At 72.9% G+C, this 57671-nt stretch carries 45 protein-coding genes (1 of these 45 running past the window's edge); 21 read left to right on the top strand and 24 right to left on the bottom strand.

The features are described 5' to 3' along the window. Window positions 1-128: the 5' portion of an organic hydroperoxide resistance protein gene (locus tag ABZS71_RS15510; protein WP_356210372.1), read on the bottom strand. The gene continues 289 nt to the left of window position 1, outside the view; the window shows 128 of its 417 coding nt (coding positions 1-128); it begins with the start codon at window positions 126-128; its stop codon lies beyond the left edge, outside the window. A gap of 117 nt (window positions 129-245) precedes the next feature. Between ABZS71_RS15510 and ABZS71_RS15505 the strand changes: the two genes are divergently transcribed. Then, window positions 246-740 (top strand): MarR family transcriptional regulator, encoded by a 495-nt coding sequence (locus ABZS71_RS15505; protein WP_356210370.1) that lies wholly within the window; start codon window positions 246-248, stop codon window positions 738-740. Between the two features lie 2 nt (window positions 741-742). Here the strand turns inward: ABZS71_RS15505 and ABZS71_RS15500 are convergent, their stop codons facing one another. After that, window positions 743-1273 (bottom strand): hypothetical protein, encoded by a 531-nt coding sequence (locus tag ABZS71_RS15500; protein ID WP_356210368.1) that lies wholly within the window; start codon window positions 1271-1273, stop codon window positions 743-745. Between ABZS71_RS15500 and ABZS71_RS15495 the strand changes: the two genes are divergently transcribed. The 5 genes from ABZS71_RS15495 (at window position 1263) to ABZS71_RS15475 (ending at window position 9796) form a co-directional block, all read left to right on the top strand. After that, window positions 1263-3266: a carboxyl transferase domain-containing protein gene (locus ABZS71_RS15495; protein WP_356210365.1), complete on the top strand. Its 2004-nt coding sequence runs from the start codon at window positions 1263-1265 to the stop codon at window positions 3264-3266. The genes ABZS71_RS15500 and ABZS71_RS15495 overlap by 11 nt on opposite strands. Window positions 3267-3441: 175 nt before the next feature. Further along, entirely contained in the window at window positions 3442-4632 is a 1191-nt protein-coding gene (locus ABZS71_RS15490) for an ATP-grasp domain-containing protein (protein WP_356210470.1), read from the top strand. Continuing rightward, window positions 4629-6779: an IucA/IucC family protein gene (locus ABZS71_RS15485; protein ID WP_356210362.1), complete on the top strand. Its 2151-nt coding sequence runs from the start codon at window positions 4629-4631 to the stop codon at window positions 6777-6779. Before ABZS71_RS15490 ends, ABZS71_RS15485 begins: the two co-directional genes overlap by 4 nt. A 78-nt stretch (window positions 6780-6857) precedes the next feature. Next, entirely contained in the window at window positions 6858-8618 is a 1761-nt protein-coding gene (locus ABZS71_RS15480; RefSeq protein WP_356210359.1) for an IucA/IucC family protein, read from the top strand. After that, the gene (locus tag ABZS71_RS15475; RefSeq protein WP_356210356.1) at window positions 8615-9796 is read left to right on the top strand and encodes a type III PLP-dependent enzyme; all 1182 of its coding nucleotides are present in this window, start codon (window positions 8615-8617) and stop codon (window positions 9794-9796) included. The genes ABZS71_RS15480 and ABZS71_RS15475 overlap by 4 nt, the downstream gene beginning before the upstream one ends. 131 nt (window positions 9797-9927) lie before the next feature. Here the strand turns inward: ABZS71_RS15475 and ABZS71_RS15470 are convergent, their stop codons facing one another. Beyond that, window positions 9928-10974, bottom strand: a complete 1047-nt coding sequence (locus tag ABZS71_RS15470; protein ID WP_356210353.1) for a LacI family DNA-binding transcriptional regulator — start codon at window positions 10972-10974, stop codon at window positions 9928-9930. A gap of 565 nt (window positions 10975-11539) precedes the next feature. After that, window positions 11540-13300: a beta-galactosidase gene (locus ABZS71_RS15465; protein WP_356210468.1), complete on the bottom strand. Its 1761-nt coding sequence runs from the start codon at window positions 13298-13300 to the stop codon at window positions 11540-11542. Window positions 13301-13641: 341 nt separating this feature from the next. Here ABZS71_RS15465 and ABZS71_RS15460 point away from each other — a divergent pair, with 341 nt between their 5' ends. Beyond that, a complete protein-coding gene (locus tag ABZS71_RS15460) occupies window positions 13642-14388 on the top strand; it encodes a class I SAM-dependent methyltransferase (RefSeq protein ID WP_356210350.1) in 747 nt (248 codons plus the stop codon). Here the strand turns inward: ABZS71_RS15460 and ABZS71_RS15455 are convergent. Then, window positions 14337-15230 carry a class I SAM-dependent methyltransferase gene (locus tag ABZS71_RS15455; protein WP_356210347.1) on the bottom strand — a complete coding sequence of 298 codons (894 nt, stop codon included), beginning with the start codon at window positions 15228-15230 and terminating at the stop codon, window positions 14337-14339. The two genes, ABZS71_RS15460 and ABZS71_RS15455, sit on opposite strands and share 52 nt — an antisense overlap. A 49-nt stretch (window positions 15231-15279) precedes the next feature. Here ABZS71_RS15455 and ABZS71_RS15450 point away from each other — a divergent pair, with 49 nt between their 5' ends. Further along, the gene (locus tag ABZS71_RS15450) at window positions 15280-16392 is read left to right on the top strand and encodes a methyltransferase domain-containing protein (RefSeq protein WP_356210344.1); all 1113 of its coding nucleotides are present in this window, start codon (window positions 15280-15282) and stop codon (window positions 16390-16392) included. A 456-nt stretch (window positions 16393-16848) separates the two neighbouring features. Here ABZS71_RS15450 and ABZS71_RS15445 read toward each other — a convergent pair whose 3' ends face one another. Further along, entirely contained in the window at window positions 16849-17778 is a 930-nt protein-coding gene (locus tag ABZS71_RS15445; protein WP_356210341.1) for a GNAT family N-acetyltransferase, read from the bottom strand. Between the two features lie 170 nt (window positions 17779-17948). Between ABZS71_RS15445 and ABZS71_RS15440 the strand changes: the two genes are divergently transcribed. Both ABZS71_RS15440 and ddaH read left to right on the top strand, forming a co-directional pair. Then, window positions 17949-18329 (top strand): GntR family transcriptional regulator, encoded by a 381-nt coding sequence (locus ABZS71_RS15440; RefSeq protein ID WP_356210338.1) that lies wholly within the window; start codon window positions 17949-17951, stop codon window positions 18327-18329. Window positions 18330-18381: 52 nt separating this feature from the next. Beyond that, window positions 18382-19158, top strand: a complete 777-nt coding sequence (gene ddaH, locus ABZS71_RS15435; protein WP_356210335.1) for a dimethylargininase — start codon at window positions 18382-18384, stop codon at window positions 19156-19158. A 133-nt stretch (window positions 19159-19291) separates the two neighbouring features. Here the strand turns inward: ddaH and ABZS71_RS15430 are convergent, their stop codons facing one another. Then, the gene (locus ABZS71_RS15430) at window positions 19292-20389 is read right to left on the bottom strand and encodes a DUF5925 domain-containing protein (RefSeq protein ID WP_355844486.1); all 1098 of its coding nucleotides are present in this window, start codon (window positions 20387-20389) and stop codon (window positions 19292-19294) included. A gap of 238 nt (window positions 20390-20627) precedes the next feature. Here ABZS71_RS15430 and ABZS71_RS15425 point away from each other — a divergent pair, with 238 nt between their 5' ends. After that, entirely contained in the window at window positions 20628-21941 is a 1314-nt protein-coding gene (locus tag ABZS71_RS15425; protein WP_356210332.1) for a xylan 1,4-beta-xylosidase, read from the top strand. A gap of 49 nt (window positions 21942-21990) precedes the next feature. Here ABZS71_RS15425 and ABZS71_RS15420 read toward each other — a convergent pair whose 3' ends face one another. The 6 genes from ABZS71_RS15420 to ABZS71_RS15395 all read right to left on the bottom strand — a co-directional run bounded on the left by ABZS71_RS15420 (window position 21991) and on the right by ABZS71_RS15395 (window position 31216). Beyond that, window positions 21991-26292, bottom strand: a complete 4302-nt coding sequence (locus ABZS71_RS15420) for a lipopolysaccharide biosynthesis protein (protein WP_356210466.1) — start codon at window positions 26290-26292, stop codon at window positions 21991-21993. Window positions 26293-26401: 109 nt separating this feature from the next. Continuing rightward, window positions 26402-27190, bottom strand: a complete 789-nt coding sequence (locus ABZS71_RS15415) for a polysaccharide deacetylase family protein (RefSeq protein ID WP_356210329.1) — start codon at window positions 27188-27190, stop codon at window positions 26402-26404. A 25-nt stretch (window positions 27191-27215) separates the two neighbouring features. Continuing rightward, window positions 27216-28292, bottom strand: a complete 1077-nt coding sequence (locus ABZS71_RS15410; protein ID WP_356210326.1) for a glycosyltransferase family 2 protein — start codon at window positions 28290-28292, stop codon at window positions 27216-27218. Then, entirely contained in the window at window positions 28289-29101 is an 813-nt protein-coding gene (locus tag ABZS71_RS15405; protein WP_356210323.1) for a glycosyltransferase family 2 protein, read from the bottom strand. The genes ABZS71_RS15410 and ABZS71_RS15405 overlap by 4 nt, the downstream gene beginning before the upstream one ends. Before the next feature lie 361 nt (window positions 29102-29462). Continuing rightward, window positions 29463-30557 (bottom strand): GNAT family N-acetyltransferase, encoded by a 1095-nt coding sequence (locus ABZS71_RS15400; RefSeq protein ID WP_355844426.1) that lies wholly within the window; start codon window positions 30555-30557, stop codon window positions 29463-29465. Next, window positions 30524-31216, bottom strand: a complete 693-nt coding sequence (locus ABZS71_RS15395; RefSeq protein ID WP_356210320.1) for a hypothetical protein — start codon at window positions 31214-31216, stop codon at window positions 30524-30526. Before ABZS71_RS15395 ends, ABZS71_RS15400 begins: the two co-directional genes overlap by 34 nt. 353 nt (window positions 31217-31569) lie before the next feature. Here ABZS71_RS15395 and ABZS71_RS15390 point away from each other — a divergent pair, with 353 nt between their 5' ends. Next, complete coding sequence (locus tag ABZS71_RS15390) at window positions 31570-32376, top strand: SGNH/GDSL hydrolase family protein (protein WP_355844420.1); 807 nt, start codon at window positions 31570-31572, stop codon at window positions 32374-32376. Here ABZS71_RS15390 and ABZS71_RS15385 read toward each other — a convergent pair. The 4 genes from ABZS71_RS15385 to ABZS71_RS15370 form a co-directional block, all read right to left on the bottom strand. Next, the gene (locus tag ABZS71_RS15385) at window positions 32365-34020 is read right to left on the bottom strand and encodes a serine/threonine-protein kinase (protein WP_356210317.1); all 1656 of its coding nucleotides are present in this window, start codon (window positions 34018-34020) and stop codon (window positions 32365-32367) included. The two genes, ABZS71_RS15390 and ABZS71_RS15385, sit on opposite strands and share 12 nt — an antisense overlap. A 43-nt stretch (window positions 34021-34063) precedes the next feature. After that, the gene (locus ABZS71_RS15380; RefSeq protein ID WP_356210314.1) at window positions 34064-35620 is read right to left on the bottom strand and encodes a nickel transporter; all 1557 of its coding nucleotides are present in this window, start codon (window positions 35618-35620) and stop codon (window positions 34064-34066) included. 463 nt (window positions 35621-36083) lie between these two features. Next, complete coding sequence (locus ABZS71_RS15375) at window positions 36084-37436, bottom strand: tetratricopeptide repeat protein (RefSeq protein WP_356210311.1); 1353 nt, start codon at window positions 37434-37436, stop codon at window positions 36084-36086. A gap of 122 nt (window positions 37437-37558) precedes the next feature. Then, window positions 37559-39073: a DUF4331 domain-containing protein gene (locus tag ABZS71_RS15370; protein ID WP_356210308.1), complete on the bottom strand. Its 1515-nt coding sequence runs from the start codon at window positions 39071-39073 to the stop codon at window positions 37559-37561. A gap of 223 nt (window positions 39074-39296) precedes the next feature. On the opposite strand from ABZS71_RS15370, the gene ABZS71_RS15365 reads away from it, so the two are divergent. Continuing rightward, window positions 39297-39560 (top strand): hypothetical protein, encoded by a 264-nt coding sequence (locus tag ABZS71_RS15365; protein WP_356210305.1) that lies wholly within the window; start codon window positions 39297-39299, stop codon window positions 39558-39560. Window positions 39561-39774: 214 nt separating this feature from the next. Here ABZS71_RS15365 and ABZS71_RS15360 read toward each other — a convergent pair whose 3' ends face one another. From ABZS71_RS15360 to hmgA, 3 genes are all read right to left on the bottom strand, one after another. Continuing rightward, a complete protein-coding gene (locus ABZS71_RS15360; protein ID WP_355844402.1) occupies window positions 39775-40992 on the bottom strand; it encodes a type ISP restriction/modification enzyme in 1218 nt (405 codons plus the stop codon). A 224-nt stretch (window positions 40993-41216) separates the two neighbouring features. Next, the gene (locus tag ABZS71_RS15355) at window positions 41217-41966 is read right to left on the bottom strand and encodes a GntR family transcriptional regulator (RefSeq protein WP_356210302.1); all 750 of its coding nucleotides are present in this window, start codon (window positions 41964-41966) and stop codon (window positions 41217-41219) included. Window positions 41967-42022: 56 nt separating this feature from the next. Next, entirely contained in the window at window positions 42023-43360 is a 1338-nt protein-coding gene (gene hmgA / locus ABZS71_RS15350) for a homogentisate 1,2-dioxygenase (protein ID WP_355844396.1), read from the bottom strand. Between the two features lie 65 nt (window positions 43361-43425). On the opposite strand from hmgA, the gene ABZS71_RS15345 reads away from it, so the two are divergent. From ABZS71_RS15345 to ABZS71_RS15325, 5 genes are all read left to right on the top strand, one after another. Continuing rightward, window positions 43426-44067, top strand: coding sequence for a TetR/AcrR family transcriptional regulator (locus ABZS71_RS15345; protein WP_356210299.1), 642 nt, complete (start codon window positions 43426-43428; stop codon window positions 44065-44067). 359 nt (window positions 44068-44426) lie between these two features. After that, complete coding sequence (locus tag ABZS71_RS15340) at window positions 44427-46673, top strand: molybdopterin oxidoreductase family protein (protein ID WP_356210296.1); 2247 nt, start codon at window positions 44427-44429, stop codon at window positions 46671-46673. An 18-nt stretch (window positions 46674-46691) separates the two neighbouring features. Beyond that, on the top strand, window positions 46692-46946 hold the full coding sequence (locus ABZS71_RS15335; RefSeq protein WP_356210293.1) for a hypothetical protein: 255 nt from the start codon (window positions 46692-46694) through the stop codon (window positions 46944-46946). 171 nt (window positions 46947-47117) lie between these two features. Further along, entirely contained in the window at window positions 47118-48536 is a 1419-nt protein-coding gene (locus ABZS71_RS15330) for an aldehyde dehydrogenase family protein (RefSeq protein WP_356210290.1), read from the top strand. A gap of 283 nt (window positions 48537-48819) precedes the next feature. Next, window positions 48820-49902 carry a Zn-dependent alcohol dehydrogenase gene (locus ABZS71_RS15325; RefSeq protein ID WP_356210287.1) on the top strand — a complete coding sequence of 361 codons (1083 nt, stop codon included), beginning with the start codon at window positions 48820-48822 and terminating at the stop codon, window positions 49900-49902. A 6-nt stretch (window positions 49903-49908) separates the two neighbouring features. Here ABZS71_RS15325 and ABZS71_RS15320 read toward each other — a convergent pair whose 3' ends face one another. Then, window positions 49909-50433 carry a DUF402 domain-containing protein gene (locus tag ABZS71_RS15320; protein WP_355844381.1) on the bottom strand — a complete coding sequence of 175 codons (525 nt, stop codon included), beginning with the start codon at window positions 50431-50433 and terminating at the stop codon, window positions 49909-49911. A 29-nt stretch (window positions 50434-50462) separates the two neighbouring features. Continuing rightward, window positions 50463-51107 carry a TetR/AcrR family transcriptional regulator C-terminal domain-containing protein gene (locus ABZS71_RS15315; RefSeq protein ID WP_356210284.1) on the bottom strand — a complete coding sequence of 215 codons (645 nt, stop codon included), beginning with the start codon at window positions 51105-51107 and terminating at the stop codon, window positions 50463-50465. Window positions 51108-51166: 59 nt separating this feature from the next. Here ABZS71_RS15315 and ABZS71_RS15310 point away from each other — a divergent pair, with 59 nt between their 5' ends. Next, on the top strand, window positions 51167-52318 hold the full coding sequence (locus ABZS71_RS15310; protein ID WP_356210281.1) for an acyl-CoA dehydrogenase family protein: 1152 nt from the start codon (window positions 51167-51169) through the stop codon (window positions 52316-52318). A gap of 50 nt (window positions 52319-52368) precedes the next feature. Beyond that, window positions 52369-53019 carry a TetR/AcrR family transcriptional regulator gene (locus tag ABZS71_RS15305; RefSeq protein ID WP_355844372.1) on the top strand — a complete coding sequence of 217 codons (651 nt, stop codon included), beginning with the start codon at window positions 52369-52371 and terminating at the stop codon, window positions 53017-53019. A 43-nt stretch (window positions 53020-53062) separates the two neighbouring features. Here ABZS71_RS15305 and ABZS71_RS15300 read toward each other — a convergent pair whose 3' ends face one another. Beyond that, entirely contained in the window at window positions 53063-53524 is a 462-nt protein-coding gene (locus tag ABZS71_RS15300) for a MaoC family dehydratase (RefSeq protein WP_355844369.1), read from the bottom strand. A 313-nt stretch (window positions 53525-53837) separates the two neighbouring features. Next, on the bottom strand, window positions 53838-54449 hold the full coding sequence (locus ABZS71_RS15295) for a hypothetical protein (protein WP_355844367.1): 612 nt from the start codon (window positions 54447-54449) through the stop codon (window positions 53838-53840). A gap of 187 nt (window positions 54450-54636) precedes the next feature. Here ABZS71_RS15295 and ABZS71_RS15290 point away from each other — a divergent pair, with 187 nt between their 5' ends. Beyond that, the gene (locus ABZS71_RS15290; protein WP_356210278.1) at window positions 54637-57507 is read left to right on the top strand and encodes a penicillin acylase family protein; all 2871 of its coding nucleotides are present in this window, start codon (window positions 54637-54639) and stop codon (window positions 57505-57507) included. The last annotated feature ends 164 nt before the right edge of the window (window positions 57508-57671 follow it).

The following is a 57671-nucleotide window of genomic DNA, read 5'->3' as shown; positions in this document are numbered from 1 at the left end:
TTGGTGCCCTGGCCGTTGCCGCCGAGGGCGGGCGGCATGGCGAGGGCGAGGTCGATCTGGCCGTCGGAGCTTACGGCCCGGCCGTCGCGTCCGTTGGCCGTGGCGACCGCGGTGTAGAGCGCGTCCATGGAGACCATCCCTTTCGGAAGTCCGGTAGTCCGGTGGCGGGCGCTCGGTGCGCCTGCCTCCGTATCGGAGTAGAGCACACAATTAAGTTGTACACAATCAAAGTGTACGCTGGAGTCATGTCACACCAGCCCGACCGCACGACCGCGGAGTCCCCCGCTACCCCCAACGACCTGCTCCGGCTCGATCTGCAGGTCTGCTTCGCCCTGCACGCCGCCTCGCGCACCTTCGGCGGGATCTACCGGCGGGTGCTGAAGGAGATGGAGCTGACCTATCCGCAGTATCTGGCGATGCTGGTGCTGTGGGAGCACGGGGAGATGCCGGTCAAGCGGCTGGGGGAGTTTCTGCGGCTGGACTCGGGGACCCTGTCGCCGCTGCTCAAGCGCATGCAGTCGGCCGGGCTCGTGCGGCGCGAGCGCAGCGCGCAGGACGAGCGTTCGGTGACGGTCCGGCTGACGGCGGAGGGGGAGGCGCTGAGGGAGAGCGCCCAGGGCGTACCCCTGAAGGTGATCGAGGCCAGCGGTCTCGACGCGGCGGAGCTGGTGGATCTGCGGTCGCGGCTGCAGCGGCTGACGGCCGCGCTCGATACGGCCCTGGCCGACGAGGAGGGATGAGGTCAAGGAGAAGCCACCGCCACCAGGGCGCGCAGACCGCGCGCGCCCGGCTCGTTGTGGACCACCCTGAGGCCCGCGTCCCGGCAGCGCTCGGCGAGCCGGTCCGCGGCGGCGGTCGTCATGCGGCGTTCTCCTCGCGGGTGTGCGGACGCGGGCGGCGGAAGGTCTGGAAGCAGTACGCCGCGGCCGCCGGCGCCAGCGGGATCAGCAGCAGCGGACCGGAGAGGGCGAGTACGGCCGACGACCGCGCTGCCGATCGCCGCCCACCACAGCGGTGTCCGGCGCGGCAGCAGCGCCAGCGCCGCCGGCAGCCCGGCCAGGGTGACCGCCGCGAGACAGGTGGAGGTGGCACGCATCAGCCGGTCGAGACCGGCCACCTCCAGCCGCGCCCACACCAGCCCGGCGGCCTCCAGCTTCCGCAGGCCGAGAATGATTGCGGAGGGTTGCGGGCGTGGAAAGGTGAAACGTATGACCGGAACGAGCTCCTCCAGCGCGCACCCCTCCTCCCGCGGGCACTCCCGTATGTCCGCCATCGAGCTGATCGAGGCCGTCGTCGACCCCGGCAGCCGGCGCGGGTGGGACGAGCCGGTCGAGATCACCACGGCCGACCCCGTCTACCGCGCAGATCTGGAACGGGCGCGTGAGCGCACCGGGCTCGATGAGTCGGTGGTCACCGGGGAGGGGCGGATCGAGGGGCGGAGGGTGGCGCTCGTCGCCTGCGAGTTCCGCTTCCTGGCCGGATCGATCGGGGTCGCCGCCGGTGAGCGGCTGGTACGGGCGGTGGAGCGGGCCACGGCCGAACGGCTCCCCCTGCTCGCGGCCCCGGCCTCCGGCGGGACCCGGATGCAGGAGGGTACGGTCGCGTTTCTGCAGATGGTGAAGGTGGCCGCGGCGATAACCGACCACAAGGCGGCGGGCTTGCCCTACCTGGTCCATCTGCGCCACCCCACGACCGGCGGCGTCCTCGCCTCCTGGGGCTCCCTCGGCCACGTCACCGCCGCCGAACCGGGCGCCCTCATCGGCTTCATGGGCCCCCGTGTGCACGAGGCCCTCTACGGCGAGGAATTCCCGCCCGGCGTCCAGGTGGCGGAACACCTGATGCACCACGGCCTGATCGACGCGGTCCTCCCGGCGAGCCGATTGGCGGGTGTGGCGGCGCGAGTGCTGAGGGTTCTGTGCGGGGACGCTCCCGCCGCTGGGGCCAACGGTGGCGAGGGCGGTGGGCCGCCCTCGCGACCTGCCGTTCCGGGCTCTGCTGGGTCGGTGGATGGGGGTGTGGGCGGCGATGTGGGAGTTGCGGGGGATGATGGCGCTGGCGGGCCCGTCGACTCGGGGTCGGGTTCCGTGACCGGTGCGGGGGTGCGGTGTGGCCCGGTGGCGGGTGGTGGCGAGGGCGGTGGGCCGCCCTCGCGACCTGCCGTTCCGGGCTCTGCTGGGTCGGTGGATGCGGGTGTGGGCGGCGATGTGGGAGTTGCGGGGGCTGGTGGCGCTGGCGGGCCCGTCGACTCGGGGTCGGGTGCTGGTGCTGGTGCTGGTGCTGGTTCCGGTGCTGGGGCGCGGCGCGGCCCTGTCGCGGATGGTGGTGAGGGTCCCGACGGGCCCGCGGCTGGGGTCGGTGCCGCCGCGGCGGATCGCATATCCGCCCCTGCGGCGCCCGGCGGCGCCCCGGGAGGCGGGGACGCTTCGGCCGAGGCCCCGTCCGTGTGTCGCGACCGTAACGTCCCCGTGCCCTCCGCCGAGGAGTCCATCCGGGCCTCGCGGCGGCCCGAGCGGCCGGGTGTGCGTGACCTTCTGCGGGTTGCCGCCGAGGACGTGAGTCCCCTGAGCGGTACGGGGGCCGGGGAGCATGATCCCGGGCTGCTGCTGGCGCTCGCCCGGGTCGGGGGTACGCCTTGTGTCGTGCTCGGGCACAACCGGCGCAGCGCCCGGCAGGGGGAGGATGCCGATGGGCCCGGGGAGGGGCAGCCGCTGGGCCCGGCGGGGCTGCGTACCGCGCGGCGGGGGATGCATCTCGCCGCCGAGCTGGGGCTGCCGCTGCTCACCGTCATCGACACCGCCGGCGCGGCCCTGAGCCGTGAGGCCGAGGAGGGCGGGCTCGCGGGGGAGATCGCCCGGTGCCTCGCCGACATGGTGACCCTGCCCGCGCCGACCCTCTGTCTGCTGCTCGGCCAGGGCGCCGGAGGCGCCGCGCTCGCGCTGCTGCCCGCCGACCGGGTGGTGGCGGCGCGGCATGCCTGGCTGTCGCCGCTGCCGCCCGAGGGCGCGTCCGCGATTCTTTACCGGACCACGGAGCGGGCGTACGAGGTCGCCGACCGCCAGGGCGTGCGCTCCGCCGATCTGCTCGCCCAGGGCATCGTCGACCGGATCGTGGACGAGGAGGAAGAGGGCGAAGAGGGGGCCGAGGGCTTTCTCGGCCGCCTCGGTCATCTCCTCGGCGCCGAACTCGCTACCCTCCGTGCCCAGGACCAGGACGAGCGACTGGCCGCCCGCCGCGCCCGCCACCGCCGGACAGGACTGCCCGGTTGACGGCGAATCAGGGCCAAACGGGCGGACCGACACGCCGAATTAGCGGTCTTAGGCATGCCTAACCTAATCTCGGGCCGTGAACGAGAATGATCTCGACGCGGCGTCACGGCCGTCCTGCGCCCCTGCCCCGCGGCCCCACCGGCTCCACTTCCTCGCCCTCAACCCCACCGACTCCGTGACCGAAGGCTTCCTCCCGGCGGCGGCCCGGCTCGGCCTGACGGTCACCCTGCTCACCGATCAGCCCGAGGCCCATGAGCGCGCCTACGAACGCGTCCGCGAACGCGGCGGTCCGCTCCCCGCGCTCGATATCGTCCACTGCGACGTACGGGACTTCCGCGAGGTCATCAGCCGTGTCGCCGCCGACGCACGGCCCCAGGCCGTCTTCACCAACAGCGACCACCTCCAGGCCCAGGCCGCCCTCACCGCCACATACTTCGGCCTGCCCGGCAAGGACTGGCGAGCCGCGCTGCGCACCAAGAACAAGGCCGAGCTGCGCCGCGCCCTCGCCGCGGCCGGCGCGGACGCCGACACCGTCTGGTCCGCCGAGCTCGGCACCGGAGAGGGCCCCGCCGGCCTCGCCGGGCTCGACGCGCCCTTCCCCTGTGTCGTCAAACCGCGCGAGGGCGTGGCCAGCGAGGACGTCGTCCTCGTCGCCGACGCGGACGAACTCGTCCAGCGCTGTCATGACATACGCGCCCGGCGGCCCGGCGCCGCGCTGGTGATCGAGGAGTTCCTCGACGGCGAGCTGCGCACCCTCGAAACCCTCGGCGACGGCCGCACCCTCCATGTCCTCGGCGCCTTCCGCACCGAGCTCTCCCCGCCGCCGCACTTCATCGAGGAACGGCTGCATCTGCTCCCCGCCCCGGCGCCGCAGCCCCACACCGACCAGGTGCTGTCCCAACTGCGGGCGCTGGGCGTCGGCTTCGGCGCCTGCCACACCGAGTACGTCGTCCAAGGCGACCGGGCCCGCCTGATCGAGGTCAACTACCGGGCCATCGGCGACCAGTGCGACCTTGTCCTCGCCGAACTCCTCGGCATCCCCCTCTTCGAGCACATCCTCCGTACGCATATGGGCGAGCCGCTGCCGGGCGACCTCGGTGCGCGGAACGACGGCAGGGCCCGTATGGAGTACGTCACGGCCGACCGCGCCGGCCGTCTCGTTTCCGCCCCGCCGGCGAGCGTGACCGAGCGCGGTGGCGTACGGCTGGACTACCGGCCGCTGCGCGAGATCGGCGAGGATCACCCGCTCCACCGCACCAATCGCGACTTCCTCGGCGTCCTGCGGGCGACCGGCACCGACCAGGGGCTGATCGACACGGCCGTGGCGGAGTTCCTGGCGGGGTGCCGATGGGAGATCGCGTCATGAGCGGTACGGGGACGGGAGGCCGCGTGGGCCAGTGGGAGGGTGGCATCGAAGAGGAGCTTCTCGGACGGGTGCTCGACACCCTTCTCCGAGAGGACGCGTACAAGCTGCGCAGCCGCGCCCGCACCGTACGGCGCGCCGACGGCGACTGGCTGCGCATCGCGCTGGAGGGGGGCGAGAGCGTGCTGCTGCCGGTGGAAGGGGAGGGTTTCCAGTGCGAGATCCGCGCCCGCCGCCCGGTGCGTCTTGAGTGTGGCCGTTCCGCGCCGGACGGCGTCGCACCCCCCATCGGGCGGTACGCCGTGGAGCGCGACGCCGGCCCGAAGGATCCCGAGGGCAGCCCCGACCCGGGCGGGCCCGAGCCCTCCCGGGTCGAGGGAGATCTCAGGGCGCGTGGTGGCGAGCGCTGTGCCGGGCCGGGGGCCGCTGTGCCGGACCGCATCGAGCCGCGCCGCGCGGGGCCGGGCTGCGCCGGGCACGGGGCCACGCCGGGCCATGCGGAGGGGCGCGCCGCGCCGGACGACCAGCGGGCGGAACGGGCGGCGGGTGCCCCCGGCCAGGTGGGTGCCCCCGGCCCGGCGGGCGCACCGACCCCCGGAGCCCCTGGGGCGCCGGGCTGCGCCGCGTCGCGCCACCCGACCCGCACGGTACTCACCGGGCTCGACGCCGTCCTCGGGCGGCTTCGGTCGGCGGCCGCGGCCGAGGACCGTCCGCTGTACGACGTCTTCGTGGAGGAATGCCACCGGGCGCTGGACGCCATGCGGTCGCACGCCCGAATCCGGCCCGGGGTCGTCGGGCGGCTGGCAGCCGAGTACGACCGGGGCTGGCCCGGGATGGCCGGGGCCGTCGCGTATGACACGCTCGCCGCCTTCCGGGACCACCCCGTCTATCCGACCAGCCGCGGTCGTGCCGTTTTCACCGAGGACCAATTACGCGACCACGCCCCGGAGTTCCACCCCACCTTCCGGCTGCGCTGGGTCGCTCTCCCCTACGAGGCGATCGGCGGGGAAACCCACCACCTCCCCGCGTGGTGGCCCACCCCCGGTGAGCTCGGTCTCGGCCGCGGGCTGGAGGTGAGCCATCTGGCCTTTCCGGTGCATCCGCTCACCGTCGGCCGTCCGCTGGAGGCCGCGTTGCGCGCGACCGGTCTTGAGGGCGCCGCCCGGCTCTCCGACCGCGCCCTGCTCGACGTACGGCCCACCCTCTCCATGCGGACCGTCGCCGTCGCCGACGATCCCGCCACCCACCTCAAACTGCCGCTCACCACCGCCACCCTGGGCCTGCGCAACCGGCGGTCCGTCAAACCGGGCACGCTGGTCGACGGCGAGGTGGCGCAGCGGCTGGTGGAGGCGGTGATCGCGCGGGAGCCGCGGTTCGCCGCGACCGTGCTGCTCGCGGATGAGACCACCCATCTCCACGCCGGGCATGAGCTGCTGGCCACGCTCGTACGCCGCTATCCGCCCGGCCTGGAGGACGCCCGGATCGTGCCGGTGGCCGGGCTGCTCGCCCGTATGCCGGACGGGGCGCTCGTCGCGGACGCGCTCGCCGAGCGCTACTACGGCGGGGACCTCGGCGCCCTGCTCGACGACTACCTCCGGCTGCTGTTCGACTTCCACACCACGCTCTTCGCCTACGGCATCGCGCTGGAGTCCCATCAGCAGAACACCTCCCTGGTGTTCGGGGCAGACGGGCACTCCCGGCTGCGGCTGCTCATCAAGGACCACGACGGCCCCCGCGTCCATGCGATACGGCTCGCCGCGATGATCGGCGGAGGCGAGGCCGCCGACCTCTGCGGCTTCGACGACCGCAGAATCCTGGCCGGCGGCGACGGGCCGGTGACCGACGTGTTCACCACCATCACCGTCCATCTGTGCGCGGCGGCCCTCGCCTTCGAACTGGCCGCCCTCGGCCGGGCGCCCCTCGACGCCCTGCTGCGGCAGCTGCGCGACCGGCTCACCGAGGCCGTCGACCGGCTCGCCGCCGCGCGGCCCGGGGCGGCGGCCCTGCTGCGGGCGCGGGTGCTGGACGCGGACCGGCTGCCGGTCAAGGCGATGGTCACCGCGGGCACCCTGTTCACCAAGGAGCGCTCGGGCGCCGCCGACATCAACAAGCACTACGTCACCGGGCCCAACTATCTGTGGGAGCGGTAGATGACCGCCGGGCCCCCGTCCGGTCCACGGACCCCCACGCGTTCCTCCACCCTTCTCCGCCCCCGCTGGAGCCGCCCCATGCCCTCACCCTCCTCCCCGTCCACCTCCGCCTCTCCGTCGTCCTCCGCCGTCGCGGCCGTGGCCTCCGCCGATGAGGTGGCCGCCCACACTCTCCTCAACTGTCTGCTCCGCGAGGTGTCGGGCCCGGAGCACCAGACCGCCGTGGCCGACGGCCGGCTGCGGCTGAGGCTGCCCCGCCGCGGGGTGGTGCTGCGCGTCGGGCTGCGGCGTACGTCCCTCATCGGCGCGCACCGGTTCGCCGGGCCTGTCAGCGAACAGCGCGACGGCACCTGGACCGAGGTGTCCTGGCGCGAACTCGCCGAACACATCCACCGCGAACTCCAGCTGCGCACGGGCGTGCACAACGACGAATTCCTCGATCAGGTCGCCTCCAGCCACGCGGGCATGACGGCGGCCCTGGAGCAGCGCGAGAAGGCGGCGGATTGCGGCGACACGGCCCACGACGCCTATCTCGCGTCCGAGCAGTCCCTGTTCTTCGGCCACCGCTTCCACCCGACCCCCAAGGCCCGTACGGGCAGCGCCGACTCCTGGTCGCTGTTCGCGCCGGAGGCGGGCGCGCGCTTCCCGCTGCACCATCTCGCCGTACGACTGGAGTACGTACGCGAGGAGGCCGCGTCCCCCGGGGCCCTGGCGGCGCTCGACCGGCAGCGGCCGGTCCCCGACGGCTACCGGCTGCTGCCCGCGCACCCCTGGCAGTACGCCATGCTCCGCGAACACCGTCTGCTGCGGGCCGCGTTCGGCCGCGGCGACGTCCTCGACCTCGGGGCCGGCGGCCGGGACTTCGCGCCGACGGCCTCGGTCCGTACGCTCTATGACGGCCGGGACTTCCTCAAGTTCAGCCTGAATGTGCGGATCACCAACTGTCTGCGCAAGAACGCCGAGTACGAGCTGTCCGGCGCCGTCGCCCTGACTCGGCTGCTGGAGCCGATCGCGGCCGACCTCGCCGCCCGCTTCCCCGGCGCCGACCTGCTGCGCGAACCCGGCTACCGCACGCTCGACCTCGCCCGGGGTGAAGACGGCCGCGATCTCGCGGAGGGCTTCGGCGTCATCGTCCGCGAGGGGCTCGCCGCCCGCCTGCGGCCCGGTCTGACCGGGTTGCTCGCCGCGGCCGTCGCCGACGAGTACCCGACCAGCGGCGCCCAGATCTCCCGGCTGCTCGACGGCAGCGGCACCGGGCCGGACCGCGCGCTCGCCTGGTGGGATGCTTACCTCGGACTCCTCGTACCGCCCGTCCTCGCCGCCTACTTCGACCACGGCGTGGTCCTCGAACCCCACCTCCAGAACGTCGTCATCGGCGTCGACGCCTCCGGCACCCCGCGCCAGGTGCTCTTCCGCGATCTGGAGGGCACCAAGCTGCTGCCCGAGCGCCACGCCGCGGCCCTCGCCGCGCTGCCCGAGTCCGTGGCCCGCCCCATGACGTACGGGGGCGAGCGCGGCTGGGACCGGGTCGTGTACTGCCTGCTGGTCAACCACATCGCCGAGATGGTCGCCGCCCTCGCCGACCGCCACCCCCGGCTGGAGCCCGCCCTGTGGTCGGCGGTCCGCCGGGTGCTGTGCGAACGCTCCGCGGCCCATGACGACCCGCCCGCGCTGCGCGCCCTGGTCGCGGGCGTACCCCTGCCCGCCAAGGCCAACCTCCTCACCCGCTGGGCCCGCAAGGCCGACCGCGACGCGGGCTATGTCCGCATCGCCAGCCCTCTCGCGTCCGCCCTGCTGTCCGAGGCGGCCCGTGTCATCGTCCCCGGGAGCAGCCGTTGATCACCCCGCCCGTCACTGCCCTCGCCACCACGCTCACCGGGGACGACCTCCCCGCGTACGTCTACGACCTCGCCGACCTCGGCGCGCACGCGCGGGCCGTACGGGACGCGCTGCCGCCCGGCGTCGAGCTGTACTACGCCGCGAAGGCCAACCCGGCGCCGCCGATCCTCCGCGCGCTCGCCCCGTACGTCACCGGCTACGAGGTCGCCTCCGGCGGCGAGCTGGAACATGTCCGCACGGCCGTGCCCGAACTTCCCCTGGCCTTCGGCGGACCGGGCAAGACCGAGGGGGAGCTGCGGCGCGCGCTGAAGCTGGGCGTGGAACGGTTCCATGTGGAGAGCGAACACGAACTGCGGCTGCTGGCCCAGCTGGCGGGGGCCCGGACCGTTGGCGTCCTGCTCCGCGTCAATCTTCCGCTCGACGACGCGGCGTTGGGCGGCGCGGCGCTCGCCATGGGCGGCCGCCCCAGCCCCTTCGGCCTTGACCCCGACCGCGTGGAACACCTTCTCCCGCTCTTCACCGCGGACGGGCCTCTGCGCCTGCGCGGCATTCATGCCCATCTCGCCAGCGGCCTCGACGCCCCCACCCAGGTCACCGTCGCCGCGGGCATCACCGACCGGGCACGGAAGCTGTCCGACCGCCACGGGTCGGCACTCACCGAGGTGAACGTCGGCGGCGGAATGGGCGTCGACTACGCCCGCCCCGACCGCCGCTTCGACTGGGCCGCGTACGGCGCGGGCATGGCCGCTATCGCCCAGCGGAACCCCGATCTCACCCTGCGGATCGAACCCGGCCGTGCGCTGACCGCCTACTGCGGCTGGTACCTCACCGAAGTACTGGACATCAAGCACAGCGGCGGCGAGGCGTTCGCCGTGCTCCGCGGCGGCACCCACCATCTGCGCACCCCGGCCGCCAAACAGCACGACCACCCCTTCAGGATCCTCCCCACCGAGGAGTGGCCCCGCCCCTGGCCCCGCCCGGCCGCCCGGGAGGAGCCGGTCACCCTCGTCGGCCAGCTCTGCACCCCCAAGGACGTCCTGGCCCGCCACATCCCGGTCGCCCGCCTGCGCGCCGGCGACCGCATCGCCTTCGCGCTCGCCGGCGCCTACGCCTGGAACATCTCGCACCACGACTTCCTCATGCACCCGAAGCCGGGCTTCCACTACCTGGACGCCTGACCGGCCTCCTGAACGGGCAGCGCTAGATGTATTTGCCCCTGGCCCACTTCCACGCGGGACAGCACCCAGTCCCAGCGGCGCTCGGTGATTCTGCCGTCGTGGGCTTGCCCACCGTTCAGATGGCGGGCCGCTCAAGGACTCGGAGAGGCGCCACAGCTGCGGCGGATGACCAGCTCGGTGGGGACGTCCACGCGGACGCCGGGCTCGGGGGAGTGGTCGAGTTGGTCCAGCATCAGGGTCAGACAGCGGCGGCCGATCTCGGTGAAGTCCGTACGGATGGTGGTGAGCGGCGGCAGCAGATGCGCGGCCTCGGGGATGTCGTCGTAGCCGACCACGCTGACGTCCTCGGGGACCCGGCGCCCGGCCTCGTGCAGGGCGCGCAGTACGCCGACGGCCATCTGGTCGTTGGAGACGAAGACCGCGGTGACCTCGAGGTCGTCGGCTACGCGGCCGCCGAGGTCATAGCCGGAATCCGCGCTCCAGTCCCCGAACAGCGGCTCGTGCACCTCCGCCCCCGCGTCCTCGAGCGCCACCCGCCAGCCGTCCAGGCGCGCCTCGGCCGCGATCCAGCCGACCGGGCCCGCGATATGGCGGACGGTGCGGTGGCCGAGCCGCAGGAGGTGCTCGGTGGCCCGGCGGGCACCGGAGGCGGAGTCGCCCGCGACGACGGGGAACCGTGCGCCGAAGCTCTTGTCGAGCGTGACCATGGGGATACCGTGGTCCGCCTCGACCAGGGCCTGGCCCACCGAGCGCTGCGGTGCGATCGCGATGATGCCGTCCGCGCCCTGGCCGAGCAGCCGGTCGACGGCGTCCATGACGGCCGCTTGGTCGGCGGCGGTGAGCGCGACCGTACCGACCAGATAACCGGCCGCCTGGGCCGCCTCGTTGATTCCGGCCAGGGTCGCGGCCGGGCCGAAGCGGGCCGCGTCGAAGGAGATCACCCCGAGCGTCCGGCTCCGCCCGCTGGCCAGCGTGCGGGCGCTGGCGGTCGGACGGTACCCCAGATCCCGCATGGCGGCGCGAACCCGCTCACGGGTCTCCGGCCGTACCCGGGGGTGGTCGTTGAGGACCCGGGAGACGGTCTGCCCGGAGACACCGGCGAGCCGGGCGACGTCGGCCATCACCACCCCGCCTCGGGCGGACGCCCGACGCCGCCGGGTGCGCGTGGGTTCGCCCATGCGGTGCGGCTCCTTCCGGCCTGCGGTGCGCTCACCCTAGGGGGCGGGGTCGGGTGCGGGTGGGTATGTGGTAGCTGTGGATTTGTGCATGCGGGGTGGGGCCCCGGGCCCGTCGCGGCTCCGCCGGGTGCGGCTCTCGTCCCGCCTGAGGTGGCGTGCGGGGACAGTCCGTCGGTCTGCGCGGTGCTCGGCCGGGTGCGGCTCCCGTTTTCGCGCCGCGGGATAGGTACCCCCCTAAAAACGTTTGATCTGGCGCAACTATTAGGTCAAGCGAAAACGAAGGGGTCCCCTCTCGGCGCCGGACCTCGCTCCCACGATGCCCGGAAGCTGGGACTCCGGCCTTGGCCAGGGCCCAGAGGAGCCGATGCTCCCATCACGCGCGCCCGGACGTAGGCCGCACCTGGCCGACCGGACCTCGCTCCCACGATGCCCGGAAGCCGGGACTCCGGCCTTGGCCAGGGCCCAGGGGAGTCGATGCTCCAACCACCCCCCGCCCAGACGAAAGCCGCACCCGACCGAGCCGCGACCGCCCAACGGCGCCTGGCCCCGCACCACCCAACGGCACTTAGTCCCGCACCGTCCATCCCAGGTCCGGTTCGTCCATCAGCCACGCCACCCGCGACGTCGCCGCGTGCAGCTCCAGCAGCGTCAGTTCGTTCGCCCCCGCGCGCAGCACCGGCGCCGGTACGTACAGCCGGCGCTGCGGGCCGCGGGACCAGTAGCGGCCGAGGTTGAAGCCGTTGATCCAGGCCAGGCCCTTCGTCCACCCCGGCAGCGCGAGATACGCGTCGGCGGGGGTGTCCACCGTGAAGGTGCCGCGGTGGAAGGACGGACCCGCGACCGGGGTGTCCGTGGTGCGGAAGGGGAGGGTGGGAAGGTCGTTCAGGGGGACGCCGTGGCAGGTCCAGTCCTCCAGGGGGCGGCCGTCCAGGGTCACCGGGCCCGTGATGCCCTTCGCGTCACCGATGTGCGCGCCGTAGTTGGCCCGGCCCAGGTTCTCGACCAGGACGTCCAGACGGGCACCGTACTCCGGGATCCGCACATGCAGGCTGTCCTCATTGCGCTCGCGTTCGACGACGCCCGCCGGCGCGCCGTTCACGAACACCTGCGCCCGGTCGCCGACGCCGCCGGTGAAGTGCAGTACATGGTCGCCGAGGGCGGGCAGCTCCGTGCCGTAGAGGACGAAGCCGAAGGCCTGGCCGAGGCGTTCCATGGTGGGCGGGTCCGTGAAGTGTTCCGCCGGGGAGAGGAATTCGGCGCAGACCAGAAAGTTGGCCGAGGCGGTCAGGGCCACCTCGGTCGGCGGCAGTTTGGGCGAGGGCTCCGGGACCGGCTCGTCCGGGACGGTCGCGTGGCGGGCGATGACATCGCGGAAGGCGGCGTACTTGGGGCTCGGATCGCCGCATTCGGTGAGCACCGCGTCGTAGTCGTAGGAGGTGACCCCGGGCGTATAGGTGTGATCGTGGTTGGCGCCGTTGGTGAAGCCGAAGTTGGTGCCGCCGTGGAACATGTAGAGGTTCACCGACGTGCCCGCCGACAGCAGCGCGTCCAGCGCCGCGGCCGCGTCCTCCGGTGCCCGCACATGGTGCGGCTCACCCCAGTGGTCGAACCAGCCGATCCAGAACTCCGTGCACATCAGCGGCCCGCTCTCCTGATGCGCCCGCAGCACCTGCAGCGAGTCCTCGACACGGCTGCCGAAGGTGCCCGTGGCGAGCACCCCGGGCAGGCTGCCCGCCGCCAGCTTCTCCTTGTCGGCCTGGTCGCAGGTGAACAGCAGTTCCCCGACACCGCGCTTGTGCAACGCGTCCGCGAGATGGGCGAGATAGGCGGTGTCGTCCCCGTAGGCGCCGTACTCGTTCTCCACCTGGACGGCGATCACCGGACCGCCGGACGCCGCCATGAAGGGGGCGAGCGGCGGCAGCAGGAGATCGAAGTACGCGTCCACGGCGCCCGTGAAGCGCGGATCGGCGCTGCGGAGCCGGATGTTCGGGTCGGCGGTCAGCCAGGAGGGGAGCCCGCCGCCCTCCCATTCGGCGCAGATGTACGGGCCGGGGCGGAGCACCACACGCAGGCCCTCGGCCTGGGCGAGCTCCAGGAAGCGGGGGAGGTCGAGCAGCCCGTCGAGGTCCAGGGCGCCGGGGGCGGGCTGGTGGAGGTTCCAGGGGAGGTACGTCTCCACGGTGTTGAGGCCCAGCAGCCGCGCCTTGCGCAGCCGGTCGGCCCACTGGTCGGGGTGGGTGCGGAAGTAGTGCAGAGCCCCGGAGATGATCCGGAAGGGTTTCCCATGGAGCAGAAAACCGTCGTCAGTAACGGTCAGGGCGGGCATCGGCGGAGGTCCTTTCGACAGCGGGGGCCGGGGGAGGAGGGCGAGCCCGCGCCCGCCGCCCGTCGGGGGTTCGGCGCTGATCGCCGGCGCGGGCCGCTCGTCGCGTACGCCGGTCGGACACAGGACGAGCGGCAGGGTGAGCATGGCGAAACCGGCGAAGACCGCGGGGCACCACGACCGCCAGGCTGAACAGCGGGCCGACGCCCGATTGAGGCAGCGCGGGCGTGCTCGGCGGCGTGTCCACGAGGAGTGTTACCGCTGACATTCCTGCCGTCAAGGCGGTCCCTCCCCTCCGGGGAAAAGCAGATGCGACGACGGTCCGGCCTTGCCACGCTGTCCCGATGGATCGCCGACAGATATCCCAACTGGCCCACGCCGACCACCCCATCGCCGCCCCGCTCGCCGACGACACGGTGCGCCGGCTGCTCGACCGGGCCGTGGGGACCGATGCCGAACGCGTCCTCGACCTCGGATGCGGCCGGGCCGAATGGCTCCAGTGGCTGCTGGCCCTCAACCCGCGGGTGCGGGCTGAGGGCGTCGACACCGACGCCGGCGCCCTCGCACTCGGGCGTTCGGGCGCCGAGGATCTCGCGGTCGCGGACCGGCTCGCCCTCCATGAGGCGGACGCCGCCGCGTTCACCTCGCCGCACCCCTTCGACGTCGTCCTCAGCGTCGGCGCCGCCCACGCCTTCGGCGGGCTGCTGCCCACCCTCGCGGCCGCCCGCGAACACCTCGCCCCGGGTGGCCGCGTGCTCATCGGCGACGGCTTCTGGGAGCGCGAACCGGACACCGCCGCGCTCGACGGGCTGGGCGCCGCCGCGGACGAGTACGACGACCTCGCGACCACCGTGGACCGCGTCGTCGCCGACGGCTGGACGCCCGTCTACGGACACGTCAGCACGCTCCAGGAGTGGGACGAGTACGAGTGGTGCTGGACCGGCTCCCTGGCCCAGTGGGCCCTCGACCACCCCGACGACCCCGGCAGCGCCACGGCGTACCGGGCCGCCGCCGACCACCGCGCCGGCTGGCTGAACGGCTACCGGCACACCCTCGGCTTCGTCACGCTCGTGCTGCGCGTCAGCCCGTGACCGCCCCCGTAACCGCCACGGTGACCGCCCCCGTAACCGCCACGGTGACCGCCCCCGTGACCGCCACGGTGACCGCCCCCCGTGACCGCCACGGTGACGTCCGCTACGAACGGCTCGACGAGCACCCCGTCCGGGAACAGCGCGAGCAACTCCGCCCGCTCCGCGCGCAGGACCACGTCCGCCTCGGCTCCCATCACCGCGAGATAGGAGTGGCTGGCGAGCGCGGGCAGCCGGTTCTCGCCGGCGATGGTCCGTGACCAGCGGATACGGACCGATCTCGGCCGCAGCCCGAACGGGGCGAGCAGCCCTGCGGCCGTGGCCGGGAAGCCGGGCGGGCGGTAGGCGGGGCAGCGCTCGGCCAGCCGGGCCTCCTGCCGCGCCAGCCACGGGATGTCCGTGTCCGGGATGTTCCACCACAGCGCGAGCGCGCCGCCGGGCCGAAGCACCCGGATGGCCTCGGGGACCGAGCGCGCCGGGTCGGTCCAGTGCCAGGCCTGGGCGTACGTCACGATGTCGGCGATGCCGTCCGCGAAGGGGAGCGCATCGCCGTCCGCCCGGACGAACGGAATCCGCGGCAGCGCGCTCCGCGGCTCGGCCGCCATGCCCGCGCCCGGCTCCACGGCCACGACGCGCGCCCCGCGCTCGGCCGGCAGCCGGGTGGCGATGCCCGTGCCCGCGCCCACGTCGAGCACCTCGGCCCCGTCGAGCGGCCGCCCCGCGAACTCCTCCACCGTCGCGAACAGTTCCGGCGGGTAACCGGGGCGGGCGGCCGCGTACTGGGCGGCGACGGAGTTGAAGGACGCGGCGAGCGCGGACCTCGGTGACGGCGGTATGGGGTTCATGGTGGCGGCAGTTGGCGGCGTTGTCAGTGGTGGGTGCGAGCATCGCGGTATGCGTGCCGAGAGCTCGACCACCGCTTACTGGGACGCCGCCGCGGCGGACTTCGACAACGAGCCGGACCACGGCCTGCGCGACCCGGCCGTACGGGACGCGTGGGCCGCCCGGCTGCGCGGCTGGCTGCCCGACCGGCCCGGCGAGGTGCTCGACGTGCTCGACCTCGGGTGCGGCACGGGCAGCCTCGCCCGGCTCGCGGCCGAGCGCGGCCACCGGGTGACGGGAGTCGACGCGTCGCCGCGCATGGCCGGGCTCGCACGGGCCAAGCTGGCCGGGGCGGGCGCCACCGTGCTCGTCGGGGACGCGGCGGAGCCACCCGTAGGGGAGCGGCGCTTCGATGTCCTCCTCGTGCGCCATCTGCTGTGGCTGCTGCCCGACCGGGAGGCCGTGCTGCGACGGTGGGCCCGGCTGCTGCGGCCGGGCGGCCGGCTGGTGCTGATCGAAGGGCGCTGGGGCGAGTCCGACCCGGTCGGCCTGGCGGCCGGGGAACTGACCCGGCTGCTCACGCCGCTGACGGCGCGTACGTATGTCGAGCAGCTCGCGCCGGACGAGGCGCTGTGGGGGCGGCCGGTGCGCGACGAGCGCTATGTGCTGGTGGCCGACCTGGCGCCACCCCGCCGCCATGCCGAGATCGTCGATGTCCATCTCCTGCTGCGGCGCGGTGACCGGATCCTGCTCGCCCGCCGGGCCGGTACGGGCTACGCCGACGGGCTCCTCCACGCCCCGTCCGGCCATGTCGAGGACGGCGAGGACGTGCGGGCGGCGCTGCTGCGGGAGACGGCGGAGGAGATCGGCATCGACCTCACTCCCGACGAGGTCCGGGTCGTGCTGGTCATGCAGCACAAATCGCCCAGGGGCGCGCCGCGCACGGGGTGGTTCTTCGAGGCGGAGCTCGGGGAGGGGCGGGAGCCGGTCAACCGTGAGCCGGAGAAGTGCTCGGAGATCGGCTGGTTCCGGCTGGATGAGCTGCCGGACGACATGGTGGCGTACTGCAGGGCGGGGGTCGAGGCGTACCGGGCGGGGCAGCGGTTCGTGGGGCACTGGCATGAGCCGGGCGACACCGTTGCCTACGATCCGGACGGCCCGGACCGCCTCACCCCGCTGGGGTAGGCGCGCGGACCCCCGTGGCTGCGCCCGGGACCGGCACGGGACTGCGCCCGGGACTGATTCGGGGTTTGTGCCTCGGCCCTGCTGGGGCTGTGGCCCCGGACTCGGCATGGGGGTTGTACTCCGGACTCGGCATGGGGCTGTGGCCCGGACCGGGTTCGGGGGTTGCGCCTCGGGCCTGCTGGGGCTGTGGCCCCGGACCCGGCATGGGGCTGCGCCCCGGACCCGGTTCGGGGGTTGTGCCTCTGGCCCCCCTGGGGCTGTGGCCCGGGCCGCACTCGGGATGCGTCCCGGGTCCGCTGGGGCCGCTTCACAAGGCCGCGCGGGTGCGTGCCCCGGGACCCCACGCAGGGCTGCGCCCCGAGCCCCGGGCGCCCTTCGGGCGTGGCCTCGAACGCTTGACGGGCTGGGCGCGGGGCGCGCGCATCCTTGGGGCGAGGCCGGGGAAACGGCCCGGGGTTACGCCGCCAGCTCCCGTACGTAGCGCCACTCCACGGCCGCCGGCTCGTAGCCGAACCACTTGTTGATCGCCAGCATCGGGCCGTTGTCGCCGTCGTTGCCGGTGAACGCCATCCGGCAGCCCGCCGCCCGCGCGCGGTGGAGGGAGTCGTTCTTGGCGAGCTTGGCCAGCCCACGGCCTCGGAAGGCGCGCCGGGTGCCGGTCATGCCCGACCAGTAGCGGCCGTGGCCGTCCGTGTGGGCGACGCTGTAGGCGGCGACGGCGCCGTCCACGACCGCCACCGAGGTCAGTTCGCGGTCCAGGGCCGGGTGTTCCCAGGTGAGGGCGAGCCACTGGGCGTACGGCAGACGGCCCGCGTCGACGTCCCCCGGCTCGTCCTCCGTGCACTCGACGTCCGCCTCGTACAGCGGACGCGGATCGTCGGCGAAGTCCGCCGCCGTCCGCAGCTCCACGCCGTCCGGGAAGGCCCCGCGGTCCAGCGGCGGAAGCGCGGCCGTGGTGAGATCCAGCCGCCCGATGCGGGAGGAGCGGCTGCGGCGGTAGCCGCGGCGTTCGGCGAAGGTCACCGCGTGCGGTGCGTCCAGCGTCCACGCGAAGACCTGGGCGGCCCCCCGCCCGGCCAGATACTCCTCCGCGGCCGTCACCAGCGCGGATCCGGCGCCCCGGCCGAGCGCATCGCCGCTCACCGTGGTGTTGGCGAAGGCCAGCCCCGGCTGGTCGCTGTCATAGAAGATCCCGATCTCGGACGAGCCCACCACGCGGCCGTCGTCCTCGGCGACCAGCAGCCGGTACTGCCGCTCGGCGGGCGCGCTCTCGGCCTCCCAGACCACCGTCCGCGGTGTCGTCACCAGATAGGGGAAGGCGGAGCGCCGCGCCGCCGCGACGGCCTCCGCGTCGGCGGTGCGGAAATCGCGCACGATCATGGTCATGGTCTCGCAGGCTGCGTCCTCTTCGCCCCGTCCGCCTCCCCTTTTTTCCCACCCACCACCCTGAATCTCTGCCACCCGCCGTCCCGGAGCTCGTGAGATCGCGCACCCCGCGCACGGCACGACACCATGGGTGCAGACACCCCGCACCACACACGCCCCAGGAGCCCCACGTGGCCTTGCAGATCACCGTCGACCCCGACGCCGCCACCGCCCCCTTCGAGCAGATCCGCGCGCAGATCGCCGAGCAGGCCCGCTCCGGCGCGCTGCCCGTGGGCCACAAGCTGCCCACCGTACGCGGCTTCGCCGAGGAGCTGGGGCTGGCGGCGAACACCGTCGCCAAGGCGTACCGGGCGCTGGAGTCGGACGGTGTGATCGAGACCCGCGGCCGCCACGGCACCTTCGTCGCCGCCGCGGGCGACGCGGCTCAGCGCCAGGCGGCCGAGGCGGCGCGGAGCTACGCCCAGCGGGCGGTACGGCTGGGGCTGGACCGCGCCGCCGCGTCCGCCGTGGTCGAGGACGCCCTGCGCGCGGCCTACGGCGACGTGGCCTGAGATGTGGCCTGAGATGCTGTCCAGCGCGCACACCGCCTTGACAAGGAGCCCCATGACCAGCCGAAAGGCCCTCGTCCGACCACCCAGCCCGCGCCTTGCCGACGGTCTGGTCACCCATATCGACCGCACACCGGTCGACGCCGCGCTGGCGCTGCGTCAGTGGGAGGTCTATGTCGTGGCGCTGCGGGCGCACGGCTGGGAGCCGGTGGAGGTGCCACCACTGGACGACTGTCCGGACGGGGTGTTCATCGAGGACACCATGGTCGTCTACAAGAACGTCGCGCTCATCTCCCGCCCCGGTGCCGAGTCCCGCCGTTCCGAGACCGCGGCCGTCGAGGAGGCCGTGACCGGGCTAGGCTGCTCGGTGAACCGGGTCCGGGGGCCGGGAACTCTGGACGGCGGTGACGTACTGAAGATCGGCGACACCATCTACGCAGGACGCGGTGGACGCACCAACGGCGAGGGCATACGGCAGCTGCGCGCCGCGTTCGAGCCGCTGGGCGCACAGGTGGTGGCCGTGCCGGTCAGCAAGGTGCTCCACCTCAAGTCGGCGGTCACCGCGCTGCCGGACGGCACCGTCATCGGCCATCTGCCACTGGTGGACGATCCGGCGGCGTTCCCGCGCTTCCTCCCCGTCCCCGAGGAGTCCGGCGCCCATGTCGTCCTGCTCGGCGGCGGCAAGCTGCTGATGGCGGCGAGCGCGCCGAGGAGCGCGGAGCTGTTCGCCGACCTCGGCTATGAGCCGGTGCCGGTCGACATCAGCGAGTTCGAGAAGATGGAGGGCTGTGTGACCTGCCTGTCCGTACGGCTGCGGGAGCTGTACGCCTGAGAGCCCGGGCACACGGTGTCCCGGGCTCACAGCGTCCCGGGCACACGGTGTCCCGGGCACACGGTGTCCCGGGCACACGGCGTCCCGGGCACACAGCGCCCCGGGCACACAGCGCCCCGGGCACACAGCGCCCCTACAGATACAGCCCCGCGTCGGCCTCGCCAGACTGCGACGGCACCGAGGCGGGCCGGGTGCCGCGCCGCAGCGCGAACAGCTCCGCGAGCGTCGCCCCGTCCCGCCCGACACCCTCCTCCGTACCGAGCCAGTTGACCGACTCCGTACGGGTCAGTTTCCCGACCTCGATCCGGGCCAGACAGCGGCCGGGGCGGACGACGGCCGGGTGCAGCCGCTCCAGATCCTCGTTGGTGGTCACACCGACCAGCACATTGCGCCCCTGGCCGAGCAGACCGTCCGTCAGATTGAGCAGCCGGGACAGCGCCTGGCCCGCCGTGTGCTTGGCCTCGCCGCGGATCAGCTCGTCGCAGTCCTCCAGCAGCAACAGCCGCCAGCGCCCCTTGGCCGAGCCGTCGTCCTCGCCGATCGCGATGTCCATCAGATAGCCGACGTCGGTGAACAGCCGCTCCGGATCCAGTACGCAGTCCACCTGGCACCAGTCCCGCCAGGAGCGGGCCAGAGTGCGCAGCGCCGAGGTCTTGCCGGTGCCGGGCGGGCCGTGCAGCAGCAGTAGCCGGCCGGCGATGTCGTCCGGGGTGACCTTCATCACCCCTTCCATGGCCTCGGCGACCGGTGCCGTGTAGTTGTCGCGGATCTCCTCCCAGGTGCCGGCCGCGATCTGGCGGGTGGTGCGGTGCGGGCCGCGCCGCGGGGAGACGTACCAGAAGCCCATCGAGACATTCTCCGGCTGGGGCTCCGGTTCGTCCTCCGCGCCGTCGACGGCCTGCCGCAGCACCTTCTCGGCGAGATCGTCCTCGACCGCGGTCACGGTCACATCCGCGCCCCGGTTCCACCGGGACACCAGCAGCGTCCAGCCGTCGCCCTCGGCGAGCGTCGCGCTGCGGTCGTCGTCACGGGCGGCCCGCAGCACGGTCGCGGCAGGCGGCAGCAGCGTCGCGCCCGAGCGCACCCGGTCGACGGAGTGGCTGCGGGCGTACGGCTGCTCACCGGTGGCGAAGCGCCCGAGGAAGAGCGCGTCGACGACGTCCGACGGCGAATCGCTGTCATCGACGTTCAGCCGGATCGGGAGAGACTCTTCGGCGGGTGTGGCGGGCAGGGTCTGCCTCCTGAGAACGCGGGGCCGGTGCGTCGGTGAGCGCACCGGCCCCCATGATCCAGCACGAGGGGCGCGGACGCACCGGGGTTTGCGACCGTTTACCGAGCTGTTCTGTGGAAGCCCACCGGAATGGGGGCGTTCACGGATACTCTTACCCGTTGTGGGACGTCAAGGCGGGGATTCGGTCGGGTTAGCGAAAACGAGGCGCTGGCGGGTCGGCGCGCTGCTCGGGGTCGGCATGGCCGCGCTGGCGCTGCTGCTGACCACCTGCGCCGGGTGGCCCGGCGGGGACGACGGGAGACGGGGTTCGGCGGCGGCGCGGGACAAGGCCGCCACATCCGGTCTGGGCTGGGGATTCACCCATACCCAGTACAGCGCCGACCGCGGCACCGAGAGCGGCAGGACGACTGCCGAGGCGCTGCTGTCCGGCCACCCCATGCCGCAGAACCAGCACATCATGGGCTGGGGCGCGGGCAATCCCGAGCCGTCCCCGGGGCGGTACGATTTCGCGGACCTCGACCGCCGCGTCGCCCTGATGCGCAAGACCGGCACCGCGCCCGTTCTCACCCTGTGCTGTGCGCCCGACTGGATGAAGGGCGGCGAGCCGGGGCGTACGGACTGGTCACAGCAGTCCCTGGAGACCGCGCCCACCCCCGAGCACTACAAGGACTTCGCCGAGCTCGCGGGGAAGGTCGCCGAGCGCTATCCGGATGTCCGCCACTTCCTTGTCTGGAATGAGTTCAAGGGCTTCTACGACGACGCCAAGAAGCGCTGGAACTACGAGGGCTACACCAAGCTCTACAACCTCGTCTACGAGGAGCTGAAGAAGCGGAGCCCGAAGAACCTGGTCGGTGGGCCGTATGTGGTCGCCGACAGCGATCCCCCGGGCGAGGCGGGCGGCTTCGCCGCGGTCCGCGGCTCCTGGGGCACGCTCGACCAGCGGTCCGCCGACGCCGTCACGTACTGGAACGAGCACAAGGCGGGCGCGGACTTCGTGGTCGTCGACGGCTCCAGCTACACCCGCGAGGGCGACCGGCTGCTGCCGGACGCGTTCCGCGCCACGCAGAAGTTCGAGGACGTCACCCGCTGGCTGAGCGAGACCACTGATCTGCCGGTGTGGTGGGCCGAGTGGTACGTCGAACCGGCCGACGGGAACGACGACCGCGCCGGCTGGAGCGAGCCGCACCGCACCGCCGTCCAGGCCACCGCCATGATCCGGCTGGCCGAGGGCGGCACGGCCACGGCCTTCTACTGGAACCCGGAACAGACGGGCGCGAAGTGCCCCGGTTGTCTGTGGCGCTCCACCGAGCTGGACGGCGGCGGTGACGCGCTGCCCATGATGGAGCTGCTCGGCCGGTTCTCCCGGGAGTTCCCGCCGGGCACCGCCTTCCGGGCCGTGGACATCGCCGCCGACGACCGGCCGAATGTGCAGGTCCTCGCGGACGACGACGCGGTGCTGGTCGTCAACACCCTCAGCCGGCCGATCAAGGCGAAGGTCGACGGCCGGTCGTTCGGGATGGACGCGTACGAGGTGCGCTGGCTCAAGCGATAGCCCGAGCCGGCCGCTACGACGCCTACGACACCTACGACACCTACGACACCTACGACATCGTCACAAAGCGCTGCACCAGCGAGGCCAGCAGAACGACCAGCAGCGGCAGCGCGAACCAGAACGAGCTCTGCAGCCAGCGCAGCCGCCGCACGCTCGGCCGCACCGCCACCCGCACCACCTCGCGCGCCGCCAGCAGCACCATCAGCGCCACCGCCGACAGCGCGCCGACCACCGACCACGGCGTCCAGGTGATCAGCGGCCCGGCCGGCCCCGGCTTGGCCTCCGGGACCGCCCCGCGCGGCTGCCGCTTCAGCTCGTACAGCGCCGCGTCGTCGTTCGACAGCACCCGGCGCAGCTCGGTGCGCCCGTTGAGGGAGTGGATGAGCCGTTCCTGCCAGTCCGCCGCGTAGCCGGAGTCCAGGTTGAGATAGACGGACTGGCCGCGGCCCACCATCAGATACGAGTGCGGCCCCGCGTCGCGCAGCGCCGTGACGAGGCTGCCGACCAGGACCGGATCGCGCGGCGCCAGCGTCGGCTCGTAGCTCACCCGCTCCATGTCCCGCTCGCCCCACGGCATCGCGGGTGTGACGTTGTTGATGGTGTCGTTGCTCATCCACAGCACCCGCACGGTCGGCTTGTCATGGGCGTAGAGGTAGTCCATCGCCGCCACCTCGCCCGGTCGTACGCGCTCGAACGTCTCATTGCCCCAGCGCGCGACCAGGAAGCCGGACATCAGGGTCAGGCCCGCCACCAGGGCGGCGAGCGGGCCGAGCCGCCCGCGGTCCGAGCCGGCCCGAGGGAATAGCGCCAGCGCCCCGAGCGCGCACGCGCCCGGCAGCGCGAACATGAAGACCCGCAGCGCCATCTCGCCGCCGTACGACTGCATGCCGAAGCCAAGGAACGGCACAAAGGTCAGCACCAGCAGCGACCGCTCCACGAACCCCGCCCACCGCCGCCGCAGCACCCCCCAGCAGGCGAGGGCCAGCACCCCGCCCGCCAGCGCCACCCGGACGTAGAGCACCAGCTTGTGCACGCTGCTGCCGCCCTCGATCCGGCCGGAGACGGACGAGGAGACATTGCCGCCCACCCCGCCCATCCCGCCGAAGAGCTCGTCGAAATGGCCCGACCAGTACGGCTCCGCGAGGAACCCCACCCAGACGACGACCATGACCCCGCACAGCAGCGGCAGCCCGTACAGATTCGAGCGCCGGACCAGCACGAGGGCGCTCACCACCCCCAGCATCACGAACGGGGTCAGCTGATGCGCCGCCACCGACGCCGCGAACAGCGCGATCAGCAGCCCGAGCAGCGCCGTGCGCTGACCGCGCGTGGCCTGTGCCACCTCGGCCTCGCCCGGCCACCGCTTGCCGCGCAGCACCCGCGGTTCGCGGAACCAGACGAGCAGCACGGCGACGAAGACGAGGTAGAAGAGGTAGGTGAACCCCTGCGGCGAGAAGTAGTCCTGGCCCACCCAGCCGCTCAGCGCGAACAGCCACGCCGCCGTCCACTTGGCCCGCCAGCTCGCGCGCAGGGCGCGCACCAGCACCATCAGGGGCGCGAGATAGAGCAGCTGAACGATCGTGGGCCACCAGCGCAGCACCTCGGTGAAGTCCCGGACGCCACAGGCCCGCGCGAGGAATTCGGCGCCCGCGAAGAAGCCGGCCCAGCTCCAGCGCGCGTCGAGCTCGGGTACGGCGTCGCCGGTCCGGCCGATGTAGTCCATGAACCCGAGGTGCTGCCACGCGGTCGGGAACCGCGGCTGTGCCTCCAGCACGGCGGGCACGGCGTGCAGCGATGCGACGGTCGCGAGCAGGGCGACGGTCAGCAGGGCGCGCCGCGGCCGGTCGAGCCGGAGCGCGGCCGCGAACGCGGTGATCAGCAGCGCGGCGCCGAGCAGGGTCGCCTTGGGCAGGACGGAGATCAGCCCGAGCCCGCCCATGCCGTCCAGCTCGGCGTCGCCCATGCCGATGAGGGGCAACCAGTAGAGGGCGAGCCCGGCGGCCACCACCGCCCAGAGGGCGATGGTGGCCAGCCGGGCCCGCCGCCGCTCGGCGGGTCCGGAGCCCTGGGCCGCTTCCGGCCCCGGCCCCGCCCCGGCTCCGGCCTGTGCCCCAGTCGATGGCGGCGGCGCGTCCGGGCCCTGCGGCGCGGCCCCGGGCCGCTCCCAGGGCGCGGTCCCCGACCGCACCCCGCCCGCCCCGCTCCGCGCCTGCGACGCGTGCGAGATCCCCCAGTCCCGCGCGCCCGCAGCCCCCGGCCCTGCCGTGCGGGCAGGCCAGGGGTCTCCTGCGGGGGCAGGTCCCGAGCCGGTCGTGGCGTAGGGCTCGCCCTCCTGCCCCGCGCCCGCCGACGGCGCGTCAGCTGGTTTCGTGGGCTCGGACGTGCAGGCGGGCCATCGGTCCTTGGCAGCCTTGGCAGCCTTGGCAGGACCGGAGCCGGTCGCATCGGCGGGCTCGTCGTCCCGCCTCGCCGCCCGTGCGGCCTGCGCGGCCCCCGCCTCGTCCCGCCCGACGAGCCCCGACGGCAGCGCGTCAGCTCGTGCGTCGCTCTCGGAACTGAGGGCACGCCAGGCGGACCCGGCAGGACCGGAGGCGGTCGCCCCGGCGGGTTCGTCATCCGGCCTGCCCGCCCGAGCGGTCTGCGCGGCCCCCGCCTCGGTCGGGTCGACGTGCCCCGACGGCAGGACCGGCGGCCGATCCGCCGCCCGGGAGGGGACGGGGCGCGCCCCCGGCGTGTCGTCCACGTACGGGGCCGGGGAACCTGGGCCGGTGGTGTTGGCCCGGGCCGGGTCGGAGCGGCTGGGGCGCGTGGACCCGGTGGCGCCGGGCTCGGCGGCGCCCGGGCCCGGGTCGGCTTCCGCCTCCGCACCCGGTGGGCCGTAACGCTTGTCCGGGCGGCGCTCCGGGTGGTCGAAGTCCATGCGGACGCCGAGCGCGAGCGTGTTCGCGTCGAGTGCGGCGCGCAGTGCCCAGCGGGTGCCGTAGCGCCCGTTGTACTCACCGCGCGGCGGGCGGTCACGGCGATCCCGGCGGTCGCCGTCGACCGCGAGATCCGCGAGGTCGCCGTCGGGCGCGGTGCCGGGCTCGGGCAGCGGCGCGGCCGGGGACGCGGCCAACGGCTCGGCGGATGTCCGCCCGGCTGCCGCCGCGGGCTTCCCCTTCAGCACCCGGTAGAGCTTCACCGACGCGATGGACGCGATCACCGACAGACTGGAGATTTCCGCGACTCCCGCCCCCGTCAGCCCCATCCGCGGCAGCAGCAGCAACGTCAGACTCAGCACCAGCACACACAACAGGCCCTGGAGCAGCGCCAGCCCGGAGGTGCGGCTCTGCGCCCGCAGCACCGCGAAGTACACCTCGATGACGACCCGCAGCGCCGCGCCCACCGCGAACCAGCGCAGCAGCGGCGCGGCCGCGTCCGCGTAGCCGTCCCCGAACACCCCGAGGATCTGCGGTGCGAGGACGAACAGGACGAGACAGACCGGGACCATGATGCGCGCCATGCGGCGCAGCGCCGCCCGGCAGTTCTCGGCGAGCCGGGCCGGGTCGTGCGAGCCCTCGACGGTCAGCGACGCGCCCATGTTGATGGCGAGCAGATTGGTGGTGCCGCCGATCGTGGTGGTGATGTAGAAGTACGCGTTGTCGGCGGCGCTGACCTGCGAGGCGACGATGACCGGCACGGCGTAGACCACGGCCAGCGAGAAGAGTGACCCGGTGTAGTCCCCGGCGAGGAAGCGGCCCATCTCCCGGTAGGACGCGGGCCGCGTCTTCCCCTTCGTCGCCGTGACATGCCGGGGCACGAGCCGGCGGAAGACCATCCAGCCCAGCGGCAGCACGGACACCGCGATCGCGGCGACCCAGGACACGAACACGCCGGCGGTCGGGATCGCCGTGGCGAGCGCGATGAGCAGGAGCAGCTTGACCGCCGAGAACACCGTGTTGCCCACCGGCACCCAGAGCGCGCTGCGCAGCCCGGTCAGCACCCCGTCCTGCAGGGTCAGCAGCGACCAGGCGACGACGGCGGCGATGAAGCCGAGGCCGTTGACCGGGCCGTGCAGAAAGCGGTACGAGGGCCCCCAGGTGTCGAGGGAGAGCAGGAAGATCACCGCGGCGCAGGCGACGACCGCCGAACTGACCGCGTAGGTGACGAAGACCAGCCGCCCCGTCGTCCGCCCCGCGACCGGGATGAAGCGGGCCAGGGCACCGGTCAGCGTCACCGCGGTGAGCCCCGCGAGGAGCTTCATCGCGGCGATGGCCGCCGAGCCCTGGCCGACCGCGTCCTCCGAGTAGTAGCGGGCCGCGGCCAGCCAGAAGCCGAGGCCGAGGACCGCTGAGATGCCCGTGTTGAGCATCAGCGCATAGGCGTTGCGGAAGAGCTGGTTGCGCTCGCCGCTCCGGCCGGCGGCCGGCCGCTCGGCGGCCGTCCGCTCCTCGGCCCGGGTGGTCGTGTCGGACACGGGCTCAGTGCACCTTCCGTAGGACCTGACGTGCTCTGCGGACCAGGGCGTACCCCTTGGTGAGGGCCCGGTCCCCGGCGAAGTTGCGGCCGATCGCCCGGCCGGAGACCAGCCGCTCGAACTCCTCGATCCGGGTGGTGCGCCGCACCGTCACCCGGCCCAGCGCGTACGGCCCCTGGCGCCGCGCCGCCAGTGCGTTGCCCACCGCGAGGGACACCCCGAACCCGGCCGAGCCCACCACGCGGCGCACCCGGCGGCTGGAGTAGCCGTACGGATAGGCGAAGGACACCGGCGGCCGGCCGAGCTCGGCGGTGAGGATCTCCCGGCAGCGCGCCACCTCGAACCACAGCCGCGCGTCGTCGAGCTGGTCGAGCTGGGGGTGGGTGTGGCTGTGCCCGCCGATCTCCATCCCCCCCTCGGCGAGCTCGCGCACTTGGCCCCAGTCGAGCATCAGATCCAGCGCGCCGTCCGTCTCGTACGGGCCGCGCAGCCAGCCCGTGGAAGCGAACAGCGTGGCCGTGAAGCCGTGCTGGGTCAGGGCGGGGAGGGCGTAGCGGTGTACGCCCTCGTAGCCGTCGTCGAAGGTGATCAGCACGGGCCTGGACGGCAGCGCCGGGCCGCCGCGCCAGGCGTCGGCCAGCCGCTCGCAGGTCACCGGGGTGAAGCCGCGCTCGCCGAGCAGATCCATCTGCTCGGCGAAAGCGCCCGGTGAGACGGAGAGCCCGTGGGTGGCCCGCGCGGGGGCGTGGGCCACCGTGTGATACATCAGTATCGGCACCGCCCCCGTGGTCATGGGGTGCCTCCCGCGCGTCTTCCGTTCACGCCGCCCCCTCATGTCTCAGGTCGGGGATCTCGTCGGTCGCCGTGTCCACCCCGGGGTCCGGGATGGCGGCGATGGTGAAGCGGGGGCCGGTGCCGCGCCGGGCGCGGGCGGTGCCCACCGCGTAGCCGCCCGCCGCGGCCGCCACGCCCGCCACGATGGCGGCCGCGCGGCCGGCTCCGCCCGCCCGGCCGAGCAGCGCGTCCCGCAGCCCGCGGGCGACGCCCGCGGGCAGCACGCGGGTGGTGTAGCGGCGCTCGGTCGCAAGGCCAGCCTGGGCCCCCACGCTGCGGGCGACGAGGGCCTTCGAGAGGCCCTCGGCGTACGCCCGCGACCGGAAGTAGGCGAACCGCTCCCGCGCGGCGGGCACCTTGTGGTGGATCACCGCGCGGTCGTCGATCAGCAGCAGCGCGTCCGGCCGGGCACGGGTCAGCCGGATGCACAGCTCGGTCTCCTCGCAGCCCAGCGGCCGCTTGTCGCCGTCCCGGCCGATCCCGCTCGCGAATCCGCCGGCGGCGTCGAACGCCTCCCTGCGGAAGGAGGCGTTGCCGCCCAGCACATTGCGCACCCGCACCCGGCCGGGTGGCAGCCCCCGGTACGTACAGCCCACCACCCAGTCGAACTCCTCCGGGAACCAGGCCGGCCGGCGGCGCGAGGCCCACACCGGGACCGTGCGCCCGCCGACCGCCATGACCCGTGGATCGGCGTACCCGGCGGCGAAGTGGCGCAGCCAGTCCCGCTCGGCGACCGCGTCGTCGTCGAGGAAGGCGATCACCTCACCGCCGGAGGCCGCGATACCGGTGTTACGGCTGGCGGACAGGCCGCGGGGGCCCGCGTTGGCGAGCACCCGCACCCCCTGACGCCCGTCCGTACCCGCGTCCGCCCCGCCGCCCCCGTAGTGGTCCGTGAGCCGCCGCAGCAGCCGTGCGTTGTGGTCCACCACCAGAAGCGTCTCGTGGGCGGGCAGCGACTGGTCGCGCACCGAGGCCACCGCGGCGAGGATGTCGTCCCAGCGGTCCTCGGTGTAGACGCAGATCACCACGGAGATCCGCACCGTGGCTGTGCGAACCGTCAAGACACCTCCCCCCGGATAGCCGCGGGCGCCAGCGCCGGGCGGCGGGGCCGCTTGGTGCCGCGCTCGTGCAGGATCACCTTGAGCACCCGCAACCCGTCGCGGACGGCCCGCAGATTGCTGGCGCCGTGGATGCGCTCGTACTCATGGCTGGGGATCTCCTGGACCCGCAGCCCCGCCTTGACCACCCGGATGTTCATCAGGGTCTCCACCTCGAACCCCGCGCAGTCCAGCGCGATCTCATCGAGGCAGCGGCGCCAGAAGGCGTTAAAGCCGTAGCACAGATCGGTGTAGCGGGCGCCGAACTTGTGGTTGACGATCGAGGTGAGCGCGCGGTTGCCGAGCTTGCGGATCGGCGTCATGTCGTCCGTGCCGCCGCCATTGGCGAAGCGCGACCCCTTGGCGAAGTCGGCGCCCGAGACCAGCGCGGAGACGTAGCTGACGATCTCGGATCCGTCGGCCGATCCGTCCGCGTCGACCATCACCACGATCTCCCCGGTGCAGGCGGCGAATCCGGTGATGAGGGCATCCCCTTTGCCCTTGCCGGACTGCGACACGACCTTCACATCGGGCCACAGCTCGCGGGCCACCCGGACCGTGTCGTCCGTGGAATTGCCGTCGACCAGGACCACTTCATGGATCCAGTCGGGAAGGGTTTTGAAAACGTACGGAAGATTCTCGGCCTCGTTCATCGCCGGAATCACGACGCTCACCGGTGGCGCAATCGCGAGATGAGAAGACACCGGTCGGTAACGGTGTTTTCCGGCCGGCGGAACGATATCCGACGCGGCCGCGTGCAGAAAGGAGCTCATGAGTCTGTTTTCCCTCTCGTCCGGTGGACCGTCCGCCCCACGGGCGGTCCCTTGATGTATCCGGTTCGAAAGGGGGGTTCTCACCCGCCCATGACGGCATCGACTGTCGAACAGGCCGGGCAAGCTGGCTTGGTGTTACTGGCCTCGCGGCCCGCGACGCGGCACATCCCCAAAGATCAGGACAGCCGGGCGCGGCACCCCCCTACCGCGTTTCCCGCCCCGGAGACCATCGCGACGCTTGTGCCCTCCCCTGGAGCCGCCTTGCATGATGGTCCGATGCGGGTGGAAGTACGACGGTATGTACGTTGAATACTCTATGGCAAGAGTCTTGTGCCGACACCCCCTTTGGGAATTTTGTTCGTCAATTCTTGTCCCGGATGGAGCCCATACGCTTGAGCATCCGGTCGGCCGGTCCGAAGAGCTCCGGCCGGGATAGCACCGTATTGCGCAGCGCCCGCACCGGGGCGCGCCGCGCCCGATGTCCGAGCGCCACCGGGTGGCGGCGCGTCACCCACCCCTCCGACACGCTGAGATCGCGTGTTTTCAGGGAGTCCTTGTACTCCTTTTCGCCCCGCCCGAGATCGAGATAGGCCACCCCCTGAGCGGCAGCGCCTTCCGCCATGCGCAGATGCAGCACAAGCCCGGGCGAGAATTTGGCATACGCGGTGTCGTACGCCGGAAACCAGCAGGCGAGGACGCGCTCCGAGCGGAGGCCGAAATGCGCCGCGACCGGCCGGCCGTCCGCGTAGAGCACGGACAGCAGCCCCTCGAAGGACGCCCCGCGGGTGTGGAAGAGCTGCTGCACCAGCCGGATGATCCACGGATGGGAGAAGCGGTCGCTGCGCCCGGTCCTGCGGTACTGCGCGGACTTCCAGCCGATCAGCGTGCGCAGTGCGGCCGGGTCGCGCTCGTCGTGGACATAGCGCACCTCCCCGATGTCCCGGCCGAGCTTCCGCTCCTTGGCGAGCGTGGTGCGGGTGAACTTCGGCGACTGCGCGCGCAGCCGGGCGAGATACGCCTCATAGCCCTGGTCTACATCGATCACGGGGGAGGGGAAGGAGCCACGGGCCCCCACCTCGAACGGCTTCTGCCCCTCCACCAGATGGTCGAACTCCCATACCGCGAGGCCGCACGCCTGCAGCAGCTCCCGTGCGTCCCACTGGAACCCGGGCCGGTGCACCAGGCCCTGGGAGTCCGAGAGGCCGAGACCGATCGCCCGTCCCACCCCGAGCCGGCTCCGCTGAAAAGGGAAGAAGGCTAGGGGCTCGCCCTCCTCGCGCACCACCGCGATCCGCACCCCGCGTCTGGTGCGGCCCACGGCCAGGGTGAACTCCGGTGACAGAAAGGGGTTCGCCAGCTCCGGCGCCCCCAGCAGATGCGCCTGTGACTGCATGGCCGTCCAGACCGCCCGGTCCGCGGCCGTCAGCTCACCCGGGCGGTATACGCCGATGTCCACGTGTCCCCTTTTTTTGAGGCTCGGTTCGCCTCCGGGGCGCTGAAGCCCCTGTCGACGGCCGACCGTGCTCGGCCCCTCGTTCCTCGGGCCCTCCGCGCGCTCTCTCTTTCGACAGCGGCGCGGCCCTTCGGCTCGCCCCCAGCTACCGCTGGGAGGTGCCCCCAGCCGGGCGGGCACCCCATACCGGATGGGAGCCCGAGGCGCCTGCGTGCGCTCGCCCTTTCGACAGCGGCGCGCCCCTTCGGCTCGCCCCCGGCTACCGCTGGGAGGTGCCCCCGGCCGGCGCGCCGGCGCCGCGCACGGCGGACCAGCAGCGTGGGAACGAGGATCAGCAGGCTCAGCGCCGCGACCGTGACCACCCCGCCGCGCACCGACCACAGGTGCAGCGCGAGCATGGCCTGCGCGACGAGCAGATCGAGCGCGAGCGCGCCCGCCGCCGCGAGCACCGGGCGGACGAGCGGATCGAGGCCGCGCAGCGTGGCGCCGATGGCCGACGCGGGCGCCGCCAGGAGAAAGAAGAGCGTGAACGGCGCGCGCAGCGGTGAGTCGACGTCGGCCAGTGCGAGTGCGGCGCCGACCCCTCCGACGCCGACGGCGGCCCCCGCGATCACCAGCAGGAACTCCGTGCCCGCCGGTCTCTTGTCAGTGATGGTCTGCATTGGCGACTTTGCCCCCCGAAGCGCCGGATGCCGGGCTTCAATGTCGCGCAGTCGGCGGATCCGCGTCAAGACGGAGAAAGTGTGCGAACGCGCCATAAGAGCGCGGATGGTTGACCGCTCATCAAGGCGGGTGGCGCGGCGTGCGCCGGGCGTGCGCCGGTCCAATCCCTTGGGTGACCGAAAGATTTTGCCAACTACACGCATAGATCAGCATTTTCGACGGCATGACATAGCCATGTCATGTCGCTGTAACGAACCCCGGCGGCGTGACTGACGGTTTCGAACGCGTTTGCCCCTCTTGGGGGTGATCGCACCTCACATCGGCACAGCAGTGATCCTGCTAGGGAGATCGAATGAAACTGTCCAGACTCACGGCGACCGCGGGTGCGTTCGTCGTAGGTGCCGTCCTCGCCCTCACCGGGGCCGGCGCCGCCCATGCCACCGGGAACAGCGCGGGTCCCGCCTATGTGGCGCTCGGTGACTCCTACTCATCGGGCGTCGGCGCGGGCAGCTACGTCAGTGCGAGCGGCAGCTGCAAGCGCAGCACCAGGGCGTACCCCGCCCTCTGGGCCGCCTCGCACGCCCCCTCCAGCTTCAACTTCACCGCATGCTCGGGCGCCAAGACCGGCGATGTCCTGAGCAATCAGCTCGGCCCCCTCAACTCCGGTACCGGCCTCGTCTCCATCAGCATCGGCGGCAACGACGCTGGTTTCGCCGACGTCATGACCACCTGTGCGCTCCAGTCCGAGTCCACCTGCCTCAACGCCGTCGCCAACGCCCGCACGTACGCTCAGAACACTCTGCCGGGCAAGCTCGACCAGGTCTACAACGCCATTCGCGCCAAGGCCCCGTCCGCCCATGTCGTCGTCCTCGGCTACCCGCGCTTCTACAAGCTGAACGGCTCCTGCATCCTGGGCCTCAGCGAGACCGAGCGCGCCGCCATCAACGGCGGCGCCGACCTGCTCAACTCCATCACCGCCAAGCGCGCCGCCGACCACGGATTCAGCTTCGGCGACGTCACCCCGACCTTCACCGGACATGAGATCTGCTCCGGCAACGCGTGGCTGAACAGCGTCACCTTCCCCATCGACGAGTCGTACCACCCCACGGCCGCCGGTCAGTCCGGGGGTTACCTCCCCGTCTTCACCTCAGCTGCCTGATTGATCCGCGCCACCACTCGCTGAACTCGCTGAACTCGCTGAAGAGGAGGCCCCGTCCGTCGGGGCCTCCTCGCATGTCGTGCTGTAGGAGACATGCGCGGAGGTCACGGCCTTGGGGCTCCTGATCTCCACGGCGATCCAGTCCTCATGGGCCCCGCCCGCCCGGTACGTCAGCTCGGTGTGCCGAACGGTCCGGGACGTACCTCCGTCGAACGCGGCCGTCTTCCAGCCCGGGTCCGACACCTCGCCGCTCCCGGTGATCCAGCGGTACTCGACCGTCGCGGGTGCGCGATTCACGGTGATGGTCGCGGTGAAGGACGGCGCGCTGTCCTCCGGGGGCGGACAGACGCCCTGGTAGTGGGCGTGTACGGCCTTCACGACGACCGTGATCGTGAGGGCGGGCCGCTGGGAGGACCCGGCGCTGGACCCCGAGCTGGACGCGGGCCGGGAGGCGGTGTGGTCGTCCCCCTTGCCGCCCGAGTCCGTCTCGCCGTGACCGGAGTCCCTGCCGGAGCGGTCGCTGGAGGGGCTGCCGCTGCTGGTGGTGGCGCCCTTGTCGGCCGAGCCCTCGTCGTTCAGCAGCGCCCAGGTCACCCCGCCCAGCGCCAGCGCGGCCAGCAGCGCCCCGGCCACCACCGCGGCGACCGCGCGCCGGGGCCGATAGGGAGGCGGCGGCTCATCGGCGGGCCCGGGGGACGCGGGGGACCTCGGGCCCGCCGGCGGCGCCGGCAGCGGCCCCAGGGGCTGCGTCGCCATGCCCGGTCCGAAGCCGTCCGACGGCGCCGGCACCGACGCGGCGCGCGGCGCGCCTCCCGCCGCCACCAGCCGCAGCAGCCGCCCCGCCTCCGCCGCCGGGATGCGCTGCCGCGGATCCTTGTCGAGCAGCCCCTCCAGTACGGAGGTGAGCGGACCGGCCCGGCGCGGCGCCGGCAGCGACGCGTCCACCACGGCCCGCAGCGTGCTCAGCGGGGTGTCCTGGCGGAACGGGGAGAAGCCCTCCACCGCCGCGTACAGCATCACGCCCAGCGACCACAGATCCGCCTCGGGCCCCGGTGGCCGCCCCAGGGCGCGCTCCGGGGCGAGGAACTCCGGCGAGCCCACCAGCTCCCCGGTCAGCGTCAGCGCCGAGTCCCCCTCCACCACCGCGATCCCGAAGTCCGTGAGCACCACCCGGCCGTCGTTCGCGATCAGTACGTTGCCGGGCTTGACATCCCGGTGCAGCACGCCCACCGCATGCGCGGCCCGTAGCGCGGTCAGCACCTCGGCGCCGATGAACGCCGCCCGCGCGGGCGGCAGCGGCCCCTCCGCGTCGAGCACATCCGCGAACGACAGCCCGCGCACGAGCTCCATGACGATCCAGGGGCGGCCGCCCTCCATGGCCACGTCGTACACCGTGACCACATTGCGGTGCGAGACCCGCGCCGCCGCCCGGCCCTCGCGCTCCAGCCGGGCGTACAGCCGGTCGATGTCACGGTCGCCGAGCCCGGCCGGGGCGCGCACCTCCTTGATGGCGACCTCGCGGCCCAGCGCCTCGTCGTACGCCCGCCACACCACGCCCATACCGCCGCGGCCCAGCTCGCCCAGGAGGCGGTAACGCCCCCCGGCCACCCGCTCGCCCCGTCGGCCGACACCGTCTTCGCTCATGGCCGAGCCCTCCCCCCACCGAGCAATTCGGGCTGAATGTACCTCAACCGAGGGTTGTTGCCGCCCCCCTGAGCACCAATCCGCAGCCCAGTGCGAGGACGACGGCGGCTGTGCCGATGGGCGAGGCCCGGTGCAGCACACCCAGCAGCCGGTTGACGCGGCCCCCCGACGCCCTGCGGGCGGTCAGCCGCTCGGTGGCCCGCCGGCCCAGGCGTACCGCCGCGAATCCGGCCAGGGTGAGGGTGCACGCCAGCCCCAGCCCGTACGCCAGCACCAGCACGAAACCGAACCATGCCTGTCCGAGCGCGGCGGCGCCGACCAGCACGATGACGGCGGAGGGGCTGGGGACCATACCCCCGGCGAAGCCGAGCAGCAGTGTGCCGCGGAGGGTGGGCCGGATCTCATGGGTGTGCGAATGCCCGTCGCCGTGGTCATGGGTGTGCACATGCCCGTGCTCATGCTCATGCCCATGCCCATGGGCGTGATCGTGTGCGTGGTCGTGGTCGTGCTGGTGCTGTACGTGCCGACGGCGGCGCAGCGCCGTGCGGAGCAGCCCGGCCCCGGCCAGCGAGACCAGCACCCCGCTCGCGACGCCCAGCCAGGAGATCACCGAAGGGGCGGCCGCCGAGCCCGCCGTGACCAGCAGTCCGAGCGCGAACACCCCCAGCGTATGAGTGACCGTCACCGACGCTCCCAGCGCCAGCACATCGCGCAGCGCGCTGCGCCCGCCCGCCGCGGCGGCGGCCGCCATCATCGTCTTGCCGTGCCCGGGGGCCAGCGCGTGCATCGCGCCGAGCAGTACGGCGGTGGCGAAGGCCGTCAGGGCGAAGCCGAAGGTGATGTCATGGCGCGCGACCATCGAGGTGAGCGCCTGTGTCCAGCGGTCCGCGCCGCGCGGCAGCACCCCCGAGCCCGTCGGCTCCCCCCGCTCGGACGCCGACGCGGCGAGCGCGGGCCCGCCGGGCTTGTCGCGCAGCGTGGCGGACCGCTCATCGGACGGCGAGGAGAGCTGGCCCTTCGGATAGCGGGTCAGCCGCCGCGAGACGGAGTCCTTGGGCACATCGGAGTCGGTGAGCGTCATCCGGTCGCCCTGGGCCGTCAGTTCCCGCCAGCCGGGCCCGGTTCCGATGTCCTGCGGCCGGTACGCGACCGTCGCCCGCTCGCCGTGCGGCAGCGCGGCCGTCAGCCGGCACTCGACGCGCAGCGTCGGAAGCCCCGCCTGCCCCGGCCGGTTGCGCGCCTCGGCGCGCCCGGCGCGTACGGACACCTCGCGCCCCCCGGCGGTCAGCCGCGCCCCGCGCGCAGCGCTCGCACAGCGCCGCTGTGCCCACGCCGCCAACTCCCGCTTGGAGAGCGCGTCGTCGCCATCCCGGTCGATTTGCGGCTTGGCCTGCGCGGCCGGGATCTCGGCGAGGTCCTCGACATGGTCGACCCGCAGCTCACCGGGGGCGACGACCAGCCCGTCGTAGCGGTTGACGGTGAAGTTCCCGAGCGGATGCGCGTCGGCCGTGCCGGCGGGCAGCACCACCAGGCCCACGGCCCCCGCCAGTACCCCTGCGGCGGCGGCCATACGGCGCACACGCCGTGTCAGCCGTTTCATGGACGTACCTTCCTGGTGCCGGCGGTGGTCGTGGTTGCGGTTGCGGATATGCGCCGTTGGGGGGTGCGCGGCTCGGCGGCCGGGTGCGGCTTTCGTCCGGGCGCGGGTGGTTGGAGCATCGGCTCCCCTGGGCCCTGGCCGAGGCCGGAGTCCCGGCTTCCGGGCGTCGCGTGGTGCGGCCCGCCGCCGGGTGGGGGCACCTCTTGTTTTTTCGCTTGACCTAGTAGTTGCGCCAGATCAAGCGTTTTTTCCGAGGCACCCCTCCCGGGCGCCGGACGAAAGCCGCACCCGGGGGAGCACCGTGCCGTCCGACGGAGCGTCCCCGCACGCCACCTCAGGCAGGACGAGAGCCGCACCCGGCGGAGCCGCGACGGGCCCGGGGCCCGACCCCGCACGCACCATCCACAGCAACCACCTGCACACCCGCACTCGACCCCGTACGTGAATCCGCAGAGCGCCCGGCTCACCGCTGACCACCCAACCCCTTCAGCGCCGCCTTCGCGGCGCGCGCGGCGGTCGGGGAGAAGCCGGGGTTGAGGCCGAGCGCCGCCGTGAGATGGCGGCGGGCGGACGCGGAGTCGCCGAGGGACTTCTCGATGACGCCCCGGTGGTAGAGGAACGCCGCGTTGCGATAGCCCGGCTCGGCGGCGCGCTTGGCATAGGCCAGGGCCCTCTTGTCGTCACCATTGCGGTGCAGGGCCCAGGCCAGGGCGTCCGCGGTGTGCACGGTCTCGCGGCGGTCCCACTCGGCGCGGGCCGCCTTGAGCGCCTCCTTGACGTCGCCGTGGTCGGCCGCGACCAACGCGCTGTCGAGGTCGGTGGCCACGCCGTTGGCCCGCGCGAGCGTGATCCAGGTGTCGACCACGGCGTACTGCTGGCGCGCCTTGGCGCGGTCGCCCCGCGCCTCGTACGCCTCGCCCAGCGCCGAGAGCTCCGCGGGCAGCGGATAACGCCGTACGACCTCCTCCAGATCGCGGATGCCCGCGTCGAGCCGGCCGGTCGCGGCGGAGGTGCGGCCGCGGCCCTCCAGCGCCGGGAGGTAACCGGGGACGGCCCGCAGGGCATCGGCGTACGCGGCGCGCGCGGTGCCGTACTCGCCCTGGCCCCAGGCGAGCTGTCCGAGCGCCGTGGAGACATAGGCGATATCGCTGGGCGAGGTCGCGGAGTCCTTGGCGCGCAGCAGCACCCGGCGCGCCCCGGCCGGATCGCCGCGCAGTTCGAGGACGTAGGCGAGGCGGGTGAAGACGGGGATGCCGGGGCGGAGCGCGTCGGCCTTCCGGGCGGCGGTGTACGCGTCCTTGTAGCGGCCGAGTTCGACGAGGGCGTCGACGCGGACGGCCAGCGCCCCCTGGCTGTAGGAGTTCACCTTCAGGGCCTTGTCCGCGTCGCGCAGCGCGCCCCGGAAGTCATGGCGCGCGGCGGCGAGCGAGGCGCGCCCGGCGAGGGCCGTGTCGTTGTCGCGCGGCTGGACGGACAGGGAGCGGGTGAACGCCTTCTCCGCCTGCGGATAGCGGGTGGGGTCGCCCGTGCCGCGGGCCTGTTCGACATAGGCCGAGCCGAGCCCGGCCCAGCCCGTCGCGTCCTTCGGCTCGGCGCGCAGATGCCTCTGCACGGTGCTGATCTGCTGGGCGAGCCCGTCGGCGGTGAACTGCTCGAGCCGCGCGGCGGCGGGCCGCACGGCACGGGCGGTGTCCTGGCGGCCGCCGGTCCCGTCCGACGCGTCGACCACGATCGAGGCGGCGGTCAGCCCCACCGCGAGCGCGAACACGACGGCCGCGGTCTTGGCCGTGTGGGGGAGGGGTGGCCGTAGAGCCATGGTGACAGCTGCCTTTCGCCGGGACACGAGGGGACGGGGACGGGAGGGGAGAAAGGGGCACGGCCGCCGCGCGGGATCTGCGGGGGCCGCGCCCCAGGGGAGGGGCCGGTGGCACCCAGGGGTCAGTGCCGGCGCACGCGGGGAGCCCTGCGGCGCGACCGCATCCACAGGAACCCGAGGCCCAGCAGCAGCACGGCCCCGCCACCGGCCGCCGCGGACCCGGCGAGCAGCATGTTGTCGTCGGAGGAGGAGCCGATGCCCGAACCGCCGTTCAGCAGTGACTGTCCGGCGCTCTTCGCGGCGATGGTGGCGTCCGAACCGGAGTTGGGCACCGCGAGATACGGGAAGGAGCCGCCAAACTTCTGGTCGTTCGCGTCCACCGCGTCGCCCAGATCGTTCTTCTTGCCGAGCAGTTCGCCCTCCACGGCCTGCAGCGAGATGTCGAGGACGTCGTCGGTCAGCCGCCGGCCGTTGGGGAATCCGGCGTTGTCGCCGTCAAGGACGCCGAGCCGCTTGGGGCCGGCGGTCGGCGGGATGGAGGTGTTGAGCCGGAGCTCCTCGGCGGGGCGGACGTTCGGCGGCTGGTTGAGCTTGGGCACCCCGGTGAGGAAGACCTGGACCAGATCGTCGCGCGGGGTGGCCGGTGCCTTGATCTTGTAGATCTGCTCGACCAGCCGGGCCAGCTCCGGATCCTGGACGAACGGCAGGAACTGCGCGTCGTCCCACGGGGACGAGGCGTTGAACTTGTCCTTGTTCTTGCGCGGGATGACCACCTCGTTGACCAGCGGGCTGCCGAGCCGGGAGACCTGGGCCCAGTCGCCGTTCGCGGTCTTGCGGTGGGTGGTGGACCACAGGCCGACGACCGGCTGGTCCTTGGACTCGGTCAGCGACGACGTCGGCACCTGGAGGGCCAGGGACTGGACGTTGTAGCCCTTGAGGCTGTCCTGCCCGACCTCGGACATGTCCCCGCCGTACAGCAGGTCGAAGACCCTCAGATCGAGGAAGAACGGATCGTCGGCCTGGCCGGCGAAGGCCGTCGAACCGCCGCTGTACCCGATCTTCCGCACCGCCTGGTCGCGGAGCGTCTGGTACTTGGGCATCGACGCCTTGCCGACATTCGACGGGGCGACCGGGAGGTTGTGGCCGAGCGTGGCCCTGGCGACGGCCTTCTGGTGCCTCAGCTTGATGACTTCGAGGTCATAGGTCTGGGTGAAGTTGAGATCCGGGTCGTCGAGTGAGGTGACCGGGCCGGTGTTGTAGAGGAACGTGTCCCCGTTCTTCAAGTGGTCCTTGAAGGTCCACCGGAAGAGCACATCGCCCTGCCCGTCACCGTCGTTGTCGACATGCAGGTCGTAGCGGGCGTCGTTGGCGAACTTGTAGAAGTTCGGCCCACCCGCCGGGTCCTCGAACGGCAGCATGTTGACGACCATGGTGGTCGTGTTCGGCTTGTCGGGGCTGACGAACGCGTAGACGTCCGTTGTGTCGTACTGCGGCTGACCGGAGATCAGCGGCGCCTCGCGGTGGGAGGACGCTTGAGCCGTCTCCGGCTGCAACACGGCCACGCCGGCGGCCGTGAGCCCGCCCGCGGCCAGTGCACAGCTGACCAGCGCGGCCAAGCTCCTGGTGATTGCGGTCATCCTGTCGGTCCTTCGCACGCTTGTCGGAAGCATTCCTTCAAGCAGCTATTCGGGGCCGGTGGGAGGATGGATTGGTCCGTCCGGCAATTTGTCCGCGGGTGATAGGTCCCGTCAACACCCTTGACGCGGTGGTGAATCGGTAACCTGGGATGCGTGGGTGACGGCTCGGGGAGGTAGGGTTACTCTGCCCGGGGCGGGTGCCCTCGTACGGGTGGGGAGTGTCATGGAGCAGATAACAGTACGCAGCAGGCCACGAGTGCCTGCCATCAATTGCGGGAGCGCCGCGTCCAGCGCGCGCCTCGAACGCCATCTCGCGGTGATGGGCGGCCCTGCCGTCCCCCAGCGGGAGGCCGAGGGCGCGGCAGTGCTGATGCAGGAGCTGACCGCGCGCGATCACACGCGCTCGAAGAACAGCCGAGGCGCGCGGGTGTCGCTGTTCGCGCCGCTGCGCCGGTTGCGTCGCTCGCTGTTCGGCAGCCACGGCTGATCCGACCGGCCCCTACGAGGTGTCGTCCGCATCCCGGGCGGACACGGGAACATCCGGCCCGCTCCAGCCGGTTGTCTCCGTGCTGTGATCCACGCCACGCCGCTGTGGTCCCGGGATGGCGGCGAAGGACGGACGCTCCGGCTCACCGCCAGACGTAGCAGCGACCAGCCGGCCGATGCCCTGAGCGTCGGTCGGCACACAGGTCGTACGGGCGTCAGAGCAGGGCGAACTGGCCCTCCGGGCCCTCCTCGTGATGGTCCAGCACCGACGCCGGGCGCCGGGCCGCCCCCGGCACCGGAAGCACTCCCGCCGCGCCTAGCTCCGCCGCGTCGATCCCGGGCCCGCCCGCCAGCCCGTCGGTGAGCGCCCGCTGCTCCGGGCGGAGCTCGGCGAGCAGCGCCAGCACGGTGATCAGCTCCAGCAGCTCTGATGTCCACGCGGACGGCCAGCCCGCCGGGCCGAGCGCCTCCAGCGTGCCGGGCTCGCCCAGGGCCGTACGGCGCTCGAACCATGTCTCCAGCACTCGCACCCCGCCCGCGTGGAACTCCCACGCGGTCCGCGGTACGGGGGAGATCCGGCCCTCGCCGAGGAGCAGGGCCGCTTCGTCCGGGTCATAGCCGAGGGAATCCGGCAGCCCGCGCGCCGGGAGCGCGGCACGTACGTAGGGGCGCTGGCCGCCCGGCATACGCGGGCGCTCACCACTGTGCGCCCCGCGCGTATGCAGCCACAGCGCACGGCGGCCCAGCGCCACGCCCGCCTCCCACGTCTCGGGGTCGGTGGTGAGGGGGACGGCGCAGGGGTGCCTCCGCGCCACGGCGGCGGTCCAGGCGAGAAAGTCCTCGGCGGTGACGGGGCGGCCGAGCCGCGTGGTGAGGTGATCGAGCAGACCGGGCGCGAGATTGGGTTCCTGCCCGCCGGGGCGGCGGTAGAGCGGCCGGATACGGCCGGGACGGCCGGCGGGGGAGTGGCCGTCCGGCAGCAGCGCGGAGAAGGTGAGCACCGGATCGGGATCCGGTCCGGCCGCCTCGACGACATGGATCTGCCGGTCGTCGGCCACCCGCCACAGCTCCGGGCGGGCGGCGTCGATCAGCCGGTGATCCGGTATCAGCCACTGCTGGTCGAACGGCCCGTGCGCGACCCGTACCGGCGCGGGACACGGCCCGTCCGCACGCGCCAGCCGTGCGGTGGAGGTTGCCTGGCCGGGCAGCTGCGGTACGGAGGTGTGCAGCGTACGGGCGCGGCTCGGCCGGAACAGCGCCGCGCGCCCGGCCTCGTCCTCGGCCCCGACCAGCCGCTCCCAGCGCGCGGCCAGCGACGCGGCGTCCGGCCCCATGACCCACGCCCGCCCGAGCCGCAGCGGCCCCACGGACCACGGCATCAGGTCCCCCAGCAGCGGTGCGTCGCGTTCTCCCACGCCCGGAATGGTATCCATGGCCGGCTCCGGCCCCGGGGCGGTGCGACGTCCCGCTGACCGCCGGCCCCCGCCGCGGCGGACATGTCCTCCCGCCCCGACGGCGGCACGCGAAACGGCGTGGCCCGGCGGTGCCGGGCGGGGCGCGGCCACGCGAGCATCGCCGCCCCCGCGACGCCGCGGGCGTCAGCGCGCCCCGGCCCGCCGGCAACGCATCCCGGGGCGAACCACTCGGCCGACGGCGGTCACTCGGCGTCGAGGGTCACCGTGAACGAGAAGCGGTCGCCCCGGTAGTGGATGCGGGCCACGTCCACCACCCGCCCGCTCTCGTCGTACGTCACCCCCGTGTAGTGCAGGATCGGGCTGAGCAGCGGGACCTGGAGGAGGCGGGCCGTCTCCGGGTCCGCGAGGCGCGCCTCGACCGTGTCCGTGATCCGGCTGATCCGGACCCCCACCGTGTCCCTCAGCACCTTCGTCATCGGCCAGCGCGCGAGGTCGGCGAGGTCGATGCGGTCGGCCAGCTCGGGGCGGACGAGGTTCTCCGCCCAGTTGGTCGGCTCGCCGCTGTGGCCGTCGCGGCGCAGCCGGCGGTAGGCGGCCGCCTCGTCCAGCCCGGGGAAGTACTCCGCCAGCTCCGCCGGCACCGGCGCCCGGCCGTGGTCCAGCACGGTCGTCCGCTCCCCGGACTGCTGGGCCACGATCGCGTCCACCGACCCCAGCAGCCGCACCGGCGAGCCGCGCCGCGCGCTCGGCTCGATGAAGGTGCCGCGCCGCCGGTGGCGGCTGATCAGCCCCTCCGACTCCAGCTCCTTGAGCGCCTGCCGCATGGTGAGCACGCTGACGCCGTAGTGCTCGGCGAGCCGGTCCTCGGTCGGCAGCCGCAGCGGGTCATGCGGGCCTCGGCCGAGTATCGAGGCGCGCAGCGACTGCGAGACCTGGTACCACAGCGGCAGCTTGCGGTTCAGGGCGAGCGAGTCGGGGGCGAAGGTCGTCACGGCACGGGTCTCCGGTCACGGCACGGCACGGGTCACGGTCACGGTCACAGCCGGCGTCACGGACGGAAGTGGCGCTCCAGACCCTGCCATACGTCGTCGTAGCCCCCCTGGAGGTGGTGCGCCTCCAGCGCCTGCCGGGTGGTCGTGACCGGCCAGCGCGTCTCGAACATGAAGGCCAGCCCGTCGTCCACCTTGCGCGGCGTCAGCTCGGCGGAGCTGGCCCGTTCGAAGGTCTCCTGGTCGGGGCCGTGCGCCGACATCATGTTGTGCAGCGAGCCGCCGCCGGGCACGAAGCCGCCCGTGCCCCCGGTCTTCGCGTCGTACGCGCCCTCGATCAGCCCCATGAACTCGCTCATGACATTGCGGTGGAAGTACGGCGGACGGAAGGTGTCCTCGCCGACCAGCCAGCGCGGCGCGAAGACCACGAAGTCGACGCTCGCGAGCCCCCGGGTGTCGGACGGCGAGGTGAGCACCGTGAAGATGGACGGGTCGGGATGGTCATAACTGATGGTGCCGAGCACATTGAAACGGCGTAGGTCGTATACGTACGGGACGTGGTTGCCGTGCCAGGCGACGACGTCCAGCGGGGAGTGGTCGTACGTCGCGGACCACAGATTGCCGCAGAACTTGTTGATCACCTCCACCGGGCGCTCGACGTCCTCGTAGGCGGCGACGGGGGCGAGGAAGTCACGGGCGTTGGCCAGCCCGTTGGCGCCGATCGGGCCGAGGTCGGGGAGGACGAAGGGGCGGCCGTAGTTCTCGCAGACATAGCCGCGCGCGGTGGGGTCGAGCAGCTCGACCCGGAACCGCACGCCGCGCGGGATGAGCGCCATATGGCCCGGCTCGGCAGGCAGCAGCCCGAACTCGGTGCGCAGCAGCAGCCCGCCCCGCTCGGGGAGAATCAGCAGCTCGCCGTCCGCGTCGCCGAACACCCGGTCGGTCATGGGCGCGTTGGCGGCGTAGAGATGGATGGCCATACCGGTGCGCTGGGTGGTGTCGCCGTTGCCGCCGAGGGTCCACAGACCGGACAGGAAGTCGGTGCCGGCGGGGGGCTCCGGCAGCGGGTCCCAGCGCAGCCGGTTGGGGTTCGGCACGGTCTCGGTGAAGGGTGCGCCGCGCAGCGCGCCGTTGTCGGTCCGTACGAACGGCGGATGCGCGGCGGAGGGGCGGATGCGGTAGAGCCAGGAGCGGCGGTTGTGGGCGCGCGGCTCGGTGAAGGCGGTGCCGCTCAGCTGCTCCGCGTACAGCCCGAGCGGGGCGCGCTGGGGTGAGTTGCGCCCGATGGGCAGCGCGCCGGGAACGGCCTCGCTGCTGTGCTCATTGCCGAACCCGGAGGCGTGGACCAGCCCTTCGGCCGTCTTACGCGCTTGCTCGATCCCTGTGCCGTCGCCCATCGCACGCCTTCCGCCGCTCACCCATTCCTATGTCAGACGATAGGAATCGAAGACAGGGTGCGTCAATGATCGGGCAGGATGGTGGCGTGCCCCTACCCCCCCTCCGCCGCCATCCGGTCCAACGCCGTAGCGCCGAACGCCTCGGCCGGATCCTCGACGCCTGCGCCGAGCTGCTCGACGAGATCAGCTATGAACAACTGAGCACCCGCGCGGTGGCCGAGCGCGCCCAGGTCCCCATCGGCTCGGTCTACCGCTTCTTCTCCAACAAGCGGGCGATGGCCGAGGCCCTGGCCCACCGCAATCTCGACGAGTACGCCGCGCGGATCACCCGGCGGCTCGCCGAGTCCGGTCCGGACGCCGGCTGGCGGGAGGCGATGGACGTCGTCGTCGACGAGTATCTGGCGATGAAGCGCGGGGCGCCGGGGTTCGCGCTCATCGAGTTCGGCATGCCGGTCCCGGCGACCGGACTGCCGGACCAGCCCAACCACCTGGTGGCGGACCGGCTGCGGGCCCTGCTCGCCGACCGCCTCGGGGTCGAGGGCGGTGACGAGGCCGACGAGCGGCTGCGGGTCGCCTTCCTGCTCGCGGTCGAGGCGGCGGACGCGCTGCTGCGGCTGGCGTTCCGGGTGGACCCGGCGGGCGATCCGGCGATCGTGGCGGAGACGAAGGAGCTGTTGCGGGCCTATCTGGCGCGGCTGCTGGACTGAGGGGGCGGCGGGTTGTTCCCCGCCCCGCCCCGCCCCTCCCCGGCCTGGTCGGGGGCTGGGGCGCCCCGGGCCCCAGCCTGCGTCCTCGTCCCTGATCTCAGACACCCTTCGGGTGTGTCCTCAAGCGCCGGACGGGCTGTATTTCGCCCGGACGAGCCGCAAGCCCGTCCGGCGCCTGGGGCCGGGGCCGGAGGGTTGCCCCCGGTGCGGCGGAGTCGCGTATCGACAGCGGCCGGGCCGGGCCGGGCCGGGCCGGGACAGGGCGGTCTGCCGCAGCCGTTCCCCGACATGCGTACCAGTCGGTATGGTGAGTCGCGCGCCACCGTCGCCGTCGTCGTCGCCGTTCCCCGGAGGGACCGATGAGCCGTACCGCCCTGCGTATCTGCCCGCTGTGCGAGGCCACCTGTGGGCTCACCCTGACCGTCGAGGAGGGCAGGGTGACCCGGGCGCGCGGCGATCGCGAGGACGTCTTCAGCCGGGGCTTCATCTGCCCCAAGGGCGCGTCGTTCGGTGAGCTCGACGCGGACCCGGACCGGCTGCGGCGACCGCTCGTACGCCGTGACGGGCGGCTTCAGGAAGCCGGCTGGGACGAGGCGTTCGCGGCCGTCGAGGCGGGGCTCGGGCCGCTGCTGCGGGAGCACGGACCGCAGGCCGTGGGGGTCGTGCTCGGCAATCCCAATGTGCACACCGTGGCCGGCGGGCTCTATCCGCAGGTGCTGCTCGGCGCGCTGCGCACCCGCAATGTCTTCACCGCCAGCACCCTCGACCAGATGCCCAAGCACGTCTCCAGCGGACTGCTGTACGGCGACGCGAACGCGATCCCGGTGCCCGATCTGGACCGTACGGACCATCTGCTGATGCTCGGGGCCAACCCGCTGGACTCCAACGGCAGCCTGTGCACCGCCCCCGACTTCCCGGGCCGGCTGCGGGCGCTGCGGCGGCGCGGCGGGCGGCTGGTGGTGATCGATCCGCGGCGCACCCGTACGGCGAAGCTGGCCGACCGCCATGTGGCGATCCGGCCCGGCACCGACGCCCTGCTGCTCTTCGCCATGGCGCATGTGCTGTTCGCCGAGGATCTGGTCGCCCTGGGCCCGCTCGCCGAGCATCTCAGCGGAGTGGAGGAGGTCCGGCGGCTGGCCGCCGACTTCCCGCCCGAGGCGGTGGCCGGGGCGTGCGATGTGCCGGCCGAGGAGATCCGTACCCTCGCCCGGGAGCTGGCCGCGGCGGCGAGGGGTGTGGTGTACGGGCGGATCGGCTCCACCACCGTCGAGTTCGGCACGCTCACCAGCTGGCTGGTCGATGTGGTCAACGCGCTCATCGGGCAGCTGGACCGGCCCGGCGGCGCGATGTTCCCCCTGGCCGCGACGGCCCGGCGGGAGGGCCCGGCGCGGCCCGGGAAGGGGTTCGCGCTCGGCCGCTGGCACAGCAGGGTCAGCGGCCATCCCGAGGCGAAGGGCGAACTGCCCACGGTCGCGCTCGCGGAGGAGATCGAGACGCCGGGGGAGGGGAAGATCCGGGCGCTGCTGGCGCTCGCGGGCAACCCCGTGCTCTCCGCGCCGGATGGCGACCGCCTCGACGCGGCGCTGGCCGGGCTCGACTTCATGGTCAGCGTCGATCCGTATCTCAACGAGACCTCGCGCCACGCCCATGTCGTCCTGCCGCCGCCCCCGCCCAGCCAGAGCCCGCACTTCGACTACGCCTTCAACAGCCTCGCCGTCCGCAATCAGGTGCGCTACACCCGCGCCGCCGTTCCGCTCGACGCCGACCGGATGAGCGAGACCGACATCCTGGCGCGGCTGGTGCTGTGCGTGAGTGGCCAGGGCGGGGCCGATCCGGCGGCCGTGGACGCGATGGTGATCGACGCGACCCTCGGCAAGGCGGTCGCCGACCCGCACTCGCCGGTGTACGGGTGCGAGAGCGCCGAGCCGGCCGCGCGGCTGACCGGGCTGACCGGCGCCGAGCGGCGGCTGGATATGATGCTGCGGCTCGGCCCGTACGGCGACGGATTCGGCGCCGACCCCGACGGGCTGAGCCTGGAGAAGGTGCTCGCCCATCCGCACGGCATCGACCTCGGACCGCTGCGACCGCGCATCCCCGGTCTGCTGAAGACCCGCAGCGGCACGGTCGAGCTGTGCCCGGAACCCATCGCCGCCGACGTCGGCCGGCTGCGCCGCGCGCTGGGCGACCGGCCCGCGGGGCTCGTACTCGTCGGCCGCCGCCATCTGCGCTCCAACAACAGCTGGATGCACAACGTCCCGGCGCTGATGGGCGGCAGCAACCGCTGCACGCTCCAGGTCCACCCCGAGGACGCCGCCCGGCTGGGCCTGACCGACGGCGGCCTCGCGCGGGTCACCGGCGACGGCGGGGAGCTGCAGGTGCCGGTCGAGGTGACGGACGCGGTACGGACCGGGGTAGTGAGCCTTCCGCACGGCTGGGGCCATGGCCGTCCCGGCACCCGGCTGTCGGTGGCCGAGGCCGATCCCGGGGTCAACGTCAATCAGCTCATCGACGGCTCGCGGCTCGATCCGCTGTCGGGGACGGCTGTGCTCAACGGCTGCCCGGTGCGGGTGACCGCTCTTGAGCTCTCCGCCGCCCAACCGGATTGACCTGGGGTTTTGCGCTTATTGCTCTCGCGTCAAGACACGACGAGCAGGCTCGTCGGCCCCGGCGCCGGGGCCAAGGGCGGCAAGGGCGTCCGCTTCGGCAAGGCCGGGCGGACCACCGGCGCCGGCGGCGGCACCGACGCGGAGTCGGCCACCGGCGGCCCGGCGGCGGACGCCGCCGACGGTGCGGACGGCGACGACGACGAGTTCAAGGGGTGGGCGGCGCTCACCTCGCTGGTGGTGCCGGCCGCGGGGCTCGCGTTGGGCATCATCTGACCCGTGAAGCCACCGCGGGCTCCTACGGCGGCGGTCGCCGATGTCTCAGCCTCGAAGACCAACAGGACAGGGCCTACGTGACCCAGGGCACGCCACACCCCCTGGCAGGCTAAAACTACCGGCGCTAGTTTGTATCCCGCCAGGAAAACGGCTGCCGACGCGGGAGGCGCGATGCAGGCCCATGACGGGATGTACATCGACGGAGCGTGGCGGCCGTCCGCCGGCTCCGACACCATCGAGGTCGTGAACCCGGCCGACGAACGGGTCATCGGCGCCGTACCGGCCGGCACCGCCGAGGACGTGGACGCCGCCGTACGCGCCGCCCGCGCGGCCTTCCCCGGCTGGGCCGCCGTCCCGCCCGCCGAACGCGCCGCCCGGCTGGCCGCGCTGCGCGACGCGCTGGCCGCCCGCCGCGACGAGATCGCCGAAACCGTCACCGCCGAACTCGGCGCACCGCTCGCCTTCGCCCGCGCCGTCCACGCCGACCTGCCGATCACGGTCGCCGGATCGTACGCGCGGCTCGCGGGCTCGTACGCCTTCGAGGAGAAGGTCGGCAACTCCACCGTGCTCCAGGAGCCGGTGGGCGTCGTCGGCGCCATCACCCCCTGGAACTACCCGCTCCACCAGATCGTCGCCAAGGTGGCACCCGCGCTCGCGGCCGGCTGTACGGTCGTCCTCAAGCCCGCCGAGGACACCCCGCTGGTCGCCCAGCTCTTCGCGGAGGCCGTCCACACAGCGGACCTCCCGGCCGGGGTGTTCAACCTCGTCACCGGCCTCGGCCCGGTCGCGGGCCAGGCCCTGGCCGGACACGAGGACGTCGACCTCGTCTCCTTCACCGGCTCCACGGCCGTCGGCAAGCGGATCGGCGCGGTCGCGGGCGCGGCCGTCAAGCGGGTCGCCCTCGAACTCGGCGGCAAATCCGCCAACGTGATCCTGCCGGGCGCCGATCTGGCCAAGGCCGTCAAGGTCGGCGTCGCCAACGTCTTCGCCAACTCCGGCCAGACGTGCAGCGCCTGGACCCGCATGCTCGTCGACGCCGACCGCTACGAGGAGGCCGTGGCCCTCGCCGCCACCGCCACCAAGAAGTACCTCCCGAGCGACCCCCACGACGAGGGCGGCCGCCTCGGCCCCGTCGTCAACGCCACGCAGCGCGACCGCGTGCGCGGCTATATCGAACGGGGCCTGGAGGAAGGCGCCCGCCTCGTCGCCGGCGGCCCGCAGACCCCCGAGGGCCGCGAAACCGGCTATTACCTCGCGCCGACCGTCCTCGCCGACGTCACTCCCGAGATGACCGTCGCCCAGGAGGAGATCTTCGGCCCGGTCATCTGCCTCATGCGCTACGAGGACGAGGACGACGCGCTCCGCATCGCCAACGGCACGGTCTACGGGCTGGCGGGCGCGGTATGGGCGGCGGACGAGGCGACGGCCGTCGCCTTCGCACGCCGGATGGAGACGGGGCAGGTCGACATCAACGGGGGGCGCTTCAACCCGCTGGCGCCGTTCGGGGGCTACAAGCAGTCGGGAGTGGGACGGGAGCTGGGCGCGCACGGTCTGGCGGAGTATCTCCAGACGAAGTCGCTGCAGTTCTGAGGGTGGGCGGCGATGGGGTGCCCCTGCCCCGCCCTTCGCTGCCGCCCGTGGCAGGGACTCCGCCCCTGGACCCCGCCCCTCGAACGCGCCGGCGAAACCCAGCCCGTCCGACGATTGAGGACACGCCCGAAAGGCGTCCGGGGGCCCGGGGGCGAAGCCGGGTCCGGGCCGGAGCCCCGGTTCCGGGAAGGGGCGGGGTGGGGGCTCCGCCCGCCGCAGGCGCCCGACGCGCCCCACCGATCGCGATAATCCATCCGTTCCGCCAACCCGAGGAGCCACGCCCATGACCCGCGCCGCCGTCCTCCCCGCCATCGGCACCCCACTCCGTCTCGCCGAGATCGATCTGCCCGACCCCGGCCCCGGGCAGGTGCGGGTGCGGCTCGCGGCCGCCGGGGTGTGTCATTCGGATCTGTCACTCTCCAACGGCACGCTCCGCCAGCCCGCCCCCGCCGTCCTCGGGCACGAGGGATCGGGCACGGTGACAGCGGTGGGCGAGGGGGTGACCGGGGTCGCGCCGGGGGATGCCGTCGTGCTCAACTGGGCCCCCTCCTGCGGCGATTGCCACTTCTGCGGGCTCGCTGAACCCTGGCTGTGTGCCAACGCCGGGGGCGCCGCCACCGCCCCGTACGCCAAGCTCCGCTCCGACGGCAGTGAGCTCTACCCCGGGCTCGGCACGGCCGCCTTCGCCGAGGAGACCGTCGTACCGGCGCACGCCGTGCTGCCGCTGCCCGAGGGCGTGCCGCTCACCGACGCCGCCCTGCTCGGCTGCGCGGTGCTCACGGGGTACGGCGCGGTGCACCACTGTGCCCAGGTCCGACCGGGTGAGTCGGTCGCGGTGTTCGGCGTCGGCGGGGTGGGGCTGGCCGTGCTGCAGGCGGCCCGTATCGCGGGTGCGGGCCCGATCGTCGCGGTGGATGTCTCCCCGGCGAAGGAGGAGCTGGCCCGCGCCGCGGGCGCGACCGAGTTCGTGCCGGCCGGCGACGAGACGGCCAAGCGGATCCGCGCCCTCACCGGCGGCCACGGCACGGACGTGGCCATCGAGTGCGTCGGCCGCGCCGAGACCATCCGTACGGCGTGGTCCGCCACCCGGCGCGGGGGCCGGACGGCGGTCGTCGGGATCGGCGGCAAGGAGCAGCAGGTCTCGTTCTCGGCGCTGGAGCTGTTCTACTTCGGCCGTACGCTCTCCGGCTGTGTCTACGGAAACAGCGACCCGGCCCGCGATCTGCCCGTACTCGCCGAGCACATCCGCGCGGGCCGCCTCGATCTGTCGGCCATGGTGACCGAGCGGATCGGCCTGGACGGCATCCCGGCGGCCTTCGACGCGATGCTTCAGGGGAGGGGCGGGCGGGCCCTGGTGGTGTTCTAGGGCGGTCTACGGCCGCTCGCCGTCGCCGTCCACCATGCTCAGCCACCGGCCGTACGCGTCCCCGAACGGCTCGGCCCCGCCGCCCACCGCCTCCAGCAGCCGGCGCCCCGCCGCCTCAGCCTCCGCGATGACCTCCGCCGGGTATCCGTACCGCACCTGGTGCTCGGCGAACTCGTCCTGGTCGACCATCCGCGTCGCGCCGTCCGTCCGCTTGCGTATGACGTCGAGATCGAGGTCCACCATCGTGACCTCGTACGGGGAGACCCACTCGGGCGGGGTGGTGATGTCGCAGTAGATCTCGGTCTCGCGCGGCGGGGCGTTGAAGGCCGCGGTCCACCACGCATCGCGCGGGCAGAGGATCACATGCGCGACATCGAGCGTGACGTCGGGGCCGTGTCCCTTGCGCATCACGGAGTGGGCCGGAAGCCCCAGCCATACGCCGTGGTCGTCCTCGCCGAGCCTGCGCATGCGCAGATTCCAGTGCAGAGTGCCGTCGTACTTGCGGTAGTTGACCGATACAAGCTGTGACATGGGGCGATCCTAGCCTTGAGAAACCGCCGTCACCTGGCCGTTTCCGGGTGCCACAGTGCCAGCCCGTCCACCAGGGCCCGCAACCCCGTCTCGAAGGCGCCCTCGTCCACCCGCTCCTGGTGCTCGGCGAGCAGATGCGCCTGGCCCAGATGCGGATAGTCGGCGGGGTCGTAGGCGCTCGGGTCGTCGACGAAGCCGCGCGCGAAGGAGCCGAGCGCCGAGCCGGCCACGTAGTAGCGCATCAGGGCGCCGATGCGGGTGGCGTGCGCGGGTGGCCAGCCCGCCTTGACCATGCCGCCGAAGACCGCGTCCGCCATCCGCAGCCCGGCCGGGCGGCGGCCGGGCCCCTGGGCGAGGAACGGCACGATGTGCGGATGGGCGGCGAGCGCCGCGCGGTAGGAACGGCCCCACTCCAGCAGCGCCGTGCGCCAGTCCTCGCCGTCCTCGAACATCGATACATCGACCTGGGCGATGACCGTGTCCGCGACGGCGTCGAGGATCTCGTCCTTGGTCGTGAAGTGGTTGTAGAGCGACGGCCCGCTGACCCCGAGCTCGGCGGCCAGGCGTCGGGTGGAGAGCGCCGTGAGCCCCTCGGAGTCCACCAGCCCGAGGGCGGCCGCGACGATGCGCTCGCGGCTGAGCAGGGGCTTGCGGGGGCGGGCCATGCGGCACATAGTAGAGCTCCGCATTAAAACTAGCAGTGGTAGTTAACTCTCCTCATGGAAGGTGTCCCATGGATCTCGAGCTCACCGAGGAGCAGACCGCGGTGCGGCGGCTCGCCAGGGACTTCGTCGACCGCGAGGTCACCCCGTACGCCGCCGAGTGGGACCGTACGGAGCGGGTGGACCGGGGCGTCGTCCGCAAGCTCGGCGCGCTCGGCTTCCTGGGGCTGACCGTCCCCGAGGAGTACGGCGGCAGCGGCGGCGACCACCTCTCCTATGTCCTGGTCACCGAGGAGCTGGGCCGCGGCGACTCCTCGGTGCGCGGCATCGTCTCCGTCTCGCTCGGCCTGGTCGCCAAGTCGGTGGCCGCCTGGGGGAGCGAGGAGCAGAAGCGGGAGTGGCTGCCGAGGCTGTGCTCGGGCGAGGCGGTGGGCTGCTTCGGGCTGACCGAGCCCGGGACCGGCTCCGACGCCGCGCGGCTGACCACGCGCGCGCAGCGGGACGGCGACAGCTATGTGATCAGCGGCGCCAAGACCTTCATCACCAACGGCACCTGGGCCGATGTGGTGCTGCTCTTCGCCCGCACCGGCCCCGACGAGGGCCACCGGGGCATCAGCGCCTTCCTGGTCCCCGCCGACGCGCCCGGCCTGATCCGCCGCGAGATCCACGGCAAGCTCGGGCTGCGCGGCCAGGCCACCGCCGAGCTGACCCTGGACGGGGTGCGGGTGCCCGCCTCCGCGATGGTCGGCCCCGCGGGCAAGGGATTCTCGGTCGCCATGTCGGCCCTGGCCAAGGGGCGGATGTCGGTCGCGGCCGGCTGCGTCGGCATCGCCCAGGCGGCCTTGGACGCGGCGGTGGCGTACGCGGGGGAGCGCGAGCAGTTCGGCCGGACCATCGCCCACCACCAGCTGGTCCAGGAGCTGATATCCGACATCGCGGTGGACGTGGACGCGGCGCGGCTGCTCACCTGGCGGGTGGCCGACCACATCGACCGCGGACTGCCCTTCGCCACCGAGTCCTCCGTCGCCAAACTCTACGCGAGCGAGGCGGCGGTGCGCTGCGCCAACAACGCCCTCCAGGTCTTCGGCGGATACGGCTACATCGATGAGTACCCGGTCGGCAAACTGCTGCGCGACGCCCGTGTCATGACCCTGTACGAGGGCACCAGCCAGATCCAGAAGCTGCTCATCGGCCGGGCGCTGACCGGAGTCTCGGCCTTCTGACCGCCGGACACCTCTAAGCGCTTGCTCACTCTCCGTGTAGGGTGTGCGCCATGGACGTGGAGCCGAAGCAGACCGAGGGCAGGGCCGAGGTGTGGGGCGACATCACCCCGGACGCGGCCCGGCGGCTGGTGACCGCCGCGGTGCACGCCTTCGCGGAGCGCGGCTACCACGCCACCACCACCCGGGACATCGCGGGCCGCGCCGGGATGAGCCCGGCCGCCCTCTATATCCACTACAAGACCAAGGAAGAGCTGCTCTACCAGATCAGCAAGGTCGGCCACCGGCTCGCCCTGGACATCCTGGAGCGGGCCCGGGACGGCGGCGGCACCCCCGCCGAGCGGCTCGCCGACGCCGTCCGCTCCTTCGTCCGCTGGCACGCCGAGCACCATATGACCGCGCGCGTGGTCCAGTACGAGCTCGGCGCGCTCGCCGAGGAGCACCACGCCGAGGTCATCGCCATCCGCAAGGCGACGGACGACGCGGTGCGCTCGATCATCGAGGACGGGGTGAAGACGGGCGACTTCGACGTCCCGGACGTCCGCGGCGCCACGGTCGCCGTGCTGTCCCTGTGCATCGACGTCGCCCGCTGGTTCAACGTCCAGGGCCGCAGCACCCCCGACGAGGTCGGCGAGCTCTACGCCGGACTGGTGCTGCGCATGGTGGGGGCGGGGCGGAACCGGACCGCGGCGGCGAGCGGTTGACCCACGCGCCGCGCCGCCGCGGCCGCTCCGCCCGGCTGTCCCGTCAGGGGTAGAAGCGGACGACGGACTCCGCCACGCACACCGGCTTGGTGCCGCCCTCCCGCTCCATGGTCACCACCAGCGTCAGCTGCACCCCATCCGTCACCTCCGCCACCTCCGCGATACGGCCCGAGGCCCGCAGCCGGGAGCCCACCGGGACGGGGGAGGGGAAACGGACCTTGTTCACGCCGTAGTTGATGCCCATCCGCACCCCGTCGACCCGCAGCAGCTGCGGGGTGAACGAGGGCAGCAGGGACAGCGTCAGATAGCCATGGGCGATCGTCGTGCCGAAGGGGCCGGCGGCCGCCTTCTCGGCGTCCACATGGATCCACTGATGGTCGCCGGTCGCGTCGGCGAACAGATCGATCCGCTTCTGGTCGACCTCCAGCCAGTCGCTGGGGCCGAGTTCCTCGCCGACCGCGGACCGCAGTTCGTCGGGCGAGGTGAAAATCCTGGGCTCTGCCATGCATGCCTCCTGGGCAACCACTCACTAAGCGCTTGCTCAGCATGCGTGGGAGACCTTACCGCTGTCAACGCACCCCTGATGCGACCCCTGCACGCCGCCGCCCGCCCGGCCGGCTCCCCGCCCTGGCGGGCGGTCGCCGTCGGCGGCCGGGGGCATGGGTGGCGGCCACCGGGGGTGCACTGAGCGGCGCCGTCGACGGCCAGACGTGAGGGGGACGTCGGGCGGTCCGGTGAAAGGTATCGGTGGCGCGCTCGCCTGGCTCCGGGGGCGGGGCCTTGGTGGCGAGCGCGCCCCTGGGGCGGGGCGGCCGGGGTCAGGCGGCCGCGTACCGCCTCTCGAACTGGGCGCGCCTGGACGCCGTCAGGGCCTCGGTGGTCAGCAGCGGAACCGGCACGACGATGCCGCAGTCCCCGCAGACCGGCCCGGCCGCCGGGTAGCGGTCCAGATCCTCGTGCCAGACCAGACGCTCCCGCGCGCAGATGGGGCAGGCCGATCCCGGCCCCGATTCCATCGCCACGATCAGCCGGCGCAGTACCTCCGCGAGCCGGCCGGCGGGATGGGCCGAGGGGCTTTCGCAGGGCATGATGTCGCATCCGCCCCAGGTGTGCAGATGCCAGTCGTCGACGGCGCTCGGCTGGCGGATGCCGAGGTGTTTCTCCTGCCTGCGCCGGGCGGCGAAGTCCGCCTCGTACGCGAGCCACAGGGTGCGGGCCTCCTCGAGCTCCTCCAGTGCCGCGATCAGCCGTAGGGGCTCGGGGTTACGGTCCTCCGGGATGATCCCGGTCCGGGTGCACAGATGGTGCCAGGTCGCCCGGTGCCCGTACGGCGCGAACCGTTCGAGACATTTGCGCAGCGAGCTGCGCCGGGCGGTGACGTGTCTGCGTGGATTGCGAACCTCTCGTGCGAGTGCTCTGAAACCGGCCACTTCATACCACCTCCGCGAGTGCGGACCCGACTCGTTGTGGAATGGACGTAACGCAGTGCGATCCGGATCCATCGGATTCCCGGGAAGTTCTCGGGTAGGCCACATCAATGAGTTGACGCACGCTCATCTTCCGGGTTGGTTGAACCGTGGGTAACCTCCGTCCCGACGGCAACCGGGAGGAGCGGATATGCGACGACGAACCGCCAAGCCCACCAGCACCCGCAAGGCCATCAGATCCCGCAAACCCATCAGAAGCCGCAAGCTCACCAGCACCGTGATCGCGGCGGCCGCCGTGCTGGGGCTCGGCGCGGCCCTCGCGGCGCCGCTTCCCCAACAGGCCAGTGCGGAGCCCGCCGCCGCGGCCGTCACCGACTATTGCCGGGGCCAGTGCGCCGATATCCTCCCGCCGGGCGCGAACGGCAACGCGACGCTGGTGGAGATCCTCGGCAACCGGGCGTTCGGCACCCACCCCGAGCACAGCACCGACCAACTCGGCCCGTACAACAACCTGGCCGGCGGCTATCCGACCCTCACCGATGACAAGCTCACCGGCTTCTTCAACGACTCCTCCTTCGGGGTGCCCGCCGATCAGGTGGCCTCCGTGACCAAGCCGCGCGACGACGTCACGATCACCCGCGACAAGAAGACCGGTGTGCCGCACATCCAGGGCACCACCCGCGAGGGCACCGAGTTCGGCGCCGGCTACGCCGCCGCCCAGGACCGGCTGTGGCTGATGGACCTCTTCCGCCATGTGGGGCGCGGCGAGCTGACTTCCTTCGCCGGCGGCGCCGCCGCCAACCAGGGCCTGGAGCAGGACTTCTTCCGGCAGGCGCCGTACACCGAGCAGGACTACCAGGCGCAGATCGCTTCCATCCTCGCTCACGGCGGCGAGCGCGGTAAGCAGGCGCTGGCCGACGCCCAGTCATATGTCGACGGCATCAACGCCTACGCCAGGAAGGCGAAGGACGGCCGCACCTTCCCCGGCGAGTACGTGCTCACCGGGCATATCGACGCGATCACCAACGCCGGTGAGATCCAGCCCTTCAAGCTCACCGATCTGATAGCCCTCGCCTCCGTCGTCGGCGCCCTCTTCGGCAACGGCGGAGGCGGCGAGGTGGAGGGCGCGCTCTCGCTGCTCGCCGCCCAGCAGAAGTACGGCCTCGCCGAGGGCACCAAGGTGTGGGAGTCCTTCCGGGAGCGCAACGACCCGGAGGCGGTGCTGACCGTGCACGACGGCACTGGCTTCCCGTACGCGGAAAAACCGGCGAACGCCCAGGGCGTGGCCATGCCCGACCCCGGCTCGGTCACCCCCGAACGGCTCGTCTACGACCGCCAGGGCGGCGCCACGACGAAGGCGCGCGCCACGGTCAAGGCGCCCGGCTCCCTCGACAGGCTGCGCGGCATCTACGACGACGGGGTGCTGCCCCGCGATCTGTTCAGCCGCAAGAAGGGCATGTCCAACGCGCTCGTCGTCTCCGGCAAGTACACCGCCGGCGGCCACCCGGTAGCCGTCTTCGGCCCGCAGACCGGCTACTTCGCCCCCCAGCTGCTGATGCTCCAGGAGCTCCAGGGCCCGGGGATCAGCGCACGCGGCGCCTCCTTCGCGGGCGTGGGGATGTACGTCCAGCTCGGGCGCGGCCAGGACTACGCCTGGAGCGCCACCACCTCCGCCCAGGACATCACCGACACCTACGCGGTCGAGCTGTGCTCCCCGGACGGCGGCGCGCCCGGCAAGGACTCCACGTACTACCGCTACCACGGCGACTGCCGGCCCATGGAGAAGCTGGAGCGGCGCAACGCGTGGAAGCCCACCGTCGCCGACTCCACCGCCGCGGGCTCGTACCGGATGCAGGTTCACCGCACCGCGTACGGACTGGTGACGCATCGCGCGACCGTCGGCGGCAAACCCGTCGCCTACACGTCGCTGCGCGCCACCTACCGCCATGAGGCCGACTCGATCACCGGCTTCCAGATGCTCAACGACCCGGGCTATGTACGGGACGCGAAGTCCTTCCAGAGTGCCGTGCAGAACATCAACTACACCTTCAACTGGTTCTACGCCGACTCCCGGCAGACCGCCTACTACAACAGCGGGCTGAACCCGGCGCGCGCCGCCGGCATCGACGCCTCGCTGCCGGTCAAGGCCGAGACCGCGTACGAGTGGCGGGACTTCGATCCGACGGCCAACACCGCCGCCTACACCCCGCCCGCCGAGCATCCGCAATCCATCGACCAGGACTACTACATCAGCTGGAACAACAAGCTGGCCAAGGACTACAGCGCGGCCGGCTTCGGCAACGGCTCGGTGCACCGCGGCAACCTCCTCGACGACCGGGTACGCGCACTGGTCAGGAAGGGCGGCGTCACCCGCGCCGCGCTCACCCGGGCCATGGCCGAGGCCGCCCTCACCGATCTGCGCGGCGAGGACGTCCTGCCCGAGCTGCTGAAGGTGGTGCGGTCGGGGCCCATCGACGACCCGAAGCTCGCGACCGCGGTGCAGCGGCTGGAGTCCTGGCGGTCGGCGGGCGCGCAGCGCCGTGAGACCAGCCCCGGCTCGCACACCTATGGGCACCCGGACGCCGTACGGATCATGGACGCGTGGTGGCCGCTTCTGGTGGAGGCCGAGTTCAAACCCGGGCTGGGCGACGGTCTCTACGACGCGCTGCGCGTCAATCTGGGGGTCGACGAAGCGCCCTCGGCCGGGCACGGGCCCACCGGCTCGCACGCCGGATCGTCCTTCCAGTACGGCTGGTGGTCCTACGTCGACAAGGATCTGCGGAGCGTCCTCGGCGAGGACGTCAAGGGCCCGCTCGCCCACCGGTACTGCGGCGGCGGCGATCTCGCCGCGTGCCGGGACGCCCTGCTGACGAGCCTTGGGACGGCCGCGGCCAAGACGGCGGCCGAGGTCTACCCCGGCGACGACAACTGCGCGGCGGGCGACCAGTGGTGTGCCGACGCCATCGTCCAACGGCCGGTCGGCGGGCTGACCCACGACAAGATCAGCTGGCAGAACCGGCCCACCTATCAGCAGGTCGTGGAGTTCCCGGCGCACCGCTGAGGCAGCTGAGGCGGGGCCCCGCCGCGTGCGGGGCCCCGCCCCGGGCCCCGCATCGCGGGCGGTCTAGCCCCAACGCCGTGTAGTTAGTGCTGGGTGTTGAGCGTCAAGGGGTGCGGGCGGTCAGGATGTCGATGCTGATGGTGGCTTTGTAGCTGGTTCTGTCG

It is taken from the genome of Streptomyces sp. NPDC005393, from assembly GCF_040606675.1.
Taxonomy (GTDB): Bacteria; Actinomycetota; Actinomycetes; order Streptomycetales; family Streptomycetaceae; genus Streptomyces.
This window is presented reverse-complemented; position numbering and strand designations above follow the sequence as displayed.

Excerpts from the sequence above, each read along its gene's own strand:
- ABZS71_RS15330 (WP_356210290.1), top strand. The coding sequence starts at position 47,118 with ATGCAGGCCCATGACGGGATGTACATCGACGGAGCGTGGCGGCCGTCC.
- ABZS71_RS15495 (WP_356210365.1), top strand. The coding sequence starts at position 1,263 with ATGTCCGCCATCGAGCTGATCGAGGCCGTCGTCGACCCCGGCAGCCGG.
- ABZS71_RS15365 (WP_356210305.1), top strand. The coding sequence starts at position 39,297 with ATGGAGCAGATAACAGTACGCAGCAGGCCACGAGTGCCTGCCATCAAT.
- ABZS71_RS15450 (WP_356210344.1), top strand. The coding sequence starts at position 15,280 with ATGCGTGCCGAGAGCTCGACCACCGCTTACTGGGACGCCGCCGCGGCG.
- ABZS71_RS15470 (WP_356210353.1), bottom strand. The coding sequence starts at position 10,974 with ATGGGCGAACCCACGCGCACCCGGCGGCGTCGGGCGTCCGCCCGAGGC.
- ABZS71_RS15395 (WP_356210320.1), bottom strand. The coding sequence starts at position 31,216 with ATGCAGACCATCACTGACAAGAGACCGGCGGGCACGGAGTTCCTGCTG.
- ABZS71_RS15405 (WP_356210323.1), bottom strand. The coding sequence starts at position 29,101 with ATGAGCTCCTTTCTGCACGCGGCCGCGTCGGATATCGTTCCGCCGGCC.
- ABZS71_RS15375 (WP_356210311.1), bottom strand. The coding sequence starts at position 37,436 with ATGGCTCTACGGCCACCCCTCCCCCACACGGCCAAGACCGCGGCCGTC.
- ABZS71_RS15345 (WP_356210299.1), top strand. The coding sequence starts at position 43,426 with ATGATCGGGCAGGATGGTGGCGTGCCCCTACCCCCCCTCCGCCGCCAT.
- ABZS71_RS15390 (WP_355844420.1), top strand. The coding sequence starts at position 31,570 with ATGAAACTGTCCAGACTCACGGCGACCGCGGGTGCGTTCGTCGTAGGT.
- ABZS71_RS15485 (WP_356210362.1), top strand. The coding sequence starts at position 4,629 with ATGAGCGGTACGGGGACGGGAGGCCGCGTGGGCCAGTGGGAGGGTGGC.
- ABZS71_RS15505 (WP_356210370.1), top strand. The coding sequence starts at position 246 with ATGTCACACCAGCCCGACCGCACGACCGCGGAGTCCCCCGCTACCCCC.
- ABZS71_RS15425 (WP_356210332.1), top strand. The coding sequence starts at position 20,628 with ATGGCCGCGCTGGCGCTGCTGCTGACCACCTGCGCCGGGTGGCCCGGC.
- ABZS71_RS15480 (WP_356210359.1), top strand. The coding sequence starts at position 6,858 with ATGCCCTCACCCTCCTCCCCGTCCACCTCCGCCTCTCCGTCGTCCTCC.
- ABZS71_RS15370 (WP_356210308.1), bottom strand. The coding sequence starts at position 39,073 with ATGACCGCAATCACCAGGAGCTTGGCCGCGCTGGTCAGCTGTGCACTG.
- ABZS71_RS15325 (WP_356210287.1), top strand. The coding sequence starts at position 48,820 with ATGACCCGCGCCGCCGTCCTCCCCGCCATCGGCACCCCACTCCGTCTC.
- ABZS71_RS15460 (WP_356210350.1), top strand. The coding sequence starts at position 13,642 with ATGGATCGCCGACAGATATCCCAACTGGCCCACGCCGACCACCCCATC.
- ABZS71_RS15300 (WP_355844369.1), bottom strand. The coding sequence starts at position 53,524 with ATGGCAGAGCCCAGGATTTTCACCTCGCCCGACGAACTGCGGTCCGCG.
- ABZS71_RS15320 (WP_355844381.1), bottom strand. The coding sequence starts at position 50,433 with ATGTCACAGCTTGTATCGGTCAACTACCGCAAGTACGACGGCACTCTG.
- ABZS71_RS15455 (WP_356210347.1), bottom strand. The coding sequence starts at position 15,230 with ATGAACCCCATACCGCCGTCACCGAGGTCCGCGCTCGCCGCGTCCTTC.
- ABZS71_RS15380 (WP_356210314.1), bottom strand. The coding sequence starts at position 35,620 with ATGAAACGGCTGACACGGCGTGTGCGCCGTATGGCCGCCGCCGCAGGG.
- ABZS71_RS15310 (WP_356210281.1), top strand. The coding sequence starts at position 51,167 with ATGGATCTCGAGCTCACCGAGGAGCAGACCGCGGTGCGGCGGCTCGCC.
- ABZS71_RS15315 (WP_356210284.1), bottom strand. The coding sequence starts at position 51,107 with ATGTGCCGCATGGCCCGCCCCCGCAAGCCCCTGCTCAGCCGCGAGCGC.
- ABZS71_RS15305 (WP_355844372.1), top strand. The coding sequence starts at position 52,369 with ATGGACGTGGAGCCGAAGCAGACCGAGGGCAGGGCCGAGGTGTGGGGC.
- hmgA (WP_355844396.1), bottom strand. The coding sequence starts at position 43,360 with ATGGGCGACGGCACAGGGATCGAGCAAGCGCGTAAGACGGCCGAAGGG.
- ABZS71_RS15445 (WP_356210341.1), bottom strand. The coding sequence starts at position 17,778 with ATGACCATGATCGTGCGCGATTTCCGCACCGCCGACGCGGAGGCCGTC.
- ABZS71_RS15360 (WP_355844402.1), bottom strand. The coding sequence starts at position 40,992 with ATGGATACCATTCCGGGCGTGGGAGAACGCGACGCACCGCTGCTGGGG.
- ddaH (WP_356210335.1), top strand. The coding sequence starts at position 18,382 with ATGACCAGCCGAAAGGCCCTCGTCCGACCACCCAGCCCGCGCCTTGCC.
- ABZS71_RS15340 (WP_356210296.1), top strand. The coding sequence starts at position 44,427 with ATGAGCCGTACCGCCCTGCGTATCTGCCCGCTGTGCGAGGCCACCTGT.
- ABZS71_RS15385 (WP_356210317.1), bottom strand. The coding sequence starts at position 34,020 with ATGAGCGAAGACGGTGTCGGCCGACGGGGCGAGCGGGTGGCCGGGGGG.
- ABZS71_RS15290 (WP_356210278.1), top strand. The coding sequence starts at position 54,637 with ATGCGACGACGAACCGCCAAGCCCACCAGCACCCGCAAGGCCATCAGA.
- ABZS71_RS15420 (WP_356210466.1), bottom strand. The coding sequence starts at position 26,292 with ATGCTCAACACGGGCATCTCAGCGGTCCTCGGCCTCGGCTTCTGGCTG.
- ABZS71_RS15415 (WP_356210329.1), bottom strand. The coding sequence starts at position 27,190 with ATGACCACGGGGGCGGTGCCGATACTGATGTATCACACGGTGGCCCAC.
- ABZS71_RS15500 (WP_356210368.1), bottom strand. The coding sequence starts at position 1,273 with ATGGCGGACATACGGGAGTGCCCGCGGGAGGAGGGGTGCGCGCTGGAG.
- ABZS71_RS15465 (WP_356210468.1), bottom strand. The coding sequence starts at position 13,300 with ATGCCCGCCCTGACCGTTACTGACGACGGTTTTCTGCTCCATGGGAAA.